Consider the following 50,399-nt stretch of genomic DNA (forward strand, 5'->3'; position numbering starts at 1 on the left):
ACCGGCGAAGGCACGGAGCGTGAGCGCGGCCCCGGCGCGGCCATCCGCCGCTGACGAAAGGATGTGCCGGCTCAGCCGCCGTTGAAGTGGGCCGGGTGGGACCCCAGCCGCCGGTCCTCGTCGAGCGCGCTGATCGCCGCGAGATCCTCGGTGTCCAGGCTGAAGTCGAAGACCTCGATGTTCTCCCTGATCCGGGACGGGGTCACGGACTTGGGAATCACGACGTTGCCGAGCTGGACGTGCCAGCGCAGCACCACCTGGGCCGGGGTCCGGTCATGCTTCCGGGCGATGGCCACGATCGCCGGCACCTCCAGGAGGCCCTTGCCCTGGCCGAGCGGCGACCACGCCTCGGTGGCGATGCCCTGCCCGGCGAGGAACTCGCGTGCCGCGTTCTGCTGGAGATGCGGATGGAGTTCGATCTGGTCGACCGCCGGCACGACCGAGGTCTCGGCGATCAGGCGCTCCAGGTGCTCGGTGAGGAAGTTGGAGACACCGACGGCCCGGACGCGCCCGTCGGCGTACAGCTTCTCGAACGCCTTGTACGAGTCGACGTACAAGTCCCGTGCGGGGGTGGGCCAGTGGATCAGGTAGAGGTCCAGGTACTCCAGGCCGAGCTTCTCCAGCGACACGTCGAAGGCGCGCAGCGTCGCGTCGTACCCCTGGTCGCTGTTCCAGAGCTTGGTGGTGACGAAGAGCTCCTCGCGGGGGACACCGGAGCCGGCGATCGCCCGTCCGGTGCCCTCCTCGTTGCCGTAGATCGCCGCTGTGTCGATGCTGCGGTACCCGGCCTCCAGCGCGGTGGCGACGGCCTGCTCGGCCTCGCCGTCCGGCACCTGCCAGACGCCGAAGCCCAGTTGGGGCATCTCGACGCCGTTGTTGAGGATGATCGGGGGGACCTTGCTGCTCACGAACTCTCGATCCTTCGGTCGACGGGTGGTACTCCCCTCGTCAACGATCACACCCCGTGATGCATTCCTGTCGGCGCGATCCGGCCGCTGGTGCCGCAACAGGCGCACTAGGACTGGTACAGCGCCTCGACCTCGGCGGCGTAGGCCTTCTCGATGGCCTTGCGTTTCAGCTTCAACGACGGTGTCAGCAGCCCGTGTTCCTCGGTGAACGGCTGGGCCAGTATGCGGAACGTGCGGATCGACTCGGCCTGCGAGACCAGGGTGTTGGCGGCGACCACCGCCCGACGCACCTCGGTCTCCAGGTCGTTGTCCTCCACCAGCTCGGCCGGTGCCATCCGCGCCTTGCCGCGCATCGCCAGCCAGTGCTCGACCGCCTCGCCGTCGAGGGTGACCAGGGCCGCGATGTAGGGGCGGTCGTTGCCGACGACGATGCACTGCGACACCAGCGGATGGTCACGCACCCGCTCCTCCAGGAGGCCGGGCGCGACGCTCTTGCCCCCCGAGGTGACCAGGATCTCCTTCTTGCGGCCGGTGATGGTGAGATAGCCGTCCTCGTCGAGGGAGCCCAGGTCACCGGTGGCCAGCCAGCCGTCCTGGAGGGTCTCGTCGGTGGCCTTCTGGTTGTTGTGGTACTCCTGGAAGACGCTGGGGCCGTTCAGCCAGATCTCGCCGTCGTCCGCGATGTGCACGGTGACCCCCGGGATCGCCTGCCCGACCGTGCCGTAGCGGGTGCGCCCGGGCGGGTTCGCGGTCGCGGCCGCCGTGGACTCGGTCAGACCGTACCCCTCGTAGATCTGCACCCCCGCCCCCGCGAAGAACAGGCCGAGGCGGCGGTCCATCGCCGAGCCGCCCGACATGGCGTTGCGGATCCGGCCGCCCATCGCGGCCCGCACCTTCGAGTAGACCAGCTTGTCGAAGAGCTGGTGCTGCATGCGCAGCGCCGCCGAGGGGCCGGGCCCGATGTCCCAGGCGCGGGCCTCCACCGCCTCCGCGTACCGCACCGCGATCTCGACGGCCTTGTCGAACGGCCCGTCCCTGCCCTCCTTCTCCGCCTTGCGGCGGGCCGCGTTGAACACCTTCTCGAAGATGTACGGCACGGCCAGGATGAACGTGGGCCGGAAAGCGACCAGATCGGGCAGCAGGGCGGCGGCGTTCAGCTGCGGCTGGTGGCCGAAGCGGACCCCGCCGCGGACCGCCGCGACCTGCACCATGCGCCCGAACACATGGGCCAGCGGCAGGAACAGCAGGGTCGCCGCCTCGTCGCCCCGGCGCGAGTGGAAGACGGACTCCCAGCGCTCGATGACCGTGTCCGCCTCGTACATGAAGTTGCCGTGCGAGATGACACAGCCCTTGGGACGGCCCGTGGTGCCCGAGGTGTAGATGATCGTCGCGGTCGACTCCGGGGTGACCGCCTGCCGGTGCCGGTGGACCACCTCGTCGTCGAGGTGCGCGCCGGCGTCGTACAGCTCCCGCAGGGCGCCCGTGTCCAGCTGCCACAGCTGGTGCAGCCGGGGGAGCCGGTCGATGACGGTGGCGATCGTCATCGCGTGGTCCTCGTGCTCGACCATCGCCGCCGACACCTGCGCGTCGTGCAACATCCAGAAGCACTGCTCGGCCGAGGAGGTGGGGTAGACCGGCACCACCTGCGCGCCGATCGTCCACAGCGCGAAGTCGAACAAGGTCCACTCGTAGCGGGTGCGGGACATGATGGCGACCCGGTCGCCGAACCGGACGCCCCGGGCCAGCAGCCCCTTGGCGAGCGCCAGCACCTCGTCGCGGAACTCGGCGGCGGTCACGTCCCGCCACTGCCCCCGCTCGTCCTTGCGGCCCAGCGACACGTGCGGCGGATCGTCCTGGGCGCGCTCGAAGACGACGTCGGCCAGACCGCCCACCGGCGGTGCCGACACCAACGGAGGGTTGGTGAACTCGCGCAAACCCCGCTCCCCGCTCCTCGCCCTCAGTGACGCTCCGCCATGGCGCCGTGAAAGCTACCCCACCCGGCGCACGGGCGGGAGGGGGTCGAAAACCGAGCACTGTTCACGTCCGCACAGGTCAGCGCGGGAAAATGCCCGCACAAGAGGAAGGGCCGGACAGAAATGCCTACGGTTACGTAGGTTTCGCCCCCGTAATCTCCACCGAATCTGTACGACCCGGTCACCGCCCCCCACCCCCCTCGTGGCCCACCTCACAGACCGGGCACGGACCGTCCCGCCCGCCGCCCCCGGGGCGCCGCTCACCCGCCCCGCAACCGGTCCCCGCCCGCCAGGATCGCCGCCGCCAACGCGTCCGCCGCCCCCTGCGCGGCGACCCGCCGCCGGCCGTGCACCAGCACGAAGTCCACCTCGCCCAGCTCCGGCAGCCCGGCCCGCTCCGGCACCCGCACCAGCCCCGGCGGCACCAGCCTCCGCGAGTGCGCCATCACCCCGAGCCCGGCACGGGCCGCGGCGATCAGACCGCTGAGGCTGCCGCTCGTACACGTGATCCGCCACGCCCGCCCCTGCCGCTCCAACGCCTCCAGGGCGAGAGCGCGGGTGATACCCGGCGGCGGGTAGACGATCAGCGGAACGGGCCGGTCGGCGTCGAGACGGAGTCGTTCCGCGCCGATCCACACCAGCTTGTCGTGCCAGACCGGTTCGCCCCGCGGATCCTCGGCCCGGCGCTTGGCGAGAACCAAGTCGAGCTTCCCGGCGGCCAGTTGCTCGTGCAGCGTGCCGGAGAGCTCCACCGTCAACTCCAGGTCGACCTCGGGATTCCCGCGCCGGAAGCCCTCCAGGATCTCCGGCAGCCGGGTGAGCACGAAGTCCTCGGAAGCCCCGAAGCGCAGCCGGCCGCGCAGCCGGGTACCCGTGAAGAAGGCCGTCGCCTGCTCCTGCACCTCCAGGATCCGGCGGGCGAAACCGAGCATCGCCTCACCGTCCTCCGTCAGCTCCACGGAGTGCGTGTCCCGGGTGAACAACTGCCGCCCGGCCGCGTCCTCCAGGCGCCGCACGTGCTGGCTCACGGTGGACTGACGCAGCCCGAGCCGCCGGGCGGCCCGGGTGAAACTCAGCGTCTGGGCGACCGCGAGGAACGTCCGCAGCCGCGCGAGGTCGTACACGGAACCCACCGTAACCGGCCATCGCGCCACGCGATAACAGTGAGAGCGGTATACCGGATTCCCGATCCCGCCCCGGGGGAGGACGATGGAAACGGTCCCGGCCGCCCACGGCCCACCGGCCCGGAGCCCGACCCGAACCCCACGCACAGCGAAGTGAGCGAGGTAGTACAGCACGTGAAACGCCTGCGCCGACCGAGTGCGCCGCCGATCGACCCCTACGTCCTCCTGCTCCTCGGGACCGTGGGTCTCGCCGCACTCCTCCCGGCCAGAGGCACGGCGGCCGACGCCGCCTCGGGCGCCTCCACCGCCGCCATCGCCTTCCTCTTCCTCCTCTACGGCGCCCGCCTCTCCACCGGCGAGGCCCTGGACGGACTGAGACACTGGCGCCTGCACACCACGGTCCTCGCCTGCACGTTCATCGTCTTCCCGCTGCTCGGACTGGCCGCCCGGGGCCTGGTCCCGGCGCTGTTGACCCACCCCCTCTACCAGGGTTTGCTCTTCCTCACCCTCGTGCCGTCGACCATCCAGTCCTCGATCGCGTTCACCTCGATCGCCCGGGGGAACGTACCGGCCGCCATCTGCGCCGGCTCCTTCTCCTCCCTCGCCGGCATCGTCGTCACCCCGCTGCTCGCGGCGGCGCTGCTCGGCAACAGCGGCGGCGGCTTCTCCGCCGACTCGCTCGTCAAGATCGTGCTGCAACTGCTGGTGCCGTTCCTCACCGGACAGGCCCTGCGCCGCTGGATCGGCGGCTTCATCACCCGCCACAAGAAGGTCCTCGGCTACGTCGACCGCGGCTCGATCCTCCTCGTCGTCTACACCGCGTTCAGCGAGGGCATGGTCCAGGGCATCTGGCACCAGGTCAGCGCCGTCCGGCTCGCCGGCCTGCTCGCCGTCGAAGCCGTCCTGCTCGCCGTGATGCTCGCCCTGACCTGGTACGGCGGCCGGGCCCTGCGCTTCGACCGCGAGGACCGCATCGCCATCCAGTTCGCCGGCTCGAAGAAGTCGCTCGCCTCCGGACTGCCCATGGCGAGCGTCCTGTTCGGCGCGCACGCCTCGCTCGCCGTGCTGCCGCTGATGCTCTTCCACCAGATGCAGCTGATGGTCTGCGCGGTCATCGCCAGGCGCCGGGCCCGCGACCCGCTGCCGGAGACCGCCGTGGCGGCCCCCGCCGCCGGCCCACGGACCGGACTCGGCACCGGGACGCGAGCCGGCTGAGCGACGTCCGGGAAGCGGCGGCGGACGGTCAGTGGGCGCCCTTCACCCGGTCCAGCGGCAGCCAGAGAACCGTGCCCGCGGAGGACGGACGAGCGGCGGCCAACTCCTTGTCGCCGAGCGCCCGGTCCCACACGTGTACGTCGTCGATCGCGCCGGTGAAGAAGGCCCGGCTGTCCATCCGCTGACCGACGTGGACACCGAACGGCGAGTTGCGGCTGACGGAACCCGGCACATCGGCGACCGCGGACTGTATGCCATCAACGGAAATCGTCAACCGGCCACCTCCCCGCCGCAACGCCACCTGGTGCCACTGCCCGTCGTTGTACGCGCCGGTGGTACTGACGAGCGCCGTCCGCGGAGCCGCCGCACCGTCACGGACCGTGATCAGCCCCTGGACACGATGGTTGGCGGGATCACCGCGCAGCCACACCTGCGGCTGGCTGGTGCCGATCCCGCCCATCCACAGCAGCGGCTGCTCCCCGGCTGTGGCCGTGTACCTGAACCACAGCGCGGCCGTGAAGTCCCCCGTCCCGAGCGGGAGTCGGCCGCTGTAGGGCAGTCGTACGGCGTCGTCGGCCCCGTCGAAGGAGAGCGCGCCGCCGGACACGCCGTCCGTCTCCTGGGCATCCCCGAGGACGGCGGCGGGCCGGGCGTGCGGGGCGCGGTCGGCGGTGACCGGGTCGGAACCCTGGCGCGCCCGCAGCCACGCCTCGTCGAAACGGGCGAAGCGGATCTCGTCACGCGCGTCCACCGCGCCGCCCTCGTAAATCAGGCCCACCGTGTCGCCGCTGATCCGCGCCATGTCCGAGTAGCCGGACCAGTCGGTGGTGACGACGCTCCCGCGGTCCACGCTGTCCCAGGTGCGCCCGCCGTCGTAGGAGGAGCGGATCATCATGGTGCGGCGGCGGTCGGGGTCGCCGGGGCAGGACAGCAGGATGCGGTCGCCCAGCCGGAGGACGGAGCCCTGCACCATCGGCGCGTACAGGTCGGGGAGGGTGTGGAAGGGGGCGGTGAAGCTGTCGCCGCCGTCCCGGCTGACGGTCTGGGTGCGGTGGCCGAGGTCGGTGCCGTCCTGTTCGCGTCCGCTCACCAGGATCGACCCGTCCGCGCGCTCGGCGAGGGTCAGTTCGGACGGTTTCTGCCGCCAGGTGCCGTCGGCGGCGATCGGATACGAGTCGGTGGCACCGATCTTCCAGTGGTCGCCGTCGTCGTCGCTGACAACGAGCGCCGCGTTGTTGGCGGTGACCCGACTGCCGTTCCACGTCTCGGTGTTGACGCCGAAGACCAGCCGGCCGGCATGGTGGCCGCGGGTGAGCTGGATGCCGTGGACGGGGCCGGTGGCGTACCAGGAGTTCCACTCCGCGGGCAGGATCTCCTCGCTCAGGTCGCGCGGACGCGACCAGGTGAGCCCGTCGTCGTCGCTGTACTGCAGATGCGGGGTGCGGTCGCACGGAACCTGGCAACCGGCGCTGTCCGTACGGCCCGTGTTGTAGGTCTCGGCCAGCAGGATGCGGCCCGTCCGCCGGTCCACGACCGGTACCGGGTTGCCGTGGGTGTCCCCGCCGCCCTCGTTGACGACCTGGAGCGGGCCCCAGGTGCGGCCGTCGTCCGTGGACCGTTTGACCACGATGTCGATGTCGGAGGCGTCACCGCAGTTGAGCACCCGGCCCTCGGCGAAGGCGAGCAGTGTTCCCCCGGCGGTCCGCACCACGGTCGGGATGCGGAAGCAGGCGTACCCCGGGTCCTGCGAGGCCCGGAAGAGGACCTGCTGGTCGAACTCCGGTGGAGCGGTGGCGGTTCGGGCGTGCGCCGGGCCCGGCAGGGCGAGCAGGCCGGCGACGACGACCGCCACCGTGACGAGGGTCGATCCGAGGCGTGCGCGAAGACTCGACGGCATGGTGCGACCTGCCCTTCAGGCGTCCGGACATCCGGACATCCGACGTCCAACGTGCGCGACACAGACGTTAGTTGCGGCCCCGGCCGCCTCACAAGGAGCACGCGGGTGATTGTCCGGGACGCGGCCCCACGGCCCGCGAGGCCGACGCCACCTTCCTCGCCCCCGCTCACCGCGAAGGAACGCGACCGATGCACGGCCTTGTTGATCCGGTTTTTCGGTACGGACGGCCGACGTGAACTGACGTTTCGTCATGTACGTGCGTACCGGCCCGCGTCGAGCGTCGATGCCCGCCCCGGTCCTTACCGAGCTGCTGGACCGCGGGGGCACGCTGCGGGGCGACCCGCAAGAGCCGTCAACTCGTTGGCGCGGCAGGTGAGTTCGCCGGCCGGGGTCTCGCCGCCGTGACGCCGGGCGGTATCAGCCCTGGGCGGCCGTGGCCGGCAGGGCGATCCGGTCCCCGCCCGCGTACACGTTCATGGAACTGCCCCGCAGGAAGCCCACCAGGGTCAGACCCGTCTCCGTCGCCAGGTCCACCGCCAGGGACGACGGCGCGGACACCGCGGCCAGGACCGGAAGCCCGGCCATCACCGCCTTCTGCGCCAGTTCGAAGGAGGCCCGGCCCGACACCAGCAGGATCGTCCGGGACAGCGGCAGGTCGTCGTTCTGGAGGGCGCGGCCGACCAGCTTGTCGACCGCGTTGTGCCGGCCCACGTCCTCCCGCACGTCCACCAGCTCCCCGTCCTCGGTGAAGAGGGCCGCCGCGTGCAGCCCCCCGGTCCGGTCGAAGACCCGCTGGGCCGCTCGCAGCCGGTCGGGGAGGACCGCGAGCAGTTCGGGCCCCACCCGGACCGGGGGTGTGTCGGCGATCGGCCACCGGGCCGTCGTACGGACCGCGTCCAGGCTCGCCTTGCCGCACAGGCCGCAGGAGGACGTCGTATACACGTTCCGCTCCAACGTGATGTCGGGCACCACCACGTGCGGCGCGGTCCGTACATCCACGACGTTGTACGAGTTCGAGCCGTCGACGGTCGCCCCCGCGCAGTAGACGATGTTCTGCAGATCGTCCGCGTTCGCCAGTACGCCCTCGCTGACCAGGAACCCGGCGGCGAGCGCGAAGTCGTCGCCCGGGGTGCGCATGGTGATCGCCAGCGGCTTGCCGTTGAGCCTGATCTCCAGGGGTTCCTCGGCGACGAGGGTGTCCGGGCGGGTGGAGACCGCTCCGTCCCTGATCCGGATCACCTTGCGTCGTTCCGTGACTCGTCCCATGCCCTGATCAGCCCCGGTTCTGTACGTGCTGGTGGCCGCAAGGCCCTTGCCGCGCGGATGCCCCGTCTCACCGGACCGACCCTGCGGAGCGGTGACCCGCACGCCCCATTGTCCTGCACACCCGGAACGCCGCACGGGACCCGGCACCGGACGGCAGGGGCCGGGTCCCGCGCGGGCCGGTGCCGCGGTCGACGCGGCAGGTACCGGCTGTCCGTACGGTCGGCTGGTGCCGCTGTGTCGCGGGAGGTGCTGCGGTTGTCCGCGCGATCGGTCAGCGCACGCGGCTGTCCGCAGCGCCGGCAGGTCGCAGAGAGCGGAAGAGAGAGGAAGAGAGCGGGAGAGGGCATGGGCCGTACGGAGGGTGGGCACTCACGCCGGATCCCGGATCCGCCGACCGTTCGGCGCATCCTGCATACCGTTCATCGCACACCGTGTAGACGCCGCCTTCTCAACTCTCGCACGGCTTCCTATCGTCCGGGATCATGAGTCCACCTGTAGCACCATCGGGGTGGAGCCGCTGGCTGGTTCCGCCCGCCGCCCTCTCGGTGCACCTCTCCATCGGCCAGGCCTACGCCTGGAGCGTCTACAAACCGCCGCTCGAAGCCTCGCTCGGCCTGACCGGCACCCAGAGCGCGCTGCCCTTCCAGCTCGCCATCGTGATGCTGGGCCTGTCGGCCGCGTTCGGCGGCACCCTCGTCGAACGCAACGGGCCCCGCTGGGCGATGACCGTCGCCCTGGTCTGCTTCTCCTCCGGCTTCCTGATCTCCGCCCTCGGCGCGCAGACGCGCCAGTTCTGGCTGATCGTCCTCGGCTACGGCTTCGTCGGCGGGATCGGGCTCGGCATCGGCTACATCTCGCCGGTCTCGACCCTGATCAAGTGGTTCCCGGACCGGCCCGGCATGGCCACCGGCATCGCCATCATGGGTTTCGGCGGCGGCGCGCTGATCGCCTCGCCCTGGTCGGCCCAGATGCTGAAGTCGTTCGGCGCCGACCACTCCGGGATCGCGCTCGCGTTCCTCGTCCACGGGCTCTGCTACGCGGCCTTCATGTCACTCGGTGTGCTGCTCGTCCGGGTGCCGCGCGCCGCGGCGCCGGCCGACGGCGCCGCGCCGGGTGTCCCGCCGGGGCTCCAGGTGTCGGCCCGCGACGCGGTGCGCACCCCGCAGTTCTGGTGCCTGTGGGTGGTGCTGTGCATGAACGTGACCGCGGGCATCGGCATCCTGGAGAAGGCCGCCCCGATGATCACGGACTTCTTCGCGGACACCTCCACCCCGGTCTCGGTGTCGGCCGCCGCGGGCTTCGTCGCCCTGCTCTCCGCCGCCAACATGGCCGGCCGCATCGGCTGGTCGTCCACCTCCGACCTCATCGGCCGCAAGAACATCTACCGCGTCTACCTCGGCGTCGGCGCGGTCATGTACGCGCTCATCGCCCTCTTCGGCGACTCCTCCAAACCCCTGTTCATCCTCTGCGCGCTGGTGATCCTCTCCTTCTACGGCGGCGGTTTCGCGACCGTTCCCGCCTATCTGAAGGACCTCTTCGGGACGTACCAGGTCGGCGCGATCCACGGCCGGCTGCTCACCGCCTGGTCCACGGCCGGCGTCCTCGGCCCGCTGATCGTGAACTGGATCGCCGACCACCAGAAAGCGGCCGGCAAGCACGGCGCTGCCCTCTACGACGTCTCCTTCGTGATCATGATCGGGCTGCTGGTCGTCGGGTTCGCCGCCAACGAACTCGTCCGGCCCGTCCACCCCCGCCACCACATCTCCGCCCCCAGGGAGGCCGCCGATGTCGAACGTCAGCAGTCCGAGTCCGCCTGACCGGCGCCCGCTGATCGCCTTCGCCTGGCTCTGGGTCGGCGCGCCCCTGGCCTACGGCGTCTACGAACTCGTCCTGAAGGCACGGCAGTTGTTCACCGGCTAGCGGCCTGGGCGGCACCCGCGACCCCGGCGGCCTGACGGAAGCCGACAATGGACGCCTCCGTTTCCTGTGGCATCACCTGCCGTCGTACCGGCGAGTCACTGATCAGACTGGTGGATCCCGCTACCAAGGCAACGAGGGGACCCCCCATGAACGGCTCGCGGATCACCGCCGTCGGCCACTACCAGCCCGCCAAGGTGCTCACCAACGAGGATCTGGCGGGCCTGGTCGACACCAGTGACGAGTGGATCACCTCCCGGGTGGGCATCCGCACCCGCCACATCGCCGGCCCCGACGAACCGGTCGACGAACTCGCCGCGCACGCCGCCGCCAAGGCGCTCGCGGCGGCGGGCCTGACGCCCGGCGACATCGACCTGGTGCTGGTCGCCACCTCCACCGCCATCGACCGCTCCCCGAACACGGCCGCCCGGGTCGCCGCCCGGCTCGGCATCCCCTCCCCGGCCGCGATGGACGTCAACGTCGTCTGCGCCGGCTTCACCCACGCCCTCGCCACCGCCGACCACGCGGTCCGCGCGGGAGCGGCGGTACGGGCCCTGGTCATCGGCGCCGACAAGATGTCCGAGGTGACCGACTGGACCGACCGTACGACCTGCGTCCTCGTCGGCGACGGCGCGGGGGCCGCCGTCGTCGAGGGCGCCGACACGCCCGGCATCGGACCTGTGCTGTGGGGCTCGGTGCCGGAGATGGGGAACGCCGTACGGATCGAGGGCACGCCGCCGCGGTTCGCGCAGGAGGGCCAGAGCGTCTACCGCTGGGCCACCACCCAGCTCCCGCCGATCGCCCGCAAAGCCTGCGAGAAGGCCGGAGTGGCCCCCGCGGACCTGGCCGCCGTCGTCCTGCACCAGGCGAACCTGCGGATCATCGAACCGCTCGCCGAGAGGATCGGCGCCGTCAACGCGGTGATCGCCCGGGACGTCATCCAATCGGGCAACACCTCCGCCGCGAGCATCCCGCTCGCCTTCTCCAAACTCGTCGAGCAGGGCGCCGTCAGCACCGGCGACCCGGTCCTGTTCTTCGGCTTCGGTGGCAATCTGTCGTACGCGGGACAGGTCATCCGCTGCCCGTGAACCATGCCGGTCGACCGGCCGGGCCCAGCCCGTTTCCCGGTCTGATGTCCACTGTGCGCCGTAGACTGTAGACGAAAGACAATCGACACTGCTCGTACGTACGTGTACGGCGGCCCCGCCACCGTGGGCACGGCGCTGCCGAGGAGGGGGACCGCGATGTTGTCGACGGGACTGCCGCAGGGGGCGGTGCCCAGGCTGGAACGCCCGGGCCCGCTGCGCGACCGCGTCTACGAGGCGCTGCTCGAACTCATCACCTCCCGGGCCCTGCGGCCGGGCCAGCACCTCGTCGAGAGCGAGCTCGCCGGGCACCTCGGCGTCTCCCGGCAGCCGGTGCGCGAGGCGCTGCAGCGGCTCAACACCGAGGGCTGGGTCGATCTGCGGCCCGCCCAGGGTGCGTTCGTGCACGAGCCCACCGAAGAGGAGGCCGACCAACTCCTCACCGTGCGAACCCTGTTGGAGTCCGAGGCCGCCCGGCTCGCCGCGGTCAACGCGGGCGGCGCGGGCGTCAGTGCCCTGAAGGAGCTCTGCGCGGAGGGCGAGCGGGCCGTCGACGCCGACGACGTGGACGGCGCCGTCGCCATGAACACCCGCTTCCACGCGAAGGTCATGGAACTGGCGGGCAACGCCGTCCTCGCCGAACTCGCCGCTCAGGTCGACCGCCGGGTGCGCTGGTACTACACACCCGTGGCCCGGCAGCGCGGGGTCAGGTCCTGGGTCGAACACCGCACCCTGATCGACGCCATCGCGGCCCGTGACGAACTGCGCGCCTCTCTGTTGATGCGCGAACACACCGAGCACACCCGGCGGTCCTATCACGAGCGCGCCAAGTCCTGACGCTCGGACGACGACGGCAGTTGGCGTGCCGGAACGGCCGAGGGGTCTCCTGTGGCGGGGGAGAGCCCTCGGCCGTTACCACGTCTATGACTTGCCGTCAGGTCGTCTGACCCCGCGGCTGTCGGCCCGGAGCCGTCACGGCCCTCTCCGGGCCAAGTTCCCTTTCGAGAAGGTGAACCGGCGCGCGGCAACTGGCAGTTGTGCGGGTCGCCCGGCAGGACCGCGTACGGGGGCGCAGGCCGACCGCGGCACCCCGACGGAGCCCGCCCGACGGAGACCGTCCGGCTCGTCCCGGACCTGTGCAGCACCGGACGCGGTGACACCCCCCAACTGACACCCCAACTGCGCCTATGCGACTGCCTTCTGGGGCTGCCCCGCGCCCCGGAGACTGTCCCCAGGACTGCTCCGGCGCCTCCCCCCCCCGCACTGACTCCCGGGCGACGGCGCGGCCGTACCGAGTCGGCCGCAACCGGCCCCCCAACTGGCGGACGTCCCGCGCACAAGCCCGCGTCGAACCTCCCTCAGGTGCCAGGCCCGACCGTGGAACCCACCCGCCCGTCGCCCACCACCGCCCTTTTCAGGAAGGCCCCCCGGGGCCCTCCCCTCGACCGTGCCCCGAGAGCGGAGCAGACGCATGGCATCCACCCTCACCCCCGGCAGCCTTACCCCGACTTTGAAGGCGGGTACGTCCTGGAGCGACGCCTGGCAGCGCTGCCTCGCGGTGGCGCCCGAGGCGTTCCGGGACGACCGCGTACTCAACCTGTGGAACTCCGCCTGGCACCCCGACGGCCGGGCCCTGCCCGCCACCACCCCGGTCGACGGCAGCCCCATCGCGGGCGCCCCCCGTCTCGACCGGGCCACCGCCCACCAGGCCGTACGCGCCTCCCTCGACCAGCACCGCGCCTGGCGCCACGTACCCCTGGAGGAGCGCCGTGCCCGGGTCGCCGCCACCCTGGACGCGTTGACCGAGCACCGGGAACTCCTCGCGCTGCTGCTGGTCTGGGAGATCGGCAAGCCCTGGCGGCTGGCCCAGGCTGACGTGGACCGGGCGATCGACGGCGTACGGTGGTATGTAGACGGTATACAGCCGATGGTGGACGGTCGCGTCCCGCTGGAGGGCCCGGTCTCCAACATCGCGAGCTGGAACTACCCGATGAGCGTCCTCGTCCACGCCATGCTCGTCCAGGCACTGGCGGGCAACGCGGTCATCGCCAAGACCCCCACCGACGGCGGCGTCGCCTGTCTCACCCTGGCCAGCGCGCTCGCCGTCCGCGAGGGAATCCCCGTCACCCTCGTCAGCGGCAGCGGCGGCGAACTCTCGGAGGCGCTGGTGCGCGCGCCCGAGATCGGCTGTGTCTCCTTCGTCGGCGGCCGGGACACCGGCGCCGCGGTGGCAACGGCCGTCGCCGACCTCGGCAAGCGGCACATCCTCGAACAAGAGGGCCTCAACACCTGGGGCATCTGGAACTTCAGCGACTGGGCGTCCCTCTCGGCGGTCGTCCCCAAGCTCTTCGACTACGGCAAGCAGCGGTGCACGGCGTACCCACGCTTCGTGGTCCAGCGCCAGCTGTTCGACGAGTTCCTCGCGGCCTACCTCCCGGCGGTCCGCACCCTGCGCGTCGGCCACCCCCTCGCCGTCGCACACCCCGAAGACCCGTATCCCGAGCTGGACTTCGGGCCGGTGATCAACGCGGCCAAGGCCAAGGAACTCCACGACCAGGTCACCGAGGCGATCAGCCGCGGCGCCGTCCCGCTGCACCGCGGCCGGCTCTCCGAGACCCGCTTCCTGCCCGGCCAGAACACCTCCGCCTACGTCCAGCCCGTCACGCTCCTCAACCCGCCGCCGTCCTCCCCGCTGCACCACGCGGAACCGTTCGGCCCGGTCGACACGATCGTCCTGGTCGACACGGAGGCCGAGCTGCTCGCCGCGATGAACGCCTCCAACGGCGCGCTCGTCGCCACCCTCTCCACCGACGACCGGGCGACCTACGACCGGCTGGCCCCGCAGATCCGCGCCTTCAAGGTCGGCCACGGCAAACCCCGCTCGCGCGGCGACCGCGACGAACTCTTCGGCGGCTACGGAGCGTCGTGGCGCGGAGCGTTCGTGGGCGGCGAACTCCTGGTCCGCGCCGTCACCCGCGGAGCGACGGGGGAGAAACTGCCCGGCAACTTCCCGGAGTACCAGCTCACACCGTGACACAACCGCCCCGCCCCCCACCTCGTACCCGACCCCCGACCCCCACGTCGTACCCGCCCCTCACCTCGTACCCGGCGGCCACCCGGCCGCCGGGTCGGGCAGCCCGCGTCCGGACACCCCCGGTCCGCGCGCAGCGTCGTCGCGTCAGCCTGGTTGCGCACCCACGAACACGACGACCGGCCGCGCGCGCACCCGGCGATACGGTCGCGCCTCCGGGGGTCCTTCGGCGGACGGAAACGCAGGTGAAGGCCGCTCCGAAAGCTTGGTATTGTTGTCTTCGTCGCCGCCGGGAACACCTTCGGCACGGCGGCAGACACCTGGTCCGGGTGGCGGAATGGCAGACGCGCTAGCTTGAGGTGCTAGTGCCCTTTATCGGGCGTGGGGGTTCAAGTCCCCCCTCGGACACAACGAACAACGAAACCCAACGAACAAGCAGCGAGCTCAGCGCACAACACGTAGGCAACAACGTACGGATGGTGCCGACCGGTCCCGGTCGGCACCATCCGTGTTTCGCGTCAGGGGCGTCGGGCCGTCGAGGCGTCAGCGCGACGCTTTGGCGGGAGCCGTCCGGGGGCGCCGGGTCAGCGGTCGTTCGACCAGGACGTACGAGGCGAGGGCGGCCGCGGAGGTCGCCATGAGGCCGACGGGAAGCAGCCAGTCGTCCGTCACTCCGAGGCCGGCGAGCAGGCGTACGGCGGGGTAGTGCCACAGGTACATCCCGTAGCTGAGGTTGCGGCCGACCCAGGCCGGGGCGGACAGGGACAGCAGGCGGGAGGGCCACGCGCGCGGTGACAGCGCCAGCGTGGCGATCACCACGGCCGTCAGGACGGCGGCGACCAGGAAGCCCACCGTGTACCAGGCGGGATTCCACGCGCCGGACCCGGTGATCGGGATCCGCCAGGCGACCAGGGCCAGCACGACGAGCGCGGGCAGGCACAGGCGTTCCGCGCGGCGGCGGAGCAGCGCGAGACGGGGGTCGTCGGCGCGCAGGCGGGCCAGGACCAAGGCCAGCAGGGCGCCGACGAGGAGTTGGTCGGCGCGGGTGTCGGGGCCGTTGTAGATGCGGTGCGCCGCGGAGGGGTCCCAGAGCACCGTCCGCCACAGCACCGGCAGGACGCACAGCGCGGCGGTACAGCCCACCACCGTCCGCGCCCGCGCGGACCGCAGCAGCACCAGCAGGAGGAGCGGCCAGGCGAGATAGAACTGCTCCTCCACACCCAGCGACCAGGTGTGGCCGAGCGGGGCGGTGAGGCCGGAGTACGTTCCGGGCTCCGCCGCCCGTACGAGATTGACCACCGAGGCCGCCGCCAGCCCCGCCGCCGCCCACGCCCCGTCGAAGAGCGGCAGCCGCAGGGTGAGGGACAGCAGGGCGGTGACCGCGCACATCAGCAGCAGCGCCGGCACCAGCCGCAGCCAGCGCCGCCGGTAGAACGGCCACAGCCCGATGTTCCCGGTGCGCGCGTACTCGGCGACCAGCAGTCTCGTGATCACGAAGCCGCTGATCGTGAAGAACACGTCCACGCCCACCGAGCCGCCCGGCACCAGGTCCGGCCGCACGTGGTAGACGATCACCAGGACCACCGCGACCGTCCGCAGCCCGTCCAGCCCCGCCACCCGCTCGCCACCGCGCGCCACCGACGGAAACCCCCGCCCGTCGCCGTACGGCTCCACCCGCACGGGTTCGAGCGGCGGGCGTGCCGACAACGTGTCCGGGAACCGTGGAGTGGTCCCGTCCACCGCCCTGTCCACGGCTTCGCCCACGGTTCCGTCCACGGTCTCGTCCGTGGCCTCGTATCCGGTGCTCCGATGAAGGGTGCTCCGATGGAGGGTGCTCATACCGACGGCGTCTGCCCCGGGCCATGGGGGGGCACACACGTTCCCCTGTTTCTCACAGGTGGGCGCGGGTGCCGTGCCCCGGCCGGGGCACCCGGGGAGGGTGAGCCGAACCTTCAGAGGTTGCGCAAACAGCGGACCATTAGACTCGCCAGCCCTTGCCGTTCGCTCGTGGACGGCAGGACCCAACGGGGGAGCGGGAGAGAGACATGGCGGATCCCGGGCTTTCGGGGGCGGAGGCAGGCGTCGCTTTCGAGCGGATCCTGGACCAGGCTCTGGAGTGCGGTCGGGTGCGCGAGGCGCTGGATCGTCGTGGCGGGGCATGTGATCGCGGCCGGTTGCGTACGCAAGCGCTCCGCGGACGGGCCACCGTCACCGCGGCCGCCGAAGCCGAGTACCGCGACTACCTGAGGGTGCGCGACGCCAAGGGCGGCCGTCGCGGGGGCGGGCACGTCGTCGCGCTCGCCCTGGTGACCGTCTCCGCGGTTGTGCTGCTGGCACTCGGGTTCGGGGTCCGGGTGGTGGGACGGCCCTACGTCGGTGACGGGCTGCTGACGGCCGGACTGATCGCCGGGGCCGTGGCCGCCGGGGCGGCGGTCGGCGACTTCGCCTGGCTGTTCGCGGTGGCGCACCGTGGCCGTTCCACCGCGCCCGACGGGTCGGACGGCCACGCTGACCCGGAGATCGGAAGGGCGCGCGAGGCATGGGAACTGGCCCTGCTGGAACGGGGGATGGTGCCGTTCCTGCTGGACCGCATAGAGGCGCCGTGCGCGGCGGAAGGCGATAGTGGTCCCGCCCGGTAGACCGACCTCCGCACGCAGTAAGCCGACCTTTCGCGCGGCGGGCGTCCTCGCCGAGCGGTCGGCCGGGGTTGCGTCACCCAACTTGCCGATACCACTGCCGACTTGAGGGTCGGGGCTCGATGGCCGGGGCGAGGGCCGTTGGCGCGCGGTCCACGGCAGACGGTCGTTGGTCGTTGGTCCGCGGTCGACGGACCGGCGGTCGACGGTCGACGGCAGTCGGTCGGTGCTACGCGTCTCCAGTTCGCAGTCGCCAGTCGCCAGTCGCCGGCCCGCAATCGCCAGTCGGCAGTATGCGAGGCGAAGGCCGACGATCCACGCCGACAGCCGACAGCCGACAGCCGACAGCCGACAGCCGACAGCCGACAGCCGACAGCCGACAGCCGACAGCCGACAGCCGACAGCCGACGGCTCGACGGCCGACCACAGACCACCGGCACCCGATGTCGCAACCACCAGCAGCCCCGCCTCTAGACTGACACGGCGCAATTGCGGGGTGTGACGAGCGGGGCGGGTGGGGAGAGGGCTGTGGCAGCGGACATCGGGGGCTTCGAGGATCCCTCCGCCGAGGTGCTGGCGGAAGCCGCCGCCGCCTTCGGGCTGCTGGCGTCCTCCGCCCGGCTGCACCTCATGTGGGCCCTGGCGCAGGGCGAGAGCGATGTCACCCACCTCGCCGACCGGGTCGGCGGCGCGCTGCCCGCTGTCAGCCAGCATCTGGCGAAGCTGAAACTCGCCGGGCTCGTGCGGTCCCGCAGAGAGGGACGACGGCAGATCTACTACGTCGACGACCCCGATGTGGTGACCGTGGTCCGGGTGATGGTCGGCCAGTTGGCCGCGCGCGCCAAGGGAGCGTCCGCACCCCTGCACAGCCTGCGCGGGGCCGGTGGCTGACACCAGCGCGGTTCCGGGGCCGGACGCGGGACCGTTCGCCCCCGGGTCCGCGCCGGGCGGCGCCGGTCCCGGTCCGGACGTACCGACGCTGCTGGAGACACTGCGGCGCCTCGACAGCGGGCCGCGCGGGCTGACGGAGACGGAGGCCGAGGCGCGGCAGGCCCGCTTCGGGACGAACACCCTGCCGACGTACCGGGAGGAGTCCTGGCCGAGGGTGCTGGTGCGGAGTCTGCGCGATCCGTTCACCGCCGTACTGCTCTGTCTGGGGCTGGTCTCCGCGCTGGTCGCCTCCTGGGGCACGGCCTGCGTGATCCTGCTGCTGGTCGCCGTCAGCTGTCTGCTGCGCACCTCGGGGGAGTACCGGGCGGGCCGGTCCATGGCCGGGCTGCGCGGTCTGGTCGCCACCACGGCCACGGTTCTGCGCCGCGCCGGGGAGGAGGCACCGCCCGACGCCCGGGAGATCCCCGTGGAGGAACTGGTTCCCGGCGACGTGGTCCGGCTCGGCCCCGGTGACCTGGTCCCGGCGGACGTACGCCTGCTGCGGTCCCAGGGCCTGACCGTGCACCAGGCCGCGCTCACCGGCGAGTCCGCCCCCGTGGCGAAGGCCGCCGACCCGGTGGCCCCCGTGGGCGGGGGAGTGTTCGACCCGCCGCAGCTCTGCTTCCAGGGCAGCGGGGTCGCCACCGGCAGTGCGACCGCGGTCGTCGTGAGGACCGGCGCGCGCACCCGGTTCGCCGCCGCGCACGGCCGGCCGGACGGCCGCCGGGAGCCGAGCGCCTTCGACCGCTCGGTGCACGGCATCTCGTGGATCCTCATCCGGTTCATGCTGCTCACCCCGCCGCTGGTCCTGATGGCCAACGCCGCCCTGCGCGACCGTGGCCTGGAGACGCTGCCGTTCGCCGTGGCGGTGGCCGTCGGGCTCACCCCGGAGATGCTTCCGGTCATCGTCACCACCTGTCTCGCGCGGGGCAGCACACGGCTCGCCCGCACCCATGGCGTGATCGTCCGACGGCTGCCCGCCCTGCACGATCTCGGCGCCGTCGACGTCCTCTGCCTGGACAAGACCGGCACCCTCACCGAGGACCGCCCGCGGCTGGACCGTGCCCTCGGCCCGGACGGTCACGACGACCCGGCCGTGCTGCGCTGGGCCGCCGTCAACGCCTGGTGGACCCTGCAACTCGCCGACCTGCCCGCCCCCGACGCTCTCGACGAGGCGCTCCTGGACGCCGTCGACGAGGACGACCTGACGGCCTACGACGGGATCGCGGCCCTTCCCTTCGATCCGGTACGGCGTATCGCCACCGCCGTCGTCCGCACACCGGGCCGGCTGGGCAGCCGCACCCTGGTCACCAAGGGGGCCGTCGAAGCCGTCCTGGAACGCTGCGCACTGACGGAACCGGAGCGCGCCCGGCTGCTCGCCCTCGCCGCCGGGCCGGCGGCCGACGGGATGCGCGTGCTGGCGGTCGCCACCGCCGAACTCCCCGGTGCCGGGCTCCGTCCGGGCGGGGGCGCCCCCACGGCCCGCGTCCGCGACCACCTCCGCGCCGACGAACGCGGCCTGGAATTCCGGGGGTTGGTGACGTTGCGGGACACCGTCGCCCCCTTCGCCGCGGAAGCGCTGCGGGTCCTCGCCGACCGGGGCGTCACCGTGAAGATCCTCACCGGCGACCACCCGGGCACGGCCGCCCGGGTCTGCCGCGACCTGGGCGTCCCGCCGGCCTCGGACGGCGTGCTCACCGCGGACCGGGTCGACGGCCTCGACGACACCGCGCTCGCCGCGACCGCCGCCCGCACCACCGTCTTCGCCCGCTGCACCCCCGAGCACAAGGCCCGTATCGCCACCGCCCTGCGCGCCGGCGGCCACACCGTCGGCTACCTCGGCGACGGCGTCAACGACCTGCCCGCCCTGCGCGCCGCCGACGTCGGGATCGCGCCGCGCGACGCCGTGGCCGTCGTCCGGGAGAGCGCCGACGTGGTCCTCGTCGGGAGGGACCTCACCGCGATCGGCCACGGCATCGCGGCCGGACGGTACGCGGGCGGCAACATCGTCACGTATCTCCGCATCACCCTCTCCTCCAACCTCGGCAACGTGATCGCCATGCTCGCCGCCGGCCTCCTGCTGCCCTTCCTGCCGATGCTGCCGGCCCAGGTGCTGGCCCAGAACCTCTGCTTCGATGCCGCCCAGCTCGCCTTCGCCCGCGACCGCCCACACCCCTCGGTGCTGCGCCGCCCGATCGTGCTGCGCCCCGGCCGGCTGCTCCGGTTCATCGTCGGCTTCGGCGTGCTGAACGCCACCGCCGACCTCGCCACCTTCGCCGTGCTCGCCCTCGCCCTGCACGGCCCCGACGCCCTCGACGACCAGGCGGTGTTCCACTCCGGCTGGTTCACCGAGAACCTGATCACCCAGGCCCTGGTGATGGTGCTGCTGCGCACCGGCCGCCGCCGGGGCAGGCGCGGGCCGGGACCGATCGACTGGGCGGCGGTCGCGCTGGCCGCCGTGGGAGTGCTGCTGCCGCTCTCGCCGTTGGGGGCGCTGATCGGTCTGACACCGCTGCCGGCGGCGTACTACCTGCTGCTGGTCGGGATCGTCGCGCTGTACACGGGCGGCCTGGCGGTGGTCAGGGCCGCTCTCCCCAGCCCCGCACCATGGTTGTAAAGTTGCGCAAGGCGGCAATCATTCGAGAGATGGGGTCGGCGGGATGCTCCGCAACGGACTGGAACCCTGGCACCTGCTGATCGTGGCGATCATGATCATCCTGCTGTTCGGTACGAAGAAGCTCCCGGAGGCCGCTCGCGGTCTTGGCAAGTCCCTGCGCATCCTCAAGAGCGAGGCCAGGGCCCTGAAGGACGACGACACCCCGCGCCCCGCGGCCCAGGCGGACAGCGCCGCCGCCCCGGTCGGCACCGTCGCCGGGGGCGGTACCGCGCTCTGAGCGCCGCGGGCGCGGGGAAGGGCCCGCGCGGGAACCGCCGGGCGCGGCGCCGCGTGGGAATCCAGTGACGGACAGAACGGCCGACGATCGGGAGGAAGAAGCCGTGGGTGTTTCCCTGGGCAAGGGCGGCAACGTATCGCTGAGCAAGGAGGCGCCGGGGCTGACCGCGGTGCTGATCGGGCTCGGCTGGGACGTGCGCACCACGACCGGCGCGGACTACGACCTGGACGCCTCCGCGCTGCTGCTGAACGCGTCGGGGAAGGTCGTCTCCGACCAGCACTTCGTGTTCTACAACAACCTCAACAGCCCGGACGGTTCGGTGGAACACACCGGTGACAACCTCACCGGCGAGGGTGAGGGCGACGACGAGTCGATCAAGGTGAACCTCGCCGCCGTGCCCGCCGACATCGAACGCGTCGTCTTCCCGGTCTCCATCCACGAGGCCCACGCCCGTGGGCAGAGCTTCGGCCAGGTCAGCAACGCCTTCATCCGGGTGGTGAACCAGGCGAACAACGCCGAGATCGCGCGCTACGACCTCTCCGAGGACGCCTCCACCGAGACCGCGATGGTCTTCGGCGAGCTGTACCGGCACGGCGGGGAGTGGAAGTTCCGCGCGGTGGGCCAGGGCTACGCCTCCGGACTGGCCGGTATCGCCGCCGACTTCGGGGTCAACGTCTGACCGGAGCCACCTGGACTCGGCCTCACCGGAGCATGACCCACATCACTTGACGGTCCGTCAGGGGGCGTCCGCGCGCCCGTACTTGGGCAACTTGCCTGCGCGGAGGGCGAGTTCGCGGTGTGTTCCGCGCGGCCGTGCGGAACACACCGCGAGCCGTCCCGCTCGGGCCCGCTCTTCCCGGCCCGGTGACCTCGGACGACGCCTCCTTCCACCGGCCGCGCGGAGCCGGAAGAGGGGAGTGCCTCTCGGTGGCGACGGCAATGGTTGCTATATTGCGCAATCATCCGGCCCAGGGGGCGCGCCCGGCGCGCGGGGGGCCTTGAGTCACCGCCGCCTCGTGGCGCGCCGGCGGCCGGTGCCGGCGACAGCGTAGGGAGTGGTGGATGAGCGACCCTCGGGGCGAAGCGTCCGGTCGTGCGGCCACGCGGAATCGCTCCGGCGTTCCCCACCAGCGCGGGGCCGAGGGCGGGCCGGACCGGCGGCCGGCCGGTGGCCGGGCCGCCGCCCGCCAGGCCCAGCGGACCAAGGGGCGTCCCCCGGGGCGGCGCGCCAAGCCGGCGGCCCGCCGCCGGAGGATCGCCCGCATAGCCCTCATCACGGTCTCGGCGCTGATCCTCGTCACCGCGGGCGCCGGGGCCTGGCTGTGGGAGCACCTCAACGGCAACATCAGGAGCGTCGCGATCGACGACGGCAAGGAGAAGGCCGACGCCTTCGGCCGGACCCCGATCAACATCCTGGTGATCGGCTCGGACGGCCGGAACAACGCCGCCGACTGCAAACTGGGCGGCGGCTGCGGCTCCGGCAAGTCGACCGTCGGGCACAACGCGGACGTCGAGATGGTCGTGCACGTCTCCGCCGACCGTTCCAACGCCACCGTGATGAGCGTCCCGCGCGACACCATGACCCAGGTGCCCGCCTGCAAGGACCCCGACAGCAGCCAGTCGACGGCCGGCTACTACGGACAGATCAACAGCGCGCTCCAGTACGGCCCGGCCTGCCAGGTCAAGACCGTGCACCAGCTCACCGGCATCACCATCGACCACTTCCTGATGCTCGACTTCTCCGGAGTGGTCAAGATGTCCGACGCGGTCGGCGGGGTGTCGGTGTGCGTCAGCGACAACGTCTACGACACCTACTCCCACCTCAAGCTCGCCAAGGGCACCCACACCCTCAAGGGCGAGGCGGCACTCCAGTTCGTCCGCTCACGGCACGGCTTCGGCGACGGCAGCGACCTCGGCCGTACCGTCTCGCAGCACCTCTTCCTCAGCGCGATGATCCGCAAGTTCAAGAGCGCGGGCACCCTCGCCAACCCCGCCAAGGTGTACTCCCTGGGCGACGCCGCCACCAAGGCGCTGACCGTCGACACCGGTCTCGGCAGCGTCACCAGACTCGTCGGCCTGGCGACCGACCTGAACAAGGTCCCCTCCAAGCGGATGACGTTCGCCACCATGCAGACCGGCCCCGACCCCGCCAACGCCGACCGTGTGGTCCCCGCGGCCGCCGCCAAGTCGCTGTTCGCGGCCATCGCCGCCGACCAGTCCCTGAGCGGGGGCACCGGCAAGAAGAAAGCATCCGCCACGCCGTCCGCCGTCGCCACGGTGCCGGCCTCCGAGATCGCCGTACAGGTGCAGAACGGCACCAGCACCGGTGGGCGCGCCTCGGTGATCGCCAACGCGCTCATCGCCAAGGGCTTCAACTCCGGTACGAGCACCGGCAACGCGCCCGCGCCGACGGCGACCACCCGGATCACCTACGGCCCCGGCGAGAAGCCCCGGGCGCAGACGCTGGCCGCCGCGCTCGGCCTCTCCGCCTCCCACCTCACCCAGGGAACCGCGAGCGGCGTGACCCTCGTCATCGGCGCCGACTGGCCCAGCGGTACGACGTACTCCACCGCCTCCGCCGCTCCCGCCGACACCCACGCGGCCGTTTCCAACGCCCATGCCCAGACCGCCGACGACGCCAAGACCTGCGCCAAGGTGAGCCCGTACAAGACCGTGTCCCTGAACGGGGTGGCGATGACGCCGGCCCAGGCCTACGCGGCGGCGAGCAGCAAGAAGGACTCCGCGTCCTGACCCGTCCGGGGCACCGGACCCGTTGTCCACGGCTTGGTGAGCGGGCAGGTCAGGGAGGGTTTCCCGGCGTTCCGGGCGGTGGGCGACGGGAAACCCGTCGACCCCTGGCGTCCCTCGGGCAAGGCTGAAGGCGTCAGCACCGAACCCGCCCTGCGATACAGCAGGACGACCCGCCAGGGGGAAACATGCGCACCATGCTCCGCGCCGCCGCCACGTTCGCCGCAGCCGCCACCGCCGTAGTGACGCTGGGGGGAGCGGCCCAGGCGAAGCCCGCCGACACCCCCTGGGACGGCTGCCCGTCCGGGGCCGTGTGTGTCTACGGCGAAGGGGTCGTACCGCGGGACAACCCGCACCCGACCGCCGTCTACTACAGCTACGGCGCCCACAACCTGAGCAACCAGACCGGCTCCCACTGGGTCCTCAACAACCAGTACGGCGGGGCCACGATGTCCCTGTGCGACGGGTACAACGGCACCAACTGCGGTACCCCCATCGGACAGGGCGTCGGCGTCAACGCCAACCTCACACCCGTCAACTCCATCACCCTCAACCGCCCGTAACCTCCCCGCTCCCCGCTCCCGGCCACGGGGGACGGAGCGGGGAACGCCACCTCACGGGGGCGACTTCCGGAACCGCCGGGCGGCGGTTCCGGAAGTGTCCTGTTTTCGCCTTTTCGGGGGAAAGGCCTCGCTGCGCGCCGGACACCGGCAGTAACCTTGGCATCCGCCGTCCCACGATCCGGGCGGCCGGTGCCGGAGGGGACGCCGTGGGGGAGCAGCAGCACGACCGCACGGCCGGCGACCGGGACGACGAACGGCCCGCCGGCCCCGCACCGACCACGGTCTCCTTTCCCGCCCAGTTGAGACGGCTCCGCCAGGAGCGCGGACTGTCGCTCGCCGATCTCGCCCGGCGGACCCACTACAGCAAGGGCTACCTCAGCAAGATCGAGACCGGGGCGAAGCGCGCCACCCTCGACGTCGCCCGCCAGTGCGACCACATCCTGGGCGCCGGCGGTGAACTCCTGCGCCTGGTACGGGAGTCGGGGCCCGTCGAGCGGGGCGGCGGCGTGGACGGCGCGGAGCCCGCCTGCCCGTACCGGGGGCTGGCGGCGTTCACCCGGCAGGAGGCGGGCTGGTTCTTCGGGCGGGAGCGGGCCACGGCCGCGCTGGTCGAGCGGGTCTTCCAACGGGTGGGCGACGGACCGCTGTTACTGGTCGCCCCCTCGGGCGCCGGCAAGTCGTCCCTGCTCAACGCCGGTCTCCTGCCCGCCCTCCGGCGCCCCGGCGGCTTCCCGATGCCGGGCGCCGACCGCTGGCCGGTGGTGGCCCTGACGCCCACCGCCCATCCCCTGGACGAGCTGCTGGCCCGTACCGCGAAGGTCCTCGACGGCGATCTCGACCTCACCGCACCGGAGTTGGCGGCGCGTCCCGAGGCCTACCTGGCGGCGGTCGGCGTCCGCTGCGGCGAGAGCCCGCCGGGGCCCGAGGGCCGCCGTCCGCCGCCCGTCCGCCCGGTCCTCCTCGTCGACCAGTTCGAGGAACTCTTCACCCTCTGCACCGACGAGAGCGAACGCCGGTCCTTCGTACGGGTGTTGCGGCACCTCTCCACCTCCGGGCCGGTCACGCCCGGTACGGCCCCGGCCGCGGCCCACGCCCACGACCCGCCGCCGCACCCGCTTCCCCCCGCCGTCGTCGTGCTGGGCGTGCGCGCCGACTTCTCCGGGCGCTGTCTCGAACTGCCGGAGCTGGCACCGGTGTTCGGGGACGGACTCTTCGTCCTGCCGCCGCTGTCCGTCGCCGAGCTGCGCGAGGCGGTGCTCCGGCCGGCCCGGCTCGCCGGAATGACCCTCGAACCCGGTCTGCTCCCCCTCCTCCTGCGGGACGCCGGACTGCGCGACGAACCGGACCCGGCGCAGTGGCACACCGCGGCCCCGGCCGGCCGCGGCGCGGACGAGACCCCGTCCGGCGCGCTCCCCCTCGTGTCGCACGCCCTGCTGGCGACCTGGCAGCAGCGCGAGGGAACGGTGCTGACCGTCGCCGGCTACGAACGCACCGGCGGCATCCAGGGCGCCGTGGCCCGCACCGCCGAGACCGTGTTCGCGCGGCTCTACCCGGCCGAGCAGAAGACGATCCGGCGGGTCCTCTCCCGGCTGGTCCACGTCCGCGACGACGGGACGGCGGCGACCCGGCGCCGGATGAGCCGCGGCGCCCTCATGGCGCAGGTGGCCGACGCGGCGGCGGCGCTCGACGCGTTCGTCCGGGCGAGGCTGATCACCGTGGACAGCGACACCGTCGAGATCACCCACGAGGCGCTGCTGCGCGCCTGGCCGAGGCTGCGCGACTGGATCCACGCCGACCGCGCCGGGCTCCTCGTCCACCAGCAACTCGCCCACGCCGCCGCCGAATGGGAGAGCGAGCAGCGCGACCCGTCCGCCCTCTACCGGGGCACCCGCCTGGACACGGTCCGCGCCTGGGCCGAGGAGGGGGACGGCCTGAGCCGGCTCAGCCCCGGCGAGGAGGCGTTCCTGCGCGCCGCGCAGGCCGAGGAGAACGCCCGCCAGGACCTGACGAAACGTCAAGTCCGGATCAGGCAGCGCTTGTTGGCTGCGCTGGCGGTCCTCCTCGGTCTCGCCCTCACCGCCGGCGGGGTCGCCTACCAGCAGCGCGCGAGCGCCCTCCGCCAGGAACGCGTCGCCCGCTCCCAGGCCCTCGCCGTACGCTCCACCTCGCTGGCCGGCGGCCGCCCCGAGGCGTCGATGCTCCTCGCCGAGGAGGCCTACCGCACCGACCCGACGGCCGAGGCGCGCGGCGCCCTGCTCAGCACCCAGGCCCAGCCGTTCCTCGCCCGCCTCACCGGCCACCGGGGACCGGTCAACGCCGTGGCCTACGCACCCGGCGGCGCCCTCCTCGCGACCGGCAGCTCGGACGGCACCGTACGGCTGTGGCGGACCGCCGACCACCGTACGACGGCGACGCTCACCCTCCCCGGCCGCGTGCGCGCGGTCGCCTTCAGCCCCGACGGACGCACCCTCGCCGCGACCTCGACCGACGGCCCCGTCCACCTGTGGGGCACCGCCGACCACCGGCTGCGCGCGCTGCTGCCCGCGGAGACCGCGGGCTCCCGCGCCATCGCGTTCGACCCGCGCGGCCGTACGCTCGCCGTCGCCGGCACCGACGGCACCGTACAGCTGTGGGAGACCGGGGCCGGCCACCGGGCCGGGGCTCGGCTGACCGGGCACACCGGGCGCGTCGACGCCCTCGCCTACGCGCCCGACGGCCGCACCCTCGCCTCGGCCGGCGCCGACCGGACCGTACGGCTGTGGGACACCGGCCGGGGCCGCGAACTCGCCGTCCTGGCCGGGCACTCCGACGAGGTGCTCGGCGTGGCGTTCGCCCCCGACGGGCGCAGTGTGGCCTCCGGGGGCGCCGACCGGACCGTACGCCTGTGGGACGTAGCCTCCCACCGCCGCACCGCGACCCTCACCGGACACAGCGACGACGTCAACGCGGTCGCCTACACCCCGGACGGCGCGACCGTCGTCAGCGCGGGCGGCGACGGCACGACCCGCCTGTGGGACGTCCGCACCGGACGGCCCGTCGAGACCCTCGCCGGACACACCGACTACGTCATGTCGGTCGCGGTGAACTCCGCCGGCACCACCCTGGCCACCGCCGGGTTCGACGAGTCGGTGGTGCTCTGGGACCTGCGGGGCCGGGCGCTGACGGCCCATCCCTTCACCGAGGTCTCGCACGCCGCGTACAGCCCGGACGGGAGGCTGCTGGCCGGCGCGGACGCCGACCACACCGTGCGGGTGTGGGACGTGGCCCGGCGCCGGCTCCTCACCACGTTCACCGGTCATCGCGAGAGCGTCTTCTCGGTGGCGTTCGGGCCCGACGGCCGGACCCTCGCCTCGGCCGGCTCGGACGGCACCGTACGCCTCTGGGACGTGCCGGGCCGCCGCCCGCTCGCCGTCCTGCGCGGACACACCGGCGACGTGTTCGCGGTGGCGTTCGCCCCGGACGGGCGCACCCTCGCCTCGGCGGGCGCCGACCGCACGGTCCGCCTGTGGGACGTCGCCGCCCACCGCCAGCTCGCCGTCCTCACCGGGCACACGGACTACGCCGACGACGTCGCGTTCAGTCCCGACGGCCGCACCCTCGCCAGCGCCGGCGACGACCTGACCGTACGGCTGTGGGACGTGGCGGCCCGGCGCGGGCTCGCGGTCCTGCGCGGACACACCGGCGCCGTCCGCGGGGTCGCCTTCAGCCCCGACGGGCGGACCCTGGCCAGCGGCGGCAACGACGGCACCGTACGCCTGTGGGACGTACGCGGACGGCGCGCGGAGGCGTCCCTGACCGGGCACACCGGATCGGTGCGGGGCCTGGCGTTCTCCCCCGACGGCCGGCTGCTGGCCAGCAGCGGCAGCGACCGCACGGTCCGCCTCTGGGACGTGCGCGGACGGCGGGAGTGGGCCACCCTCACCGGACACACCAACGCCGTGTGGGGCGTCGAGTTCGCCCCCCGCGGGCGGACCCTGGCCAGCAGCAGCAACGACGGCACCGTACGGCTGTGGGACCTGGACCCCGCCGCCCGGCTCACCCGGATCTGCCGGCTGCGCGCGGAGACGCCACCCGGCGAACGCCGCACCCTCCTGCCGGGACTCACCGTCTCCGCCCCGCCCGGCTGCCCACGACCCTGACCCCCGGACCCGGGGCGCACGGTGAACTCCCAGCACAGGAAGGGTTTCCCGGGTGTTTCCCGTTGCCCGTCGCGGTGGGGTGACCCGCGCTCCTCGACCCGGCGGGCCCGGGTCGGCAGGCTGGTGCCCGACCACGCACACCACAGACGAACGGGGGTCCCGCATGCTCCGCCGGACCGGACTCATCGGCACACTCATCGGCACACTGATCGGCCTGCTGGCCGTCCTGCTCTGGACACCCGCCGCCCACGCCGCCGCCCCGGCGGCAAGCGGCTGCGGAGTCCTCGCACCCGGCGGCTCGGCCGCCGCCGAACGCGCGATCGCCGCGGCCTGCGCCCAGGTCGACGCGGGCACCTGGTACACCTGGGGCGGCGGCCACGGAGCCCGGCCCGGCGCCACCTACGGCCAGGTCGACCCCACCGACCCCGCCAGCGAACACGACCCCGAGCGCCTCGGCTTCGACTGCTCCGGCCTCGTCCGCTACGCCTACGCGCAGGCCGCCGGCTCCGACATCCTCGACGGCGACGCGAGCCGGCAGTTCTACACCCACCGCGCCGCCGACCGCTTCACCGCCGCCCAGGGCAGCGCCCCGCTGCTCCCCGGCGACCTCCTCGCCTACGGCACCTCCGCGGACCTGCACCACATCGCCCTCTACCTCGGCGCGGGCAAGATGGCCGAGGCCAGGCAGTCCGGCACCAGGCTGATGGTCAGTGATGTCCGGCTGGGCGGCGACTACTTCGGGGCGGTGCGCGTCAACACCGGTGCCGTCACCGGGCACGTCTTCCGGACCTGGGGCACCGGTGTCTGGACGAAGACGGCGCCCTCCGTCGGCGCCGGCCGGGTCTACGCCTTCCCCGGCCCGACCACCATCCGCGTCCAGTGCCAGAAGCACGCCGAGGTCGTCACCGCCGACGGCTACACCAACGACGCCTGGTCCTATCTGCCCGACTACAGGGCATGGATGACCAACATCTACATCCAGGGGCCGGCCTGGCTCGACGGTGTGCCCGACTGCTCCTGACACACCGCCGCGACGGGGCCGGGCCGAGGGGGGAGCCCCGGCCCGGCCCCGCCCCCGTGCTCAGGGGTAGGACACCACCGTGGACGGGGTGGTCGACGTACCCGAGGTGGGTGTGCCGGTGTCGTTGATGACCCGCTCGTACTGGCCCTGGCCGCCGAGCGAGACCACGAGCAGGTCGTGGAACTTCACGCCGGAGCGGTTGGGGGCGGCGAAGCCGCTGTGCTGCACGATCGTCGGGTCGACGTTGTAGTAGCAGTAGCTGCCGAGCCCCCACCCCTCGTGGACGGTGACGTTGTCGCCGACCCTGTAGGCGGCGTAGCCCTTGACCGAACCGTTCTGGATCGCGGCCTGGTTGGGGGCGTCGTAGGCCTTCTCGTTCTGGAAGAAGATGGTCCGGCCGCGCTGGCCGAACCACTGGACGTCGTACTTGTTGAAGTGCTCGACGAAGAGGCCGGTGAAGAGCACGTCGTCGCCGTTGACGACGACGCCGTAGTCGGCCCGGTTGGTGTCCCAGCCGACGCCGGTGCCGTGGTCGGCGCGCCAGACCCAGGTGTGGTCGACGATGGTGTGCCGGTTGTTGATCACCATGCTGGTGGTGGCCTTGCCGGCGCCCGCGCCGCCGATGCGGACGAACACGTCCTGCACGGTGGTGGGGTTGGCGGAGTGGTCCGTCGTCGTGCCCTGCGGGCCGACCTCCAGCAGGGTGGGGGAGTTGACGGTGCCCGCGTCGATCAGGAAGCCGGCCAGCCGGACGCCGTCGACGTCGGCGATCTTGACGGCGGTGACGCCGTTGTCGGGCACGAGGGTCGCGTAACCCAGGCCCAGGACAACGGTGTTGGCGTTGTTCACCTGGATCGGCCGGTCCAGGTGGTAGATGCCCGGTGTCAGCAGCAGGTGCAGACCCTGGGTGAGGGCCTGGTTGAGCGTGGCCGCGGAGACGCCGGGCTTCGCGACGTAGAACTGCGACAGCGAGAGCGAGGTGCCGCGCGGGGTGCCGTTGCCCCAGCTCACGCCGCTGGCGTTGGTGCGCTTCTCGGGGAGGAAGACGCGGTATTCGCTGCCGCTCAGGTAGAGGAACGGCTTCTCGCGGGAGACGGGGGTGGTGGCCAGCGTGGTGTACGGCGGGTTGGGGAAGCTCTGCGCCGGGGCGCCCTGGACGCCCGAGAAGACCATGTTCCACACGCCGTTGAGCCAGCCGCCGACCGCGCTGTCGCGGGTGTACCACTGCTGCTGCGAGTACGGTCCGACCTGGCCGTCGATCCGGCTGTCGGCGATGTAGCCGCCGCTGGCCCAACCGTAGCCGTTGGGCGAGAGGTTGAGGCCGCCGCGTACGTGCATCCGGCGGAAGGGCGCGGCCTGGGCGACGGCCCACCGGTTGGTGCCGTTGGCCGGGACCAGCGCGAGGTTCTCCGCCGAACGCCAGAAGTTCTGGGTGGCGTTGCCGTTGAACCAGCCGGCGTCGACCGTCACATCGCCGTTGATCGTGGTGTCGTCGGGGGAGAGGCCGAGGCCCGCGATCGAGGTGTAGAAGCCGAGTTGGGCGTTGAGGCCGCTGTAGGTGCCGGGCTTGAAGAACAGGGCGTAGCGGCCGGTGCCGAACTGCGCCGACTCCTGCGCCGCGAAGACCTGGTCCAGTCGGGCCTGGATGCCGGCGGTGGAGGGGTCGAAGACGATCACGTTCGGGCCGAGGTCGCCGCCGCCGGGCAGCGCGAGCGGCTTCTTGGACGAACGGGCGCGGGAGGCCGGCGCGGCGGGGGCGGCCGGGGCGGCCGAGGCCGGGGTCGGCGCACCGGTGAGGGCGGCGGAGACGGCGGCGGCCGCTCCGAGGACGGTTCTGCGTCGCACAGGGGACATGGGGCGGCTCTCCTTGTTCAGGAAGTGAACGTCGGTGGGGTGGGGAGCGCTCTCTCGCCGGGGAATGCTTCAGTGCTGTGAACGCGGACGTCAAGAGGTGCGACGGAGTTCGACGAGTGCCGTCCAAACCCTTGACGCACCTGACTTCCGAGGTTTAACTCACGTCCTAAATTAAGTCGTGAGTGCATTCCCTGAAGGGACACCCGGAGCATGCGCAGCATCCGAGCCGCGGCCGTCGGCGCCGTCACCATGTCACTCGCCCTCGCGGCCACGGCCTGCGGAGGCGGATCGTCGACCGGCGGGGGGTCCGACGACTCGCCCAAGACGCTCACCTACTGGGCCTCCAACCAGGGCGCCAGCATCGCGATCGACAAGAAGGTCCTCCAGCCGGAGCTCGACAAGTTCCGTAAGCAGACCGGCGTCAAGGTGAACCTGGAGGTCGTGCCCTGGTCGGACCTGCTCAACCGCATCCTCACGGCGACCACCTCCGGCCAGGGCCCCGACGTCCTCAACATCGGCAACACCTGGAGCGCCTCCCTCCAGGCCACCGGCGCGCTGCTGCCCTGGAACGCGGCGAACTTCGCGAAGATCGGCGGCAGGGACCGCTTCGTGGACTCCGCGCTCGGCTCCACCGGCGCGCAGGACAAGGACCCGGCGGCCGTCCCGCTGTACTCGATGGCCTACGCGCTCTACTACAACAAGCAGATCTTCGCCGACGCCGGCATCTCCCAACCCCCGGCCACCTGGGCCGAGTTGGTCGCGGACGGCAAGAAGATCCAGGCGAAGGGCAAGCAGGTCCTGGGCGCCGAGGGCGCGAACGTGTCGGAGAACATCCACCACGCCTTCGTCTTCGCCAAGCAGCACGGCGCCGACTTCTTCACCGCCGACGGCAAGCCCGACTTCACCAACGACGCTGTCGTGGCCGCGGTCAAGCAGTACGTCGACCTGATGGCGAAGGACAAGGCCATCCCGGTCGGCAACGCCGAGTACGCGCAGAACCAGTCCGTGAGCGACTTCGCCAAGGGCAAGACCGCGATGCTGCTCTGGCAGTCGGCGTCCGCCAACCTCAAGTCCCAGGGCATGAGCGAGAGTTCGTACGGCATCGCCCCGGTCCCCGTGCAGTCCGGCACCCCGGGCACGGGCGCGCAGACCGACTCCATGGTGGCCGGCATCAACCTCGCCGTCTTCAAGAACACCCACAACCTCGACGGTGCGGCGAAGTTCGTGAAGTTCCTGACCAGCGACGCCGAGCAGAAGATCCTCAACACCGCGTACAGCTCCATCCCGCCGGTGAAGGCCGCTCAGTCCGACGCGGCGTTCAACTCCCCGGCCAACGCCGTCCTCAAGGACACCCTCGCCAAGAGCGCCGCCGCGCTGCCGCAGGTCGCCGACGAGTCCCAGTTCGAGACCGTGGTCGGCACGGCGGTCAAGGACCTGTTCGCCGACGCCGCGGCCGGCCGCGCGGTGACCACCGCCTCGGTCAAGGCGAAGCTCGACAAGGCCCAGCAGCAGATGCCGGCGAAGTGAGCACCACCGTGACGAGCACGGTCACCACCGACGCCGCCGCGCGGAGGGAGACCTCCACCGCGGCGGCCCCCGACCCGCGCCGCCGGCGCGGCGAGCGGCTGCGCCGGGCCGGACTGCCGTATCTGCTGCTGCTGCCCGCGCTGGTCCTCGAACTCCTGGTGCACCTGGTGCCGATGGTGATCGGCATCGTGATGAGCTTCAAGGAGCTCACCCAGTTCTACATCCGTGACTGGGGCACCGCGCCCTGGTCCGGGCTGGGCAACTACAAGATGTCGGTGGACTTCGACGCCCCCGTGGGTGACGCGCTGCTCCACTCCTTCTTCGTCACCGTCACCTTCACCCTGCTGTCGGTCGCCCTGTGCTGGCTGATCGGCACGGTGGCCGCCGTCTGCATGCAGGACACCTTCCGCGGCCGCGGTCTGCTCCGGGCGCTCTTCCTGATCCCGTACGCGCTGCCGGTCTACGCGGCCGTCATCACCTGGGTCTTCATGTTCCAGCACGACAACGGCCTGGTGAACCACGTCCTGCACGACCAGCTCCACCTCACCGACAAGCCGTCGTTCTGGCTGATCGGCGACAACAGCTTCTACGCGCTGCTCGTCGTGTCGGTGTGGAAGGGCTGGCCGTTCGCCTTCCTCATCGTCATGGCCGGGCTGCAGAACATCCCCCGGGAGCTGTACGAGGCGGCGGCGCTGGACGGCGCCGGCGTCTGGCAGCAGCTCCGCCGCATCACCCTGCCGTCGCTGCGGCCCGTCAACCAGGTGCTGGTCCTGGTGCTGTTCCTGTGGACGTTCAACGACTTCAACACGCCGTACGTCCTCTTCGGCAGGGCCGCGCCCGAGGCCGCCGACCTCATCTCGGTGCACATCTACCAGGCGTCGTTCGTCACCTGGAACTTCGGCACCGGATCGGCGATGTCGGTCCTGCTGCTGCTCTTCCTGCTGGTCGTCACGGCCGTCTACCTGGTGGTCACCTCACGTGGACGGAGGTCCGCCGATGTCTAGCCCCGCGCTCCCCAGGCCGCCCAGGTCGCCCAAGTCACCGATGGCGCCCCCCAGTTCGTTCCGCTGGTCGCGGCGGGTCTTCCTCACCCTGCTCACCGGTTTCGTGCTGGTACCGGTGTACGTGATGCTCTCCAGCTCCCTCAAACCGCTCTCCGACGTGACCGGCCGGTTCCGCTGGCTGCCGAGCGGACTGACGATCCGCCCCTACATCGACATCTGGTCGACGGTCCCCCTCGCGAAGTACTTCGTGAACTCGCTGATCGTGTCCGTCGCCGCGACCGTCTGCTCGGTGGTGATCGCCGTCTTCGCCGCGTACGCCGTCAGCCGCTACGAGTTCCGCGGCAGACGCGTCTTCACGGTCACCGTGCTGTCCACCCAGATGTTCCCCGGCATCCTCTTCCTCCTCCCGCTCTTCCTCCTCTACGTCAACATCGGCAACGCCACCGGCATCGCCCTCTTCGGCTCGCGCGGCGGGCTGATCCTGACCTACCTCACCTTCTCGCTGCCGTTCTCGATCTGGATGCTGATCGGCTACTTCGACTCGGTGCCGCGCGACCTGGACGAGGCGGCCCTGGTGGACGGCTGCGGGCCGCTCGGCGCGCTGCTGCGCGTCGTCGTGCCGGCCGCGATCCCCGGCATCGTCGCGGTCGCCGTCTACGCCTTCATGACCGCGTGGGGCGAGGTCCTCTTCGCCTCCGTGATGACCAACGACGCCACCCGCACGCTCGCCGTCGGACTCCAGGGCTACTCCACCCTCAACGACGTGTACTGGAACCAGATCATGGCCGCCTCGCTCGTCGTCAGCGTGCCCGTGGTCGCCGGCTTCCTGCTGCTCCAGCGCTATCTCGTCACCGGGCTGACGGCGGGCGCCGTCAAGTGACCGGTCCGTACGACTCCGTTGACCCCGAAGGGACCTCAGTGACCATCGACTTCGCCGCCCTCCCGCCCGACTTCCTGTGGGGCACGGCCACATCGGCGTACCAGATCGAGGGAGCCGTCGACGAGGACGGGCGTTCGCCGTCGATCTGGGACACCTTCTCGCACACCCCGGGGAAGATCGACAACAACGACCACGGTGACGTCGCCTGCGACCACTACCACCGCTGGCGCGATGACATCGGTGTCATGCGGCAACTCGGCGCCAACGCCTACCGGTTGTCGATCGCCTGGCCCCGGGTGGTGCCGGGCGGCGACGGCCCGGCCAACCCCAAGGGCCTCGCCTTCTACGACGAGTTGGTCGACGGACTGCTCGCGGCGGGCATCACCCCGTCCGTCACCCTCTACCACTGGGACCTGCCCCAGGTCCTCCAGGACCGGGGCGGCTGGCCCGAGCGGGAGACCGCCGAGCACTTCGCCGCCTACGCCTCCGTCGTAGCCGAACGGCTCGGCGACCGCGTCACCCACTGGGCGACCCTCAACGAGCCCTCCTGCTCGGCCTGGATCGGTCACCTCGAAGGCACGATGGCCCCCGGGTTCACCGATCTGTCGGCGGCGGTCCGCGCCTCCTACCACCTGCTCCTCGGCCACGGCCTGGCCACGCAGGCGATCCGCGCCGCCGTCCCCGACGCCGAGGTCGGCATCGTCAACAACCTCTCCACCGTGCACCCCGCCACCGACCGCCCGCAGGACGAGGCCGCCGCCCGCCGTCTGGACGGCCATGTCAACCGCTGGTGGCTCGACCCGGTGCACGGCCGCGGCTTCCCGGCCGACATGCGCGAGGTCTACGGCGTCGAACTCCCGGAGAAGCCGGGCGACTTGGAGACGATCGCCGCCCCGCTGGACTGGCTCGGCCTGAACTACTACTTCCCGGCGACCGTCGCCGACGACCCGAGCGGACCGGCCCCGCACGTCCGTTCGGTCCGCCGTCTCGGCGTCCCGCGCACCGGTATGGACTGGGAGGTCGACGCGACCGGCATCGAGACGCTCCTGCTCCGCCTCACCGAGGAGTACGGCCCCCGCCGGATCTACGTCACCGAGAACGGCTCCGCCTTCCCCGACGTCGTACGCCCCGACGGCACCGTCGACGACCCGGAACGCCAGGACTACCTGGTCCGCCATCTCGCCGCCTGCGCCTCGGCGGCCCGCAAGGGCGCCCCGCTGGCCGGCTACTTCGCCTGGTCGCTGCTGGACAACTTCGAGTGGGCGTACGGCTACGACAAGCGGTTCGGCCTGGTCCACGTCGACTACGCGACCCAGACCCGCACCATCAAGGGCACCGGCCACCGGTACGCGGACGTCATCCGCGACCACGGGCGGCAGGCCCGCCGCGCGGCCTGACGGCTACCGCCGGTGAGCGCGGGCGCGCGATCCCGAGCTCACCGGCTGCCACCGCCAGGCCCCTGCCCCTACCCGGCGCGGGGGTTCGTCGCCAACTGCCGCACGGTCGCGGAGGGTTGGTGCCGGAGATCGTCAGTCGCGCCCACACGGTCTGCCCTGGGCCGCCCGGCGCTCCGCGAGGGCGGCGACGAGAAGCAGGCCGCGGCCGTTCGCCCGGGTGCCGCAGCCGTCTCGTCGGGCGCGGGGTCGGGGAGTCGCTCGCCTCGGGTGCCGCCGTACGGTCGTGGCCAGGGCCGTGAGGTGGCGGCCGGCGTCCCGGCCGGGGACGTGGCCATGCCGGACGGCGTTGACGCACGGTTCGGCGACCAGGGCGACGGCGTCGCGGGCGTCGCCGCGCCGATGCTCAGCTTCGCGATCGAAGAGTCGGTCCTGCGACGGCCGATCGGCGGACGGCCGGTCGTGCAAGGTCACCTTGAGCCGAGCCTGCCGGCCTGACCCGTGTGCTGGGCATCGGGGCCGAGGCGTGGTCCGGCTTCGTGGCACCGGCTCCCGGCCACTGTCCGCTCGCGAAAGCGTGACACGATCATGCGCGCGTCTCACGGCACCCCGCGCACAGGTCTTCCCACCCGAACTGAACGCCCCGCGAGCCACCGCCGTACCAAACCCATGAACCGGATATGAGCTGCCCCCTGAAACCGCCATCGGCGGTTCCGGCGGCGGCGGGCCGTGGGAGGATCCGTCACCATGAGCGCTTCCCCGGCGGTACGGAGCCTGCGCGCCGCGGTGTTCGCCGCGGTGTGCGTGCTCCTGGCCGTGGCCGGGCACGCGCTCGCCACCGGCGCCGACCCCCCGCCCTGGGTGGACGGTGCCGGTTTCCTCGCCGTCTTCGTGGCCGGCTCGCTGCTCGGCGGCCGGGAGCGCTCGCTGCCCGGCATCGGCGCGGCGATGCTCGCCACCCAGGCCGGGCTGCACCTCGCCTTCGACGCCGCCCAGCCCCGCGCCCCCATGTCCATGTCCATGGCCATGCCTGGCATGCCACCCGTGCACGGCCCGGCGGCGACCGCCTCCCTGCCCGCCGCCCACGCCATGACCTCGCACGCGGTCGCCGCCCACGTCCTCGCGGCGCTCGTCGCGTCCTGGTGCCTGCGCCGCGGCGAGGCCGCCCTCTGGTCGCTGCTGCGGTGGGCGGTCGCCTTCGTGCCGGGCCTCGCGGCCTGGTGGCGCCAGGCAGACGTACCGTGCCCCGCACGGCCGGCAGGCCCCCGCCGCACCGCCGCCGACGCGGCCCACGCGCGCCGGCTCCGGCTGCGGCACGCGGTCAGCCGCAGAGGACCCCCCGACCGGACCCCGTACCCGATCTGACCCCCAACACCCCTTTCCCGTACGGAGATCCACCCACCCATGTCCTCCGACAGCACCGTTCTGCGCCGCGTCTGCACCGTCGCCGCGCTCACCACCGCCGGTGTCCTCGCCGCCGCGGGCGCCGCCTCCGCGCACGTCACCGTGCACCCCGACAGCTACGCCAAGGGCGCCACGGACGGCGTGCTGACCTTCCGCGTGCCCAACGAGGAGGCCAAGGCCGGCACCACCAAGGTCCAGGTGTACCTGCCCACCGACCACCCCGTCCTCGGCGTGCTCGTCACCCCGCAGAACGGCTGGACCGCCAAGGTCACCACCACCAAGCTCAAGACGCCGGTCAAGACCGACGACGGCACGATCACCGAAGCCGTCTCCGAGGTCACCTGGACCGGCGGCAAGATCAGCACCGGCCAGTACCAGGACTTCGATGTCGCCTTCGGTCAACTTCCCGACAACGTGGACCAGTTGGCGTTCAAGACCTTGCAGACCTACTCCGACGGCAACGTCGTCCGCTGGATCGAGGAGGCCGCCGCGGGCGACGCGGAACCGGAGAACCCGGCACCCGTCCTCAAACTGACCGCGAAGGGGAGCGACACCGCCCCCGCCGCCTCCCCGGCCGCCACAGCCACCGCTGCCGCCACCGTCAAGAGCGCGTCCAGCGACTCGACAGCCCGGGGGATCGGCATCGCCGGCCTCGTCGTCGGCATCCTCGGCCTCGCCGCGGCGGCGTTCGCGATCGTACGGACGCGGTCGCCGCGGTCGTAGCACCCGCCCATGGCGAAGGGCCCGGATCCCAAAGATCCGGGCCCTTTCGACGCCGCCGTGCAGCCGTGCAGCCGTCCCGCCGTGCAGCCGTGCAGCCGTCCCGCTGAGCCGCCGTGAAGCCGTTCCGCCGTGTGCAGGCCCCGCGCCCAACTGCGGTCAGCGCGCGACCAGTTCGCGCGTCTCCTCCCGCACCGGCGTCGTCTGCGCGACGACCCGGGAGGTACCCCGCAGCCACAGGATGTCGCGGCCGAAGGACCACACCAGCAGAGCCAGGGCCAGCAGGGCGACGCCCGTGTTGGCCGCCCGCGGCAGCAGGTCCGCGCCGGCGAGCAGCAGGCAGACACCCTGGAGCGCGGCGACCGTCTTGCGGGCGGTGCTCGGCGGCAGCGGGGCGTTCAGCCAGGGCAGCACCCGCGCGGCGGCGACGAACGCGTACCGCATCGCGCCGATGAGCAGCACCCACGGGCCCAACGCCATCGACACGTACACGCTGAGCACCAGGATCAGGAACGCGTCGACCTCCATGTCGAAACGTGCCCCGAGCGCGGTCGACGTACCCGTGCGCCGGGCGACCTTGCCGTCGACGCCGTCCAGGATGAGGGCGACCGCGGTCAGCCCGACCAGCAGGGTGACCGGCGGCGAACTCTCGAACGAGTCCGCGACCAGGGCGGTCACCCCGCCGACCAGGATGGCGCGGCCGAGGGTGACCCGGTTGGCCGGTCCGAAGGAGCGCGGCCTGGTCCGGCGCAGCGCCCGTGAGAGCACCGCCCACATCGCGACCGCGAAGACCACACCGGTCACCCACCCCGCCGGCCCCATGCCGATCGCCGTACCGAGCAGAGCCAGCAACAGGATCTGTACGCCCGCTCCCACAGCGGTCTCCTGCTGGACCAGCCTTGCTTCGTATGTGTTGTTCAGGGCCACCGCACACCCTCCGGCCGTATGACAGAGTCGATCACCGCCGCGTACTGTGCGCGGCCTGTGTCACTCGGTACGTGAACAGCTTCCCGATCGTTCAGGAGGACGCCCATGAAGCGCTCAGGACGTGCGTTCTGGCTCGGCTCGCCGGGGCACGGCGAGATCCGCGACGTGGCCCTGCCGGAGCCCGCCGACGGCGAGGTCGTGGTCCGTTCGCTGTGGTCAGGGGTGAGCCGGGGCACGGAGACCCTGGTGTTCCGGGGCGGCGTCCCGCGCAGCCAGCACGCCGTCATGCGGGCGCCCTTCCAGGAGGGCGACTTCCCGGGACCGGTGAAGTACGGCTACCTCAACGTCGGCGTGGTCGAGGAGGGCCCGGACGACCTGGCCGGCCGCACGGTGTTCTGCCTGTACCCGCACCAGACGCGCTACGTCGTGCCGGCGAGCGCCGTGACGCCGGTGCCGGAGACCGTGCCCGCCGGGCGGGCCGTGCTCGCCGGGACCGTGGAGACCGCCGTCAACGCGCTGTGGGACGCGGCGCCCCTGCTCGGCGACCGGATCGCGGTCGTCGGCGGCGGCATGGTCGGCTGCTCGGTCGCCGCCCTGCTGGCCCGGTTCCCCGGCGTCCGCGTCCAGTTGGTCGACGCCGACCCCGCGCGCGCCAAGACCGCCGACGCGCTCGGCGTCGGTTTCGCCTCACCCGAGGAGGCGCTCGGCGACTGCGACCTCGTCGTGCACGCCAGCGCCACCGAGCAGGGTCTCGCCCGCTCCCTGGAACTGCTCACCGCCGAGGGCACCGTCCTCGAACTGAGCTGGTACGGCGACCGCCGGGTGAGCCTGCCGCTCGGCGAGGCGTTCCACTCGCGGCGCCTGGTGATCCGTAGCAGCCAGGTCGGTTCGGTCTCCCCGGCCCGTCGCTCCAGCCGGAGCTACGCCGACCGGCTCGCGCTCGCCCTCGACCTGCTCGCCGAGCCCGCCCTCGACGCCCTGGTCACCGGGGAGTGCGCTTTCGAGGAGCTGCCGGAGGTCCTGCCGAAACTCGCCTCCGGGGAGATTCCGGCGCTCTGCCACCGGGTCCGCTACGACGACCTCGGCTAGGAATCGTTCCCTTCGGCGCGGCCCCGGTACGGCTCCCGGGTCTCTTCGGGGCCGCTTCGGTCCGGCAGGAGGGTCTTGACCTGAGAAAAGAGTGAGAGTCGGCTGAACAGGGGAAGGCGGAGAGCCGTACTACAGGACATCGCCGGCAGGGAGCCAGCCGGTGGACCAGAGGCGCCGCACCTGGAGGGTTCCGTTGTTCAGTGTCACCGTCCGCGATCACATCATGATCGCCCACAGCTTCCGGGGCGAGGTCTTCGGACCGGCGCAGCGCCTGCACGGAGCGACGTTCCTGGTGGACGCCACGTTCCGGAGGGAGAGCCTGGACGACGACAACATCGTCGTCGACATCGGCCTGGCCACACAGGAACTGGGCGCCGTCGCCAGTGAGCTGAACTTCAGGAACCTCGACGACGAGCCCGACTTCGCCGGGGTCAACACCTCCACCGAGTTCCTGGCCAAGGTCATCGCCGACCGGCTCGCGGACCGGATCGGCGCCGGTGCCTTCGGCGAAGGCGCCCGTGGCCTGACGAGCCTCTCCGTCACCCTGCACGAGTCGCACGTCGCCTGGGCGAGCTACGAGCGTGCGCTATGACCGACACCACCATCGACCGGACGTCCCTGCGCTACCTGCCCGCCCAGCGCACGGCCTCCCAGAACGCCGGAATCATTCCCATGTCCCTGCGTACCGTGCACTTCGTGGTGCCCGGCGGTGTCGACGACCCCGCCGCGCCGAGCGGCGGCAACGCCTACGACCGGCGTGTCAGCCTCGACCTGCCCGGCTTCGGCTGGCAGGTCCACCAGCTCGCCGTGGCCGGCGAGTGGCCGCGCCCCTCCGTCGCCGCCCGCGCCGAACTCGCCCGCACCCTGGGCGAGTTGCCCGACGGCGCGGCCGTCCTCCTCGATGGCATCGTCGCCTGCGCGGTCCCCGAGATCATCGTTCCACAGACCGAACGGCTGCGACTGGCCGTCCTCGTCCATCTGCCGCTCGGCGACGAGACGGGCCTCGCGCCCGCCGTCGCCGCGGAGCTGGACGTCAAGGAGCGCGCGGTGCTGCGGGCGGTGCCCGCGGTGATCGCCACCAGCGACTGGGCGGTACGGCGGCTCGTCTCCCACCACGGCCTGGCGCCCGAGCGGGTCCACATCGCCGTCCCCGGCGCCGACATCGCTCCCCTCGCCTCCGGCACCGACGGTGTCTCCCAACTGCTGTGCGTCGCCGCGGTGACCCCCCGCAAGGGACAGCACCGGCTGGTCGAGGCGCTGGCCGCGGCAGCCGACCTGCCGTGGAAGTGCGTCTGCGTCGGCGGACTCGGACACGACCCCGAGTACGTCGCCCATCTGCGCGGGCTGATCGCGCATCACGGTCTGCAGGACCGTTTCCACCTGGCGGGACCCCAGACGGGCGCCGCGCTCGACGCCCGGTACGCGTCCGCCGACCTGATGGTGCTGATGTCGTACGCCGAGACGTACGGGATGGCGGTCACCGAGGCGCTGGCGCGCGGCATCCCGGTGCTGGCCACCGATGTCGGCGGCCTGCCCGAGGCGGTCGGCCGCGCCCCCGACGGCGGGGTGCCCGGCATCCTCGTCCCGCCGGAGGACCCCGCCGCGCTCGCCGCCGAGCTGCGCGGCTGGTTCGGCGAGGCGGACGTACGGCGCCGGCTCAAGTCGGCGGCCCGCGGCCGGCGCGCCGCCCTCGACGGCTGGGCCACCACGGCCCGCAGCCTCGCCGGCGTCCTGACCCGGCTCCCCAGCGAACCCCGGAGGGCGGCATGAGCAGGACGGCGAGCGAGAGGCCGGCCCGCGGCGCGGGCCAGAGCCGCGTCCCGGCACGGCCAGGACCGAGGGGAGTTCCGTTGGGCACACTGGCCTTCGGCGAGCCGGAGCGCAACGGGAGCGACACCCAGCACCGGACCCCTGCCGAACAGGGACCCGGCTCCGCCCTCTCCGGCTCCATAACCCCCGGCGCCGACACTGTCGGCTCCGTCATCCCCGGCGCCGGACCGGCGTCGGGCGACGGCGAGCGGGCCACCGTACGGCTGCGGGACGCGGGCCCCGACGACCCGCCGCGCTACGCGCCCGAGTGGCTCCAGCTGCGCGAGGGAGCCGACGCCGTCGCGCGGTCGGCCGAACTGCTCGACCCGCTGCGCATCCGGCTCGCCAACCTGCCCGGCCGCTCCGGGGTCGTCATCCACGACCTCGGCTGCGGCACCGGCTCGATGGGCCGCTGGCTCGCGCCCCGGCTCGACGGCGCCCAGCACTGGATCCTGCACGACCGCGACCCCTACCTCCTGCACTTCGCCGCGGTGGCCTCGCCCCGCGCCGCCGCCGACGGCAGCCGGGTCACGGTCGAGACCCGGCGCGGCGACGTGGCCCGGCTCACCCCGGACGCCCTGGCCGGCGCCTCGCTGGTGACCGCCTCCGCCCTGCTGGACGTCCTCACCCGCGCGGAGGTCGAAGCGCTCGCCGCGGCCTGCGCCGGCGCGGGCTGCCCGGCCCTGCTGACCCTCTCCGTGGCCGGCCGGGTCGAACTCACCCCGGCCCACCCCCTGGACGCGGAGATCACCGACGCGTTCAACGCCCATCAGCGGCGCGGCGGCCTCCTCGGCCCGGACGCGGTGACCGTGGCGGGCGAGGCATTCGCCGCGTACGGGGCGACGGTCCAGGTGCGGCCGAGCGCCTGGCGGCTCGGCCCCGAGGAGTCGGAGCTGACCGCCCAGTGGCTGCGCGGCTGGGTCGGCGCGGCCGTGGAGGAGCGCCCGGCACTGAAGGAGCGTGCCGAGCGCTACCTGACGGAGCGTCTGGAGGCTTGTGCGGCACGGGAGTTGAGTGCCGTGATCCACCACGGCGACCTGCTGGCGCTGGCCCGGCCGACGGGCGGCACCGCATGAGTGTCGAGACGGTACGGACCCTCGCCCCAGGCCCCGGTCCGAAGAAGCGCGCGGTACGGATCGACCTGACGGCGCCCCCGGTGGCCCCGGCGCCTGCGGCGGTCCGGCCGGCCGCGCCCGCCGCACCGGTGCGGCAAGCGGCACGCCACCACCAACCGGCCGAGCGCGCAGGGGAGTTGCCCCGCCCCACGGCCACGAACGCGCCCGCCGCCGCCGGGTCCCGGGCGCGGACCGGCGCGACCGTCACCGCGGACCGCCCTGCCGTCCCACGCCCCTCCCGGCTCCGCGCCCTCCTCAACTCCCGTGCTCTGCGCACCCACGTGGGCACGGTCGCCGGAGCCGCCATCCTCGGCGTCCTGCTGTGGCGGCTGGGCACCGGCGTCTTCCTCGACGGCCTGCGGCGCATCGACGCGCCGACGCTGCTGATCGGGCTCGGCATCGGCGTCGCCACCACCGTGTTCAGCGCCTGGCGCTGGGCCCTGGTCGCCCGCGGACTGCGCATCCGGCTCCCGCTCGGCCCCGCCGTCGCCGACTACTACCGCGCGCTCTTCCTCAACGCGGCACTGCCCGGCGGTGTCCTCGGGGACGTGCACCGGGCGGTACGGCACGGGCAGAGCGCCGGCGACATGGGCCGTGCCGTCCGCGCCGTCGTGCTGGAGCGGGTCGCCGGACAGATCGCGCTGGCCGTCGTAGGAGTGACGGTTCTGCTCACCCTTCCGTCCCCGGTCATGGCTGACGCCCGCAACGTCGCCCCGCTCGTCGCGCTCGCCGCCGTGGGGGCGCTCGCGGTGGTCGCCGCCGTGCGGATGAACCGGTCGCCGGCCACCGCCCGCCGGGGCCGGGCCCTGAGCGTCACCCTCAAGGAGGCCCGCGCCGGGCTCTTCTCCCGGAGCAACTGGCCCGGCGTCAGCCTCTCCTCGGCCGTCGTCCTGGCGGGCCATCTCGCGATGTTCGTCGTCGCCGCCCGCGCCGCCGGGTCCGCGGCCTCCGTCGGCGCCCTGCTGCCGATCGCGATCCTCGCCCTGCTCGCGATGGGCCTGCCGCTGAACATCGGCGGCTGGGGACCCCGCGAGGGTGTCACCGCCTGGGCGTTCGGAGCCGCCGGCCTCGGCGCCAGCAGCGGCCTCTCCGTCGCGGTCGTCTACGGCGTCCTCAGCTTCGTGGCGAGCCTGCCGGGCGCGCTCGTCCTGGTCGCCCGCTGGGCGGCGGGACTGCGCGCCGGGTCCGGCACCCCCGTACCGGACCCCGAACACGGTCAGTCGGCGGCCGGGGAATCCGGAGTGAGCAGCGAGAAATACGCGCCGAAGGAATCCGCCAGACTCGCCAGGAGTTCCTTCCCCTTTTCCGCGGACCCCAGGGAGGGCCGGCCGATGACGCCCGACTCGGTATAGGCGGACATCCCGAGCGTCAGCAGATGACGGCGGTCGTCGGCGACGAAATCGGCACTCTCGTGACCGGGGCGGATCAATTCGGGATGCGTGTGCAGAAGAATGGAGGTCTCGATTTCCCCCGCGTGCATGTCGGTCAGCAGCGAGGTCAGCACCCCGGCCCGCTCCCGCGCCGTCTCCCAGTCCTCCGGGGCGGGGAACAGCGCCATCCGCTCACCGCGCGCGGCGGACTCCTGAACCACGTTGCCCAGTACGTAGTTGCCGCCGTGCCCGTTGACCAGCACGAGGGTCTCGACCCCCGACCGGCGGAGCGAAGCCGCGATGTCCCGCACCACCGCATGAAGGGTCACGGAAGAGATGCTGACGGTCCCCGGCCACGCCGCGTGCTCGTGCGAGCAGGCGATCGTCACCGGCGGAAGGAGGTGCACGGGGTACGCCGCGGCGATCTCCCCGGCGATGGCACAGGCGACCAGGGTGTCGGTCGCCAGCGGAAGGTGCGGACCGTGCTGCTCGAAACTCCCGATGGGAAGGACGGCGATCTGTGACGTGACGTCCGCCCCCCGCATCCGTACGTCTTCCGTGGTGTCCGCCGGCAGCAGACCGTTCGCCGTCGTACGTGCTCCCGAACCACTCATTGTTTCTCGGCCTTTCGTCTCTGCTTAGGAACCAGATCATGACAGAAAACATTGGCGTACTCGGCACGAAGAAGTCCTCCCAGCGCAAGGGCGTGGAACGCGTCGTGAATGCGCCGCTGCCGACCGTCTACGGCGCATTCCAGGCGGTGGGCTATCTGGACCACGACCGCGGCGACGAGCAAGTGGCCCTGGTCTACGGCGACATCGGCACCGAAAGCGTGCTCACCCGGCTGCACTCGGAGTGCCTGACGGGCGACGCGTTCGGCTCCCAGCACTGCGAGTGCGGCGACCAACTGGCCTCCGCGCTGCGCGCGGTGGTCGCCGAAGGGAGCGGCATCGTCGTCTACTTGAGAGGGCACGAGGGCCGGGGCATCGGCCTGCTCGGCAAGTTGAGGGCGATGGCACTCCAGGCGGAGGGCCTGGACACCGTCGAGGCGAACCTCGCCCTCGGCCTGCCCGTCGACGCCCGCGACTACGGCGTCGCCGCCGAGATCCTGCACGACCTGGGCGTCCGCTCGGTCCGCCTGCTCTCCAACAACCCGCGCAAACGGGAGGCGTTGCTCCAGCACGGCATACAAGTACTCGAAGAGGTACCCCTGTTGATACCGCCGTGCGAGAACAACATCACCTATCTGCGTACCAAGCGCGAGCGGCTCGACCACCGGCTGCCGCACCTGGACGCGGTCGCCCACTGGTCCTGAGCCCCCGGCGGCGGGCGGCGCCGGGCCCGGCGCCCAGGACACTGCGGAGTCCTGGGCCCCCGTCGAGGCGGTCACGGGGGAGCGTCCGTGGAGTGTCCGGCCGACGTCGGCGTCGGGCACGTACCCTTCGTGGACGTCAGCCCCTTGAGCGCCGGCCGGTTCACGGCCGACGCCCTTCGTCCGGAGGTCAACCGCTAATGACGGACCGTCACCTGTGGCTGCGCCACGAAGTCCGCTCCACCGAACGGCGCACCCCCGTCGTCCCCGCCGACGCCCGCAGGCTGGTGGCGGCCGGTACCGCGCTGACGGTCGAGGAGTCCCCCCAGCGGATCTTCCCCGTCGAGGAGTACGAGGCGGCGGGCGCCCGCGTCGCCCCCGCGGGTTCCTGGGTGTCGGCGCCGCCCGACGCGGTCGTCCTCGGCCTGAAGGAACTCCCCGACGCGCCCGCGCGGTTGAGCCACCGGCACATCTACTTCGGGCACGCCTACAAGCGGCAGCCCGGCGCCGCGGACCTGCTCGGCCGCTTCGCCGCCGGGGGCGGGGCACTGCTCGACCTGGAGTACCTGGTCGACGACGACGGCCGCCGGCTCGCCGCCTTCGGCTACTGGGCGGGCTACCTCGGCGCGGCGCTCGCGGTCCTCCAGCAGCGCGGCCGGCTCACCGCGCCGCTGACGCCCACCTCCAAGAAGGAGCTGGACGAGACACTGCGCCCGGCGCCGGGCGACGAGGACTTCACGGCGCTCGTGGTCGGCGCGCGGGGCCGCAGCGGCCGGGGCGCCCAGGGGGCGTTCGCCGTGGCCGGTGTGGAACCGGTCCGCTGGGACCTCGTCGATACCCGCGACCTCGACCGCGGCGCCCTGCTCGCCCACGACGTGATGGTCAACGCCGTCCTCGCCACCACCCCCGTCCCGCCGTTCCTGCGCGAGCAGGACCTCGACGACCCGGCCCGCCGGCTGCGCACCCTCTCCGACGTCACCTGCGACGTCGGCTCGCCCCTCAACGTCCTGCCGGTCTACGACCGTACGACCGAGTGGGCGGGGCCCGTCCGCCGGCTGCGCGCGGAGCCCCCGCTCGATCTGATCGCCATCGACAACCTGCCGTCCCTGCTGCCCCGCGAATCCAGCACCGACTTCTCCGCCGCCCTGCTGCCGCTGCTGCTGGAGTACGGGGTGGGCACGGCCTGGGCGCGCTGCCTGGACCGGTTCCACGCCACCTGCGCCGAACTCGGCTTCAAGGAAGGGGAGTCGGGCGACGAGCGACGCTGACCCCCGCGCCGCGAGCCGTACCGTCCCGGTCGCGGGGCGGCTCAGTCGCCGACGACCTCGTGCATCAGCTGCCGCAGCTCCGGGATGACCTTCAGGGACGACGTCGGCCGGACCTGGGTCAGGAACTGCACGGTCACGTCCCGGCCGGGGTCCACCCAGAACGTCGTGGTCGCCGCCCCGCTCCACCCGAACGTCCCCAGCCCCGAGGGGGCCTGGGTGCGGGCGGGGTCGATCACCACCGAGACACTGAGACCGAAACCGAGACCGTCGTTGCTGGGCTCCTGATGCGAGGGGCTGCCGAAGGAGCGCAGGTCCGCTCCGCCGGGCAACTGGTTCCGCGTCATCAGGTCCACCGTCTCCGGGGCGAGCAGCCGGGTGCCGTCGAGTTCGCCGCGGCGGCGCAGCATCTCCATGAACCGGTGCAGGTCGTGGGCGCTCGCCGCCATCCCGCCGCTGCCCGACAGGAACCGCGGCCGGCGCCGCAGCGGCAGCCCGGCGATCGGCTCGATCCCGCCCCCGTCGGTCTCGCCGTACAGCTCGGCGAGCCGGGGGGTCTGTGCCTCCGTGACGTGGAAACCGGCGTCCGTCATCCCGAGCGGCCCGAAGATCCGCTCGGCGTAGAACGCGTCGAGCGGCTGCCCGGAGACCACCTCGATGACCCGGCCCAGCACGTTGGAGGAGACCGAGTAGTTCCACTGGGTGCCCGGCTCGAACTGGAGCGGCAGACTCGCGTACACCTCGATCGCCTCGGCCAGGTTCGCGCCGGCCGGCACCGACGACTCCAGGCCCGCCTCCCGGTAGAGGGCGTCGACCGGATGCGCGTGGTAGAAGGCGAACGTGAGACCCGAGGTGTGGGTCATCAAGTGCCGTATCAGCAAGGGCTGTCGGACGGGCCGCGTCTTCGTGCCGGCGCCGGAGCCGCTGTCGTAGACCTCGGTGTCCGCGAAGGCCGGGAGATGGTCGGCGACCGGGTCGTCGAGCGACAGCCGGCCCTCCTCCACCAGCAGCAGCGCGGCGACCGCGGTGACCGGCTTCGTCATGGAGTAGATCCGGTACAGCGTGTCCGCCTCGACCGGCAGTCCGGCGGCCACGTCGCGGAGGCCGTGGGTGGTGAGGTGGGCGACCCGGCCGCCGCGCGACACGGACACCAGGAAGCCGGGCAGCCGCCCCTCGTCGACGTAATGGGCGAAGTGCTGGTCGAGGCGGTCCAGCGCCTTCCCGTCCAGACCGGCCTCACCCGGGTCGACCTCTTGTCGCAGCTGTGCCATCGCTCTCCTTCGATTGCGTTCACGAGGCGCGGTCCGGCACACCCGTTCCGAGCCTCGGACCTCATCGTCGCGCAGGAAGCCCCGACTGGTCTCCACTGGTGGTGTGTTGTGTGATCGACACGACGTCCGGCACCGACGGCGCGGCGGGTCGCCCCGGCGGCGCGGGGACCGCCCCGGCCCTGTGACAGCCGCCCCCCGGCGACCCGGCCACCGCCTCCCGCGCCGCACGCGGGAGGTCCGTGCCGGCCCGGGAATGGTGACCCGCCTCACACCGTTGAGGAAGACATGACTCACGACGCGACGCAGGACGCACTGCTCCGGCTGGTCTCCGAGGGCCACGACGGGGTGCTGGTCACGCTCAAGGGCGACGGCCGGCCCCAGTTGTCGAACGTCAGCCACGCCTACGACCCCGACGAGCGCACCATCCGCGTGTCGGTCACCGACGACCGCGCCAAGACCCGCAACCTGCGCCGGGACCCGCGTGCCTCGTACCACGTCACCGGCGCCGACCGGCGCGCGTACACCGTCGCCGAGGGCGTCGCCGACCTGACCCCGGCCGCGCGGGACCCGCACGACGACACGGTCGAGGAACTGGTGCGGCTCTACCGCGACGTCCAGGGCGAGCACCCGGACTGGGACGACTACCGGGCCGCGATGGTCCGCGACCGCCGACTGGTGGTGCGCCTGCGGGTGGAACGCGCCTACGGTATCCCGCGAGCCGCCGATCAGGCCTGACGACCGGGGCTGACGACGTGGGCTGTCGCCCGGGGCCGGCCACCGGGGCCGCCGACCGGGGCAGAACGGTCGTCGGGCCGGCAGGTGGAGAGGAGAGGCCGCGATGGTCCCGAACGGGCGTAGTCACCTCCGGATCGCGCGCCCGTCCCGGGATCTCGGCGCGGCCGAGCGGTTCTGGGCGGACGGACTCGGGCTCGGCGTGCTGTGGCGCGCGGAGGGCGGCACCGCGCCCGGCGAGCACGACCTGCTGATGCTCGGCCTGCCGGACGCCGACTGGCATCTGGAGCTCGTCCACGACCCGGTCGACCCGGTCGAGCCCCGCCCCACGGAGGAGGACCTGCTCGTGCTGTACGTCGACGGCCCCGTGCCGGACGACCTGGTCGCCCGGCTGGAGGCGAACGGCGGCCGGCGGGTCTCCGCACCCAATCCGTACTGGAACGAATGGGGTGTCACCGTCGAGGACCCGGACGGCTACCGGCTGGTGCTGTGCACCCGGTCCTGGTCCAACGCCTAGGCCGTACGCCCAACTCCTGGGCGCCAGCGGCCTGTTACGGGGAGCGTGCGTCGCGCAGCGGGCGCGACCGGGTGGGCGAGTGCGGCCTGGCACGCCGACGCGCCCGCTCCACCAGGGGTGTTGAGCGGGCGCGTCGACAACGTGCCGTCCCGGAACGGGTGTCGGGGCTACGGCCGGGTGTTCCACTCCGCGATCACCGGGCGGTCGTGCTCGGTGGAGAGCCGGCTCACCGTGCCGGTCGCCAGTTGGAACAGCCGGCCGTCCGCCGGGGCCAGGCCCAGGCGGCGGGCGGTCAGCACGCGCAGGAAGTGGGCGTGGGCCACGAGGACCACGTCACCGTCGGGCAGCGCGGCTTCCACACGGGACAGCACCCGGTCCGCGCGGCCGCCCACCTCTCGCGGGCTCTCGCCGGGGTGGCCGGCCGGTCCCGGGGCCACCCCGTCCGTCCACAGGTACCAGCCGGGACGGGTCCGGTGGATGTCCACGGTGGTGACGCCCTCGTAGCCGCCGTACTCCCACTCCCGGAGGTCGGGGTCGGCCAGTGCCCCGCTCAGGCCCGCGAGTTCGGCGGTGCGTACCGCACGGTCGAGCGGGCTGGTGAGGGCGAGGGCGAAGGTCCGGCCGGAGAGCAGCGGGGCGAGGGACTTTGCCTCTTCCTCGCCGTGCCGGGTGAGGGGCAGGTCGGTCCAGCTGGTGTGCCGGCCCGACGCGCTCCACTCGGTCTCTCCGTGGCGGACCAACAGAAGGTCTCCCACGGCTCGTTACTCCTTGGACTCGACGGCGTGGCCGCCGAACTGGTTGCGCAGGGCGGCGACCATCTTCATCTGCGGGGAGTCGTCCTGGCGGGAGGCGAAGCGGGCGA

The 50,399-nt window shown here is 72.5% G+C and carries 41 protein-coding genes, 1 tRNA gene and 3 pseudogenes; 33 read left to right on the forward strand and 12 right to left on the reverse strand.

Annotated elements, in window-relative coordinates:
• Positions 1–71 precede the first annotated feature (71 nt).
• From ABZT12_RS33570 to ABZT12_RS33580, 3 genes are all read right to left on the reverse strand, one after another.
• Positions 72–908, reverse strand: coding sequence for an aldo/keto reductase (locus ABZT12_RS33570; protein WP_356391680.1), 837 nt, complete (start codon positions 906–908; stop codon positions 72–74).
• A gap of 107 nt (positions 909–1,015) precedes the next feature.
• Entirely contained in the window at positions 1,016–2,842 is a 1,827-nt protein-coding gene (locus ABZT12_RS33575; protein WP_356391683.1) for an AMP-dependent synthetase/ligase, read from the reverse strand.
• A gap of 299 nt (positions 2,843–3,141) precedes the next feature.
• Positions 3,142–4,005: a LysR substrate-binding domain-containing protein gene (locus tag ABZT12_RS33580; protein ID WP_356391686.1), complete on the reverse strand. Its 864-nt coding sequence runs from the start codon at positions 4,003–4,005 to the stop codon at positions 3,142–3,144.
• Between the two features lie 174 nt (positions 4,006–4,179).
• Here ABZT12_RS33580 and ABZT12_RS33585 point away from each other — a divergent pair, with 174 nt between their 5' ends.
• Complete coding sequence (locus ABZT12_RS33585; protein WP_356391794.1) at positions 4,180–5,220, forward strand: bile acid:sodium symporter family protein; 1,041 nt, start codon at positions 4,180–4,182, stop codon at positions 5,218–5,220.
• Between the two features lie 28 nt (positions 5,221–5,248).
• Here ABZT12_RS33585 and ABZT12_RS33590 read toward each other — a convergent pair whose 3' ends face one another.
• The gene (locus ABZT12_RS33590; RefSeq protein WP_356391689.1) at positions 5,249–7,117 is read right to left on the reverse strand and encodes an exo-alpha-sialidase; all 1,869 of its coding nucleotides are present in this window, start codon (positions 7,115–7,117) and stop codon (positions 5,249–5,251) included.
• Positions 7,118–7,534: 417 nt separating this feature from the next.
• Positions 7,535–8,383 (reverse strand): formate dehydrogenase accessory sulfurtransferase FdhD, encoded by an 849-nt coding sequence (fdhD, locus tag ABZT12_RS33595; protein ID WP_356391692.1) that lies wholly within the window; start codon positions 8,381–8,383, stop codon positions 7,535–7,537.
• A 482-nt stretch (positions 8,384–8,865) separates the two neighbouring features.
• On the opposite strand from fdhD, the gene ABZT12_RS33600 reads away from it, so the two are divergent.
• The 6 genes from ABZT12_RS33600 (at position 8,866) to ABZT12_RS33625 (ending at position 14,824) form a co-directional block, all read left to right on the forward strand.
• Entirely contained in the window at positions 8,866–10,200 is a 1,335-nt protein-coding gene (locus ABZT12_RS33600) for an OFA family MFS transporter (protein WP_356391695.1), read from the forward strand.
• Positions 10,169–10,303: a hypothetical protein gene (locus tag ABZT12_RS33605; protein ID WP_356391698.1), complete on the forward strand. Its 135-nt coding sequence runs from the start codon at positions 10,169–10,171 to the stop codon at positions 10,301–10,303. The genes ABZT12_RS33600 and ABZT12_RS33605 overlap by 32 nt, the downstream gene beginning before the upstream one ends.
• A gap of 146 nt (positions 10,304–10,449) precedes the next feature.
• Positions 10,450–11,388, forward strand: coding sequence for a beta-ketoacyl-ACP synthase III (locus ABZT12_RS33610; protein WP_356391701.1), 939 nt, complete (start codon positions 10,450–10,452; stop codon positions 11,386–11,388).
• Between the two features lie 156 nt (positions 11,389–11,544).
• Positions 11,545–12,222: a GntR family transcriptional regulator gene (locus ABZT12_RS33615; RefSeq protein ID WP_356391704.1), complete on the forward strand. Its 678-nt coding sequence runs from the start codon at positions 11,545–11,547 to the stop codon at positions 12,220–12,222.
• Between the two features lie 634 nt (positions 12,223–12,856).
• A complete protein-coding gene (locus ABZT12_RS33620) occupies positions 12,857–14,419 on the forward strand; it encodes an aldehyde dehydrogenase family protein (RefSeq protein WP_356391707.1) in 1,563 nt (520 codons plus the stop codon).
• A 320-nt stretch (positions 14,420–14,739) separates the two neighbouring features.
• Positions 14,740–14,824: transfer RNA gene (locus ABZT12_RS33625), tRNA-Leu, on the forward strand.
• A gap of 135 nt (positions 14,825–14,959) precedes the next feature.
• Here ABZT12_RS33625 and ABZT12_RS33630 read toward each other — a convergent pair.
• On the reverse strand, positions 14,960–16,255 hold the full coding sequence (locus tag ABZT12_RS33630) for an acyltransferase (RefSeq protein WP_356391711.1): 1,296 nt from the start codon (positions 16,253–16,255) through the stop codon (positions 14,960–14,962).
• 335 nt (positions 16,256–16,590) lie between these two features.
• Between ABZT12_RS33630 and ABZT12_RS33635 the strand changes: the two genes are divergently transcribed.
• The 9 genes from ABZT12_RS33635 to ABZT12_RS33675 all read left to right on the forward strand — a co-directional run bounded on the left by ABZT12_RS33635 (position 16,591) and on the right by ABZT12_RS33675 (position 29,347).
• On the forward strand, positions 16,591–17,055 hold the full coding sequence (locus tag ABZT12_RS33635) for a hypothetical protein (protein ID WP_356391713.1): 465 nt from the start codon (positions 16,591–16,593) through the stop codon (positions 17,053–17,055).
• 525 nt (positions 17,056–17,580) lie between these two features.
• Positions 17,581–17,943, forward strand: coding sequence for a metalloregulator ArsR/SmtB family transcription factor (locus ABZT12_RS33640; protein ID WP_356391716.1), 363 nt, complete (start codon positions 17,581–17,583; stop codon positions 17,941–17,943).
• The gene (gene mgtA, locus ABZT12_RS33645) at positions 17,936–20,599 is read left to right on the forward strand and encodes a magnesium-translocating P-type ATPase (RefSeq protein ID WP_356391720.1); all 2,664 of its coding nucleotides are present in this window, start codon (positions 17,936–17,938) and stop codon (positions 20,597–20,599) included. The genes ABZT12_RS33640 and mgtA overlap by 8 nt, the downstream gene beginning before the upstream one ends.
• Before the next feature lie 43 nt (positions 20,600–20,642).
• The gene (gene tatA, locus ABZT12_RS33650) at positions 20,643–20,876 is read left to right on the forward strand and encodes a Sec-independent protein translocase subunit TatA (protein WP_356391723.1); all 234 of its coding nucleotides are present in this window, start codon (positions 20,643–20,645) and stop codon (positions 20,874–20,876) included.
• A 103-nt stretch (positions 20,877–20,979) separates the two neighbouring features.
• Positions 20,980–21,555, forward strand: a complete 576-nt coding sequence (locus ABZT12_RS33655) for a TerD family protein (RefSeq protein ID WP_356391726.1) — start codon at positions 20,980–20,982, stop codon at positions 21,553–21,555.
• Positions 21,556–21,938: 383 nt separating this feature from the next.
• Positions 21,939–23,627: an LCP family protein gene (locus tag ABZT12_RS33660; protein WP_356391730.1), complete on the forward strand. Its 1,689-nt coding sequence runs from the start codon at positions 21,939–21,941 to the stop codon at positions 23,625–23,627.
• Positions 23,628–23,812: 185 nt separating this feature from the next.
• The gene (locus ABZT12_RS33665; RefSeq protein WP_356391733.1) at positions 23,813–24,187 is read left to right on the forward strand and encodes a hypothetical protein; all 375 of its coding nucleotides are present in this window, start codon (positions 23,813–23,815) and stop codon (positions 24,185–24,187) included.
• A 206-nt stretch (positions 24,188–24,393) separates the two neighbouring features.
• The gene (locus ABZT12_RS33670) at positions 24,394–28,326 is read left to right on the forward strand and encodes a helix-turn-helix domain-containing protein (RefSeq protein ID WP_356391736.1); all 3,933 of its coding nucleotides are present in this window, start codon (positions 24,394–24,396) and stop codon (positions 28,324–28,326) included.
• Positions 28,327–28,489: 163 nt separating this feature from the next.
• The gene (locus tag ABZT12_RS33675; RefSeq protein ID WP_356391739.1) at positions 28,490–29,347 is read left to right on the forward strand and encodes an NlpC/P60 family protein; all 858 of its coding nucleotides are present in this window, start codon (positions 28,490–28,492) and stop codon (positions 29,345–29,347) included.
• A gap of 60 nt (positions 29,348–29,407) precedes the next feature.
• Here the strand turns inward: ABZT12_RS33675 and ABZT12_RS33680 are convergent, their stop codons facing one another.
• Positions 29,408–31,201 (reverse strand): coagulation factor 5/8 type domain-containing protein, encoded by a 1,794-nt coding sequence (locus ABZT12_RS33680; RefSeq protein ID WP_356391742.1) that lies wholly within the window; start codon positions 31,199–31,201, stop codon positions 29,408–29,410.
• 210 nt (positions 31,202–31,411) lie between these two features.
• Between ABZT12_RS33680 and ABZT12_RS33685 the strand changes: the two genes are divergently transcribed.
• The 7 genes from ABZT12_RS33685 (at position 31,412) to ABZT12_RS33715 (ending at position 38,133) form a co-directional block, all read left to right on the forward strand.
• A complete protein-coding gene (locus ABZT12_RS33685) occupies positions 31,412–32,728 on the forward strand; it encodes a sugar ABC transporter substrate-binding protein (protein WP_356391745.1) in 1,317 nt (438 codons plus the stop codon).
• An 8-nt stretch (positions 32,729–32,736) separates the two neighbouring features.
• On the forward strand, positions 32,737–33,732 hold the full coding sequence (locus tag ABZT12_RS33690; RefSeq protein WP_356391797.1) for a sugar ABC transporter permease: 996 nt from the start codon (positions 32,737–32,739) through the stop codon (positions 33,730–33,732).
• Positions 33,725–34,612 (forward strand): carbohydrate ABC transporter permease, encoded by an 888-nt coding sequence (locus ABZT12_RS33695; RefSeq protein WP_356391748.1) that lies wholly within the window; start codon positions 33,725–33,727, stop codon positions 34,610–34,612. The genes ABZT12_RS33690 and ABZT12_RS33695 overlap by 8 nt, the downstream gene beginning before the upstream one ends.
• 38 nt (positions 34,613–34,650) lie before the next feature.
• Entirely contained in the window at positions 34,651–36,009 is a 1,359-nt protein-coding gene (locus ABZT12_RS33700) for a GH1 family beta-glucosidase (RefSeq protein WP_356391751.1), read from the forward strand.
• 333 nt (positions 36,010–36,342) lie between these two features.
• The gene (locus tag ABZT12_RS33705) at positions 36,343–36,504 is read left to right on the forward strand and encodes a hypothetical protein (RefSeq protein ID WP_356391754.1); all 162 of its coding nucleotides are present in this window, start codon (positions 36,343–36,345) and stop codon (positions 36,502–36,504) included.
• 249 nt (positions 36,505–36,753) lie between these two features.
• Positions 36,754–37,371: a hypothetical protein gene (locus ABZT12_RS33710; protein ID WP_356391757.1), complete on the forward strand. Its 618-nt coding sequence runs from the start codon at positions 36,754–36,756 to the stop codon at positions 37,369–37,371.
• A 39-nt stretch (positions 37,372–37,410) separates the two neighbouring features.
• Entirely contained in the window at positions 37,411–38,133 is a 723-nt protein-coding gene (locus tag ABZT12_RS33715) for a YcnI family protein (protein ID WP_356391760.1), read from the forward strand.
• Between the two features lie 156 nt (positions 38,134–38,289).
• Here the strand turns inward: ABZT12_RS33715 and ABZT12_RS33720 are convergent, their stop codons facing one another.
• Positions 38,290–39,057: a CDP-alcohol phosphatidyltransferase family protein gene (locus tag ABZT12_RS33720; RefSeq protein ID WP_356391762.1), complete on the reverse strand. Its 768-nt coding sequence runs from the start codon at positions 39,055–39,057 to the stop codon at positions 38,290–38,292.
• A gap of 105 nt (positions 39,058–39,162) precedes the next feature.
• Between ABZT12_RS33720 and ABZT12_RS33725 the strand changes: the two genes are divergently transcribed.
• The 5 genes and pseudogenes from ABZT12_RS33725 to ABZT12_RS33745 form a co-directional block, all read left to right on the forward strand.
• The gene (locus ABZT12_RS33725) at positions 39,163–40,146 is read left to right on the forward strand and encodes a zinc-binding alcohol dehydrogenase (RefSeq protein ID WP_356391764.1); all 984 of its coding nucleotides are present in this window, start codon (positions 39,163–39,165) and stop codon (positions 40,144–40,146) included.
• Positions 40,147–40,339: 193 nt separating this feature from the next.
• Positions 40,340–40,738: a 6-carboxytetrahydropterin synthase gene (locus ABZT12_RS33730; protein ID WP_356391766.1), complete on the forward strand. Its 399-nt coding sequence runs from the start codon at positions 40,340–40,342 to the stop codon at positions 40,736–40,738.
• Entirely contained in the window at positions 40,735–41,916 is a 1,182-nt protein-coding gene (locus ABZT12_RS33735; protein ID WP_356391769.1) for a glycosyltransferase family 4 protein, read from the forward strand. The genes ABZT12_RS33730 and ABZT12_RS33735 overlap by 4 nt, the downstream gene beginning before the upstream one ends.
• Positions 41,913–43,031 (forward strand): methyltransferase domain-containing protein, encoded by a 1,119-nt coding sequence (locus tag ABZT12_RS33740; protein ID WP_356391771.1) that lies wholly within the window; start codon positions 41,913–41,915, stop codon positions 43,029–43,031. Before ABZT12_RS33735 ends, ABZT12_RS33740 begins: the two co-directional genes overlap by 4 nt.
• Positions 43,028–44,197 (forward strand): annotated as a pseudogene (locus ABZT12_RS33745) (lysylphosphatidylglycerol synthase transmembrane domain-containing protein); the annotation flags it as partial. The gene ABZT12_RS33740 and the pseudogene ABZT12_RS33745, both read left to right, overlap by 4 nt.
• Before the next feature lie 89 nt (positions 44,198–44,286).
• Here the strand turns inward: ABZT12_RS33745 and ABZT12_RS33750 are convergent.
• Positions 44,287–45,054 (reverse strand): creatininase family protein, encoded by a 768-nt coding sequence (locus ABZT12_RS33750; protein ID WP_356391775.1) that lies wholly within the window; start codon positions 45,052–45,054, stop codon positions 44,287–44,289.
• 38 nt (positions 45,055–45,092) lie between these two features.
• Here ABZT12_RS33750 and ribA point away from each other — a divergent pair, with 38 nt between their 5' ends.
• The 3 genes and pseudogenes from ribA to ABZT12_RS33765 all read left to right on the forward strand — a co-directional run bounded on the left by ribA (position 45,093) and on the right by ABZT12_RS33765 (position 47,020).
• Positions 45,093–45,755, forward strand: coding sequence for a GTP cyclohydrolase II (ribA, locus tag ABZT12_RS33755; protein WP_356391778.1), 663 nt, complete (start codon positions 45,093–45,095; stop codon positions 45,753–45,755).
• Positions 45,756–45,857: 102 nt separating this feature from the next.
• A pseudogene (locus ABZT12_RS33760) lies at positions 45,858–45,953 on the forward strand (FAD-binding oxidoreductase); the annotation flags it as partial.
• Positions 45,953–47,020: a saccharopine dehydrogenase gene (locus tag ABZT12_RS33765; RefSeq protein WP_356391781.1), complete on the forward strand. Its 1,068-nt coding sequence runs from the start codon at positions 45,953–45,955 to the stop codon at positions 47,018–47,020. The pseudogene ABZT12_RS33760 and the gene ABZT12_RS33765, both read left to right, overlap by 1 nt.
• A gap of 41 nt (positions 47,021–47,061) precedes the next feature.
• Here ABZT12_RS33765 and ABZT12_RS33770 read toward each other — a convergent pair whose 3' ends face one another.
• Positions 47,062–48,288, reverse strand: coding sequence for a serine hydrolase domain-containing protein (locus ABZT12_RS33770; protein ID WP_356391784.1), 1,227 nt, complete (start codon positions 48,286–48,288; stop codon positions 47,062–47,064).
• A 285-nt stretch (positions 48,289–48,573) separates the two neighbouring features.
• Between ABZT12_RS33770 and ABZT12_RS33775 the strand changes: the two genes are divergently transcribed.
• Complete coding sequence (locus ABZT12_RS33775) at positions 48,574–49,023, forward strand: TIGR03618 family F420-dependent PPOX class oxidoreductase (protein ID WP_356391787.1); 450 nt, start codon at positions 48,574–48,576, stop codon at positions 49,021–49,023.
• Positions 49,024–49,126: 103 nt separating this feature from the next.
• Positions 49,127–49,537 carry a VOC family protein gene (locus ABZT12_RS33780; protein WP_356391790.1) on the forward strand — a complete coding sequence of 137 codons (411 nt, stop codon included), beginning with the start codon at positions 49,127–49,129 and terminating at the stop codon, positions 49,535–49,537.
• A gap of 167 nt (positions 49,538–49,704) precedes the next feature.
• On the opposite strand, the gene ABZT12_RS33785 is transcribed toward ABZT12_RS33780, so the two are convergent.
• Together ABZT12_RS33785 and ABZT12_RS33790 are read right to left on the reverse strand one after the other, a co-directional pair.
• A complete protein-coding gene (locus ABZT12_RS33785) occupies positions 49,705–50,292 on the reverse strand; it encodes a histidine phosphatase family protein (RefSeq protein ID WP_356391792.1) in 588 nt (195 codons plus the stop codon).
• Between the two features lie 6 nt (positions 50,293–50,298).
• Positions 50,299–50,399: pseudogene (locus tag ABZT12_RS33790) on the reverse strand (6-phosphogluconate dehydrogenase); the annotation flags it as partial.

Source organism: Streptomyces sp. NPDC005423 (genome assembly GCF_040606415.1).
Taxonomy (GTDB): domain Bacteria; phylum Actinomycetota; class Actinomycetes; order Streptomycetales; family Streptomycetaceae; genus Streptomyces.

Bases quoted from the DNA above. Each gene is read 5' to 3' on its own strand.
- ABZT12_RS33590 (WP_356391689.1), bottom strand. From the start codon at position 7,117: ATGCCGTCGAGTCTTCGCGCACGCCTCGGATCGACCCTCGTCACGGTG.
- fdhD (WP_356391692.1), bottom strand. From the start codon at position 8,383: ATGGGACGAGTCACGGAACGACGCAAGGTGATCCGGATCAGGGACGGA.
- ABZT12_RS33600 (WP_356391695.1), top strand. From the start codon at position 8,866: ATGAGTCCACCTGTAGCACCATCGGGGTGGAGCCGCTGGCTGGTTCCG.
- ABZT12_RS33605 (WP_356391698.1), top strand. From the start codon at position 10,169: ATGTCGAACGTCAGCAGTCCGAGTCCGCCTGACCGGCGCCCGCTGATC.
- ABZT12_RS33610 (WP_356391701.1), top strand. From the start codon at position 10,450: ATGAACGGCTCGCGGATCACCGCCGTCGGCCACTACCAGCCCGCCAAG.
- ABZT12_RS33615 (WP_356391704.1), top strand. From the start codon at position 11,545: ATGTTGTCGACGGGACTGCCGCAGGGGGCGGTGCCCAGGCTGGAACGC.
- ABZT12_RS33620 (WP_356391707.1), top strand. From the start codon at position 12,857: ATGGCATCCACCCTCACCCCCGGCAGCCTTACCCCGACTTTGAAGGCG.
- ABZT12_RS33630 (WP_356391711.1), bottom strand. From the start codon at position 16,255: ATGAGCACCCTCCATCGGAGCACCCTTCATCGGAGCACCGGATACGAG.
- tatA (WP_356391723.1), top strand. From the start codon at position 20,643: ATGCTCCGCAACGGACTGGAACCCTGGCACCTGCTGATCGTGGCGATC.
- ABZT12_RS33660 (WP_356391730.1), top strand. From the start codon at position 21,939: ATGAGCGACCCTCGGGGCGAAGCGTCCGGTCGTGCGGCCACGCGGAAT.
- ABZT12_RS33665 (WP_356391733.1), top strand. From the start codon at position 23,813: ATGCGCACCATGCTCCGCGCCGCCGCCACGTTCGCCGCAGCCGCCACC.
- ABZT12_RS33675 (WP_356391739.1), top strand. From the start codon at position 28,490: ATGCTCCGCCGGACCGGACTCATCGGCACACTCATCGGCACACTGATC.
- ABZT12_RS33680 (WP_356391742.1), bottom strand. From the start codon at position 31,201: ATGTCCCCTGTGCGACGCAGAACCGTCCTCGGAGCGGCCGCCGCCGTC.
- ABZT12_RS33685 (WP_356391745.1), top strand. From the start codon at position 31,412: ATGCGCAGCATCCGAGCCGCGGCCGTCGGCGCCGTCACCATGTCACTC.
- ABZT12_RS33695 (WP_356391748.1), top strand. From the start codon at position 33,725: ATGTCTAGCCCCGCGCTCCCCAGGCCGCCCAGGTCGCCCAAGTCACCG.
- ABZT12_RS33705 (WP_356391754.1), top strand. From the start codon at position 36,343: ATGCCGGACGGCGTTGACGCACGGTTCGGCGACCAGGGCGACGGCGTC.
- ABZT12_RS33710 (WP_356391757.1), top strand. From the start codon at position 36,754: ATGAGCGCTTCCCCGGCGGTACGGAGCCTGCGCGCCGCGGTGTTCGCC.
- ABZT12_RS33715 (WP_356391760.1), top strand. From the start codon at position 37,411: ATGTCCTCCGACAGCACCGTTCTGCGCCGCGTCTGCACCGTCGCCGCG.
- ABZT12_RS33725 (WP_356391764.1), top strand. From the start codon at position 39,163: ATGAAGCGCTCAGGACGTGCGTTCTGGCTCGGCTCGCCGGGGCACGGC.
- ABZT12_RS33735 (WP_356391769.1), top strand. From the start codon at position 40,735: ATGACCGACACCACCATCGACCGGACGTCCCTGCGCTACCTGCCCGCC.
- ABZT12_RS33740 (WP_356391771.1), top strand. From the start codon at position 41,913: ATGAGCAGGACGGCGAGCGAGAGGCCGGCCCGCGGCGCGGGCCAGAGC.
- ABZT12_RS33750 (WP_356391775.1), bottom strand. From the start codon at position 45,054: ATGAGTGGTTCGGGAGCACGTACGACGGCGAACGGTCTGCTGCCGGCG.
- ribA (WP_356391778.1), top strand. From the start codon at position 45,093: ATGACAGAAAACATTGGCGTACTCGGCACGAAGAAGTCCTCCCAGCGC.
- ABZT12_RS33765 (WP_356391781.1), top strand. From the start codon at position 45,953: ATGACGGACCGTCACCTGTGGCTGCGCCACGAAGTCCGCTCCACCGAA.
- ABZT12_RS33770 (WP_356391784.1), bottom strand. From the start codon at position 48,288: ATGGCACAGCTGCGACAAGAGGTCGACCCGGGTGAGGCCGGTCTGGAC.
- ABZT12_RS33775 (WP_356391787.1), top strand. From the start codon at position 48,574: ATGACTCACGACGCGACGCAGGACGCACTGCTCCGGCTGGTCTCCGAG.
- ABZT12_RS33780 (WP_356391790.1), top strand. From the start codon at position 49,127: ATGGTCCCGAACGGGCGTAGTCACCTCCGGATCGCGCGCCCGTCCCGG.